Here is a 57,671-nt window from a genome sequence, read left to right as displayed (position 1 = left end):
AGGCGGTTGGCTTCGCTGGTGGAAGGCGCCAGGTTGGCTTGCTTGAGCAAGGCACCAATCCCCATGGGCGCACCGGAGAGGCTCAGCTCCGGGATATCGTCGGGAATGCCGCCCTTGGCACGGTTGTTGAAGTCTTGCTCGGCCGCATCGGCGGCTGCAGCGCTGTGGAAACGCGTGGTGATTTCCTTGGCCAGCGCCACCTTGGCGTGCTTGGGGTTGCCGCCCGCAGCAATCTCAGCCTTGAGTTGGGCAATGTGCGCCAGGCTCTGGAAGGACAGCAGCGTGTACCAGTCCCACATCAGGTCGTCCGAAATCGACAACACCTTGGCAAACATGGTGTTGGCGTCTTCGGTGATGCCGATGTAGTTGTTCTTGGACTTGGACATCTTGTGCACGCCGTCCAGTCCCACCAGCAGCGGCATGGTGAGTACGCACTGCTGCTCTTGCCCATACTCGGCCTGCAGATGGCGCCCCATCATCAGGTTGAACTTCTGGTCCGTGCCGCCCAGCTCCAGGTCGGCCTTCAAGGCCACCGAGTCATAGCCCTGCAGCAGCGGGTACAAAAACTCGTGCAGGCTGATGGAGCTGCCTTCGGTAAAGCGGGTGTGAAAATCGTTGCGCTCCATCATGCGGGCCACGGTGTACTTGGCCGACAGCTCAATCATGCCGCGCGCGCCCAGCTTGTCGCACCATTCGCTGTTGTAACGCACCTCGGTCTTGGCCGGATCCAGCACCTTGGCTGCCTGGGTGTAGTACGTCTCGGCGTTGGCCTGGATTTGCTCTGCGGTCAGCGGCGGACGGGTCGAGTTACGGCCCGAAGGGTCGCCAATCAGCGTGGTGAAGTCACCGATCAAAAAGATCACTTGGTGACCCAAATCCTGCAACTGGCGCATTTTGTTGAGCACCACGGTGTGCCCCAAATGGATGTCCGGCGCTGTAGGATCCAAGCCCAGCTTGATGCGCAGCGGCACCCCGGTTGCCGCCGAGCGCGCCAGCTTTTGTGTCCAGTCAGCTTCTGGTAACAATTCGTCAACGCCGCGCAAGGTGATTTCAAGCGCTTGTCTTACAGACTCAGTGACCGGGTATGTTGTAACAGCATTTTGATTCATAAGGGTTTTTTCCAGCGCGGGGTATAGGCCCCCCGGTATAATTTCGGATCTATTGCAGTGACCAATTCTAGTCGGCAAGGCATTTACATACTGGTAAATGGCCACTATGCTGACAGAACGCGTGCCCCATGCCTCACATGCCTTTCCGTCTTCAAGGTACGCACACTTCCCAGGAACCCAGGTTTTGAATCACAAACTAGTTTCTGCCGGCAGTGCTTTCCTTGCACAGCTGGCACAGTCCATCCAGCGCCACCCGAAACGCCTGACCGCCGCGATTGCAACCCTCATGCTCACCGCAGGAGGTGGCGCCTTCGCCGTTGCGTCCCTGGGTCCAGATCCTGCCGACATGCCGGTGCGCACGCTCACCCAAACCATCCCCTCGCTGGTCGAGGGCAGCACGCTGGCCGACCTGACAGATCTGAACGATTTTTCGCTGTTCCGCACGGACTACACCCGCTCCAGCGACACCCCAGAATCGCTGCTGCAGCGTCTGGGGATTGCAGACCCCAGCGCTTCGGCCTTTTTGCGCAGCAATGAGCTGGTTCGCCAGCACGTTTTCAGCCGCAATGGCCGCTTGGTGTCCGCCGAGGCCAGTAACGACCACCAGCTGCGCAAGCTGACCGTGCGCTGGATTGAGAGCGAAGACAGCCAAAACTTTCAGCGTTTGGTGCTGGAGCGCGATGCCCAAGGCCAATTTGTCAGCACCGTCTCGACCGCACCGCTGGTCGTCAACACCCGCCTGACAGGCGGCACCATCCACAGCACCTTGTTTGCCGCCACCGACGCTGCAGGCTTGCCCGACGCCGTGGCCGTGCAAGTGGTCGATATTTTTTCGGACATCAACTTCCACCGCCTGCACAAGGGCGACCGTTTCTCCGTCATCTACGAAACCCTGGAAGCCGACGGCGAGTTCTTGCGCTCTGGCCGGGTGCTGGCCGCAGAATTCCAAAACCGCGACAAGCTGCACCAGGCCATGTGGTTCCAAGAGCCCGGCCAACGTGGCTCTTACTACGCCATGGACGGCTCCAGCCTGCGCCGTGCCTATCTGAATTCCCCCGTGGAATTCTCGCGCGTCAGCAGCACCTTTGCCATGCGCAAGCACCCCATCCACAACACATGGCGCCGCCATTTGGGCACCGACTTTGCAGCCACCACCGGCACCAAAGTGCGTACCGTGGGTGATGGCGTGGTTGAGTTTGCGGGTTGGCAAAACGGCTATGGCAACGTCATCTACGTCAAGCATGCCAACACTGCCCACGTGACCGTCTACGCCCACCTGAGCCGTATTGACGTGAAAAAGGGGCAGTCCGTAGAACAAGGTCAATTCATTGGTGCTGTCGGCTCTACCGGCTGGTCCACAGGGCCGCACCTGCATTTTGAATTCCGTGTGAATGGCAACCACCAAGATCCCCAGGCCATCATCGCCAAGAGCGAAGCCAACGAAATTTCCGAGAAAGTTCGCAAGCAGTTTGCTAAGCATGCAGAACATATGCACACGCAGCTGGCATCGGCAGAGCTGATTCGCCAAGCCAGCGCCCAATAAGGGTGTGCTAACCTCCTGAGGGCCTCGAGCAATCGAGGCCCTTTTTCTTTGCCTGCCGCGTTTGTATGCCCACTGCCCACCTCTCTGCCCCTGATCGCACCGCCCTGTATATCGGCCTGATGTCCGGCACCTCGCTCGACGGCGTGGACGGCGTGCTGGTGCAGTGGGATGCCCAGCAGCACCTGCACGTGCTCGCATACGCCGCCCAGGGCTTTGCTCCGGATTTGCGGCAAGAACTGCTGGCGCTCAATACCCCCCAAGGCTGCAATGAGCTGCACCGTGCCGCGCTGGCGGGCAATGCCATCAGCCTCGCTTATGCTGACGTGGTGCAGCAGTTGCTGGACCAAAGCCGCACCCCGGCCAGCCACGTGAGCGCGATTGGCGCCCACGGCCAAACGGTGCGCCACCAGCCCCAGCAACACGATGGCACCGGCTACACCTTGCAACTGCAAAACCCAGCCCTGCTGGCAGAGCGCACGGGCATCACCGTCGTCGCCGACATGCGCAGCCGCGATGTGGCTGCAGGCGGCCAAGGCGCCCCTTTGGTGCCAGCATTCCACCAAGGCATCTTCAGCCGTACGGACCGCAGCACCGCCGTGCTCAACATCGGTGGCATTGCGAATATCAGTCTGCTGCCTGCCTCCGGCGCATCAATGCCTGTGATGGGTTTTGACTGTGGGCCCGGCAACGCGTTGATGGATTGGTGGTGCCTGCAGCACACCGGCGCAGCCTATGACAACCAAGGCCAATGGGCCGCGGCTGGCACGGTGCAGCCCGCGCTGCTGCAGTTGCTGCTGTCAGAGCCGTTTTTGCAGCTACCCCCTCCCAAAAGCACGGGGCGCGACCTCTTCAATCCCAGTTGGCTGCACACGCAGTTGCAAGCCTTGGCTCACACACCCAGCCCGCAGGATGTGCAAGCCACCCTCACCGCCTTCACCGCCCACAGCTGCGCACAGGCGGTGATGCGGCATGCACCCAACAGTGACAGCTTGCTGGTGTGCGGCGGTGGCGCTCTGAATACCGAGTTGATGCGCCAGCTCCAAGCCCTGCTGCCGCATGTCCATGTACAAAGCACGGCCGCATGCGGCTTGCCACCGCTGCAGGTGGAAGCTGCTGCCTTTGCCTGGCTGGCCCGCCAATGCATGCTGGGTTTGCCCGGCAATTTGCCCGCCGTCACGGGCGCGCACGGGCCACGCATTCTGGGTGCGATTTATCCCGCCTGATGCAGCAGCGGCGCTTAGTCGTGCCCGTCTGGCGCGCTGCGCACCTTTTCATCCGGCTCTAGCTGGCTAAACACCAAAGTGGCCGCCAAGGTCATCACCCCCACCGTCACAAACGTGGCTTGCAGCGCCAGCAGCTTGTAGCCTTCGCGCGCCTGCCACATGTCGGCATAGCCCGCGAGCACCGCTCCAGCTGTGGCCACGCCCATGCTCATCGCCAGCATCTGCACCATCGACAGCAGACTGTTGCCGCTGCTGGCCGACTCACCGGTCATGTCCTTGAGCGTGACCGAATTCATGGCCGAGAACTGCATCGAGTTGACGGCGCCAAACACAAACAATTGCGCCACGATCAGCCACACCGGCTGTGCGGGGCTGACCAGCCCCAGGCCCGCAATCATCACGCCCAGCAACACCGAATTCACCTGCAGCACACGCTTGTAACCAAAGCGCAGCACCGTCTGCACAGCCACGCGTTTGACCAGCATGCCGCCCAGCACCGTGGCCAGCATCATCGTGCCCGCATGAAAGGGCGACAAACCCAAGCCCACCTGCAGCATCAGCGGCACCAAAAAGGGTGCTGCCCCACTGCCCAAGCGGGCAAACAAATTACCCAGCAAGCCCACGCGCAATGAGCGCACGCTAAATAGCGATGGGGCAAACAAGGGCTGGCTGCTGCGTAGCGCGTGCATCCAGTACGCTGCCAGACTGGCCATGCCGAACACCAGCAGCACGGCCACCAGGGCATGCCCCATCCCCACACCGGACAAACCATCCAGCGCCAGCGACACCCCCACCATGCCAGCGGCCAGCAAGGCAAAGCCCACACCGTCAAATGAGCGCTTGGGCTGCTGATCGTTCAGCGGCATCCAGCGCCATGCCGCCCACACGCCCACGATGCCAATCGGCACATTGATCCAAAAAATCCAGTGCCACGATGCAAACTCCACCAGCCAGCCCCCCACCGCCGGCCCCATCAAGGGCCCCACCTGCCCCGGAATGGCAATGAAACTCATGGCGCGGATGAAGGCATCGCGCGGATAGGCGCGCAGCACTGCCAGCCGCCCCACGGGCAGCATCATGGCGCCGCCCACCCCCTGCACCACCCGCGCCATCACCAAAAACTGCAGCGTAGGGGCCAGCGCACACAAGACCGAGCCCAGCACAAACAACGCCATGGCCGCCGTGTAAATACGGCGTGTACCAAAGCGGTCTGCCACCCAGCCCGTGGCTGGAATCAACATGGCCGTCGTCAGCGCATAGGCCACCACCACCGACTGCATATGCAGCGGGCTTTGCCCCAGGGATGCCGCCATGCTGGGCAAGGCCGTGTTCAAAATCGTGGCATCCAGCGACTGCATGAAAAAGCCAATGGCCACCAGCCACAGCAGGGGCTCTTGCTTGCTTGCAGGTTGACTCATATTGTTTTTCATAGCTGCTAGCGCTTATCCAATCTACGTTTTAAGCCAATTTGGTCGCAAAAAAGCCGCTGGCAAGCAGCGGCTTTTGGGAAGGGGAAAACAGACGCAATCGGCGCTGTTACACCGAGAAGCTTGAGCCGCAACCGCAAGTGGTCTGGGCATTGGGGTTCTTGATCACAAACTGCGCGCCCTGCAGATCTTCCTTGTAGTCGATCTCTGCACCAATCAGGTACTGGTAGCTCATGGCGTCAATCAACAGCGACACACCGTTTTTGGTCATGGTGGTGTCGTCGTCATTGGTGATTTCATCAAAAGTGAAACCATACTGGAAACCCGAGCAACCGCCGCCTTGCACAAATACGCGCAGCTTCAGGTCTGGGTTGCCTTCTTCCGCAATCAGGTCGGCCACCTTGGCAGCTGCGCTGTCGGTGAAGACGATGGGATCAGGCATTTCAGTGGTGGTGGGTTCTGCAACGGCGCTCATGGGGATACTCCGAGTGTTCTTCTCAAAATCGGCTGTAATGGTACTGCGTTTTGCTCAGGAATTAGGCCAGCGCCCAGCTTTGACGCCAGTCGCAGTGGGGGCATTGCCCGCCACCTTTCCCGCACAGACCCAGCGGTAAAGCCCACAAAAAAGCCGCCACACCCGAAGGCAGAAGCGGCTTTTTTGTGAGGAGGCTGCACCGAAGCGCAGCCTGCCAAAGGTCTGAAACGAATTAACGCTTCGAGAACTGCTTGGCGCGACGAGCACCACGCAGACCGACCTTCTTACGCTCAACTTCACGAGCGTCGCGAGTCACGAAGCCGGCTTGGCTCAGTGCAGGCTTCAACGCTGCGTCATAGTCGATCAGCGCACGAGTCACGCCGTGGCGCACTGCACCGGCTTGACCGGATTCGCCGCCGCCGTGCACGTTCACCAGCACGTCGAAAGCTTCCAGATTGCCAGTCAGCGCCAGAGGCTGCTTAGCGATCATGATGGAGGTTTCGCGGCCGAAGTACTGCTGAATGTCTTTGCCATTCACAGTGATCTTGCCGGAGCCCTTTTTCAGGAATACACGAGCCACGCTGGACTTGCGACGGCCTGTACCGTTGTTCCAATCACCAATCATTGAGGTCTCCTTAGATTTCCAGAGCCTTAGGCTGCTGTGCGGTATGGGGGTGCTCAGCACCGCCGTACACCTTCAGCTTCTTGATCATGGCGTAGCCCAGGGGACCCTTGGGCAACATGCCCTTGACGGCCTTTTCCAGAGCGCGGCCAGGGAACTTAGCCTGGAGGTCGCGGAAGTTGGTGGCAGTGATGCCGCCAGGATAACCAGAGTGACGGTAGTACACCTTGTCCAGGTTCTTGGTGCCAGTGACCTTGAGCTTGGAGGCGTTGATGATGACGATGTAGTCGCCGGTGTCAACGTGAGGTGTGTAGATTGCCTTGTGCTTGCCGCGCAGACGGAGTGCCACTTCGCTGGCGACACGTCCGAGCACCTTATCGGTGGCGTCAATCACAAACCACTCGTGTTGCACCTCAGCGGGCTTTGCGCTGAATGTAGACATGAGATTTCTCTTTCAAGAAGGTTTGGAAGGCCCTTTTCCGCGGTCGGTGCTTCTTCTTAAATTCATTGCTGAACTAGGAAGCCTCTTAGGCGGTAACTACCAAAGCCTCGGCAAAACCTCTGCTTTAGTACTTCGCCGCGGGGCCATAAAATCGCTGCGAAGCCCGCCATTATACAAAATAGCGTCCAATAGCGCCATCAGCACCTGGTGTTGGTGTGGATTTACCCGCATCAGCGGCAATCCCCGCACACTGGCGCCATCCTGCGGCCTTGGGCCGCCGCCCCGCTGCAGCCTGGACTGCCGCACGAACCGAAAAGAATGCACACCTATGTTTAGCTACCGCCACGGCTTTCACGCCGGCAACCACGCCGATGTACTCAAGCACACGATCTTGATCGCCGCCCTGCAGCACATGGCGCAAAAAGACACCGCCATCAGCGTGATCGACACGCACGCGGGTGCGGGTCTGTACCGCCTGGACGGCGACTTTGCCAACACCAGCGGCGAAGCCAAGGGCGGCATTGAGCGCCTGCTCGATACACCCCTGGATGAATTAACCCCGGCCTTGCGTGCCTATGTAGAAACCGTGCGCAGCGTCAACCAGGGCAAGGGCGTTAAAACCTACCCCGGTTCGCCGTTCATCATCCAAAGCCTGCTGCGCCCGCAAGACAAGCTGCGCCTGTTTGAGCTGCACCCCAATGACTGGCGCTCGCTGGACGGCAACATGGCCCAGCTGGAAGCAGGCAAGCAGGTGGAAGTGCTGATGGAAGACGGCTTCAACGGCATCAAGCGCTTTTTGCCCCCGCCTTCGCGCCGCGGCTTTTTGCTGTGCGACCCCAGCTATGAAATGAAGACCGACTATGGCCGCGTGCTGACCATGATCGAAGACGCCCTGGTACGCTTTGCCACCGGCACCTATGCCGTGTGGTACCCCATCATTCCGCGCCAGGATGCACACGATTTGCCCAAGCGCCTCAAAACCCTGACCACCAAGGCTGGCAAGGGCTGGCTGCACGCCACGCTCACCGTCAAGGGCAGCAAGATCCGCAGCGAAGTGAACGACTGGGGCAACACCGCCGAAGGCAAGCGCCCCGGCCTGCCTGCCAGCGGCATGTTCATCATCAACCCGCCCTTCACACTGCGCGCTGCACTCAAGGAAACGCTGCCGCAAATGCAAAAGCTGCTGGCGCAAGACAAAAACGCCGCACACACGCTGGAGTTTGGGGAGTAAATCCACACCCCCATCGCCACGCAAAAAAAGGAGCTGCCCGCGCGCTTGCAAAAAGAGTTTCAGATGCTTATCACACTGAAATCCTTGATGTTTGAGCGCTGGCAGCTCCTTTTTTATTGAGCCGGCGTGCTACACCTGCTGCACGTACCAAGGGGCAAGTGGGCGCGCCTTAATTGCTGGCAGCCAACAGTGCCTCGGGGCAGCTATCTTCGCCCTCGTCGAGCTTGTAGATTTCTACCGACTTCACGCCTTTACCCAGCATGCCGATTTCTTCGGCCGCCGCCTTGCTCAAGTCAATCACGCGGTTTTTCACAAACGGACCACGGTCGTTCACGCGCACCACCACCGCTTGGCCGGTGCTTTTGCTGCGCACACACAACTGGGTGCCGAACTCGTACGTGGGGTGGGCGGCCGTCAACTCGTACTGGTTAAAGCGCTCGCCATTCGCCGTCTTGCGGCCATGAAATCCGGGGCCGTACCACGAGGCAACGCCTTGCTGATCGACTTCGGGCCATTCCAGTTCATACAAGCGCTCTTGCATCGCCTTGGCCGGATCCTTCATACGATCTGGCCGCAAAGGGGGGGGCGCCATCTTGGCCAACAATTCCGCACCGGTGCGGGAGCTGGCTTGGGGCGCACGCACGGCATCGCCCTGGGCGGGTGTAGTGCGCTCGGTGGGCAGGGGCGCGCAAGCGCTTAACAACGCAGCCAGCAGCACCGATGCTGCTGGCAAGACACGCGGACGTGCCAAAGATAAAAAAGACACACTAACGGAAACAGGCTGGCACCCATGTGCTTGCATGGTCTGACCCTTCTAACGGTGAGCGCACGATAAGCACCACCAGAAAGCCAGCGCGTTCCGCTCAAGCCATTACAAGCCCAATCGGTCGCACAGCTCCAAGGTAGCAGCGCTCTGGTTCATCGTATAAAAGTGCAAGCCCGGTGCGCCTTGATCGCGCAACTGCTCGCACAAGCGTGTGACCACATCCATGCCGAAGGCGCGAATCGAGGTCACATCGTCCCCGTAGGCCTGCAGGCGCAGGCGGATCCAGCGGGGAATCTCAGCGCCGGTCGCATCGGAAAAGCGCATGAGTTGAGAGGAATTAAGGATGGGCATGATACCGGGAACCACCGGCACCTGCACGCCAAGTGCTTGAATCCCTTCAACAAAACGGAAATACGCGTCGGCATTGTAGAAGTATTGGGTGATGCCGCTGTGTGCGCCCGCCTGGATTTTTGTAGCAAAAGCTTTCAGGTCTGCCTCGGGAGATTTGGCCTGCGGGTGGGTCTCGGGGTAGGCCGCCACCTCGATGTGGAACCAGTCGCCAAACTCGTTGCGGATGAATTCCACCAGGTCGCTGGCATGGTGAAATTCACCGCCCAAGCCATAGCCACTGGGCAAATCGCCGCGCAGCGCCACCAGGCGTTTCACGCCCATGTCCTTGAGCTCTTGCAGCTCTGCGCGCACCTTGGCGCTGGTGGCGCCGATGCACGAGAAGTGGCAGGCTGCCTGCATGCCTTCGGCCTGAATATCACGCACCATGCTGAAAGTGCCCGCTTGGGTGGAACCACCCGCGCCGTAGGTCACCGAGCAAAACTCGGGCTGGCGGGCATACAAATCCTTACGCACTTGCACATGCTTGGCCGCGCCTTCGGGCGTTTTGGTGGGAAAAAACTCAAAGCTGATGGGGAAGTTGCTGGTCTTTGCATTGGCCACGGTCATCACTCCTCGCCTGCCCTCCCGGCAGGCTGTCTGCAATCATGTTGTCTGAGACAAGCTGGCAGCCCCTGCCGGCCTGTCTCTCACGTCCGCCACATCCACCACGCCATGCGGCGTGCAAGCGGCACACCGCACAGGCGGTGCCGGACTTATTTGGCGTTCTTGCGCTTGGGGCGCGCAGGGCCCGGCACGTTGTAGCCGTCTTCTTCGTCGTCAATCACGTCAATGCGCTTGAGCTCGCGCAGCACGGTGCGCGAGACGCGCTTGGCCGCAGGCGCAGCAGGCTGGTCGGGCAGTGGCTCGTCCAGGTTCTTGATGCTGGCGCCTTGCACCGCATGCACAAAGAATTCGTGGTTGCCGTCGCCGCCTTCAATGGCGGAATCCATCCAGCCCTTCACTTGCAGGCCCAACTCGGCCAGGCAATCGCACACGCGCTGTTTCACCTCTTGGTACAGGGCCGGGTCGCGCACAATGCCGCCCTTGCCGACCTGGCCGGGCTGCAGCTCAAACTGGGGTTTGACCAGCATCAGCAACTGGCCATGGGGCTTGAGCAGGCGCACCACGGCGGGCAACACCAGCGTCAGCGAGATGAAGGACACATCGCCCGTGACAAAGTCAAACGCCGGGGTGGTATCTACATCCGCGTAGGCTTCTTTACGGCGGCGCTCGGTGGGCACACAGCCCTCTTCGCGCGCCTTGGCCTTGGCGGCACGCTCGGCCTTGAAGGCTTCGATGTCGGTGTCCTTGGCGTCGTTGCTGTCGTCGTAGTCTTCGGCGATTTCACCGCCGTTGCGCATCCACGCATACGGGGCCTGGGGCAGGGTGTCGTTGTCTTCTTCCTCTTCCCAGCGCTCGGAAATCACTTCTTCGCAGGCATCTTGCAAGATCTCTGCGGTCATGGAACGCGCATTCACGCCCTCCACACAAATCACGCGCACGTCTGCACGCAGGCTGTCGTGCAGCTGGCCCTGGCCCACGTCCACGCCAATCACCTGGGCTGCGCCGTGCTTGAGCAGGCAGTCGGTAAAACCACCGGTGCTTTGCCCCACATCCAGGCAACGCAGGCCTTGCACGTTCACGCCCGTGGCGGCCAGTGCGCCTTCCAGCTTCAAACCACCGCGGGAGATGAATTTGACTTCGGCGTCATCCAGCAGCTTGAGCTCAGCGCCCACAGGGATATCGTCACCGTTTTTGACGACTTTTTTCCAAGGGGCCAGCGGCGTCAAGCGCCACTCCACGCCCGAAGCAATCAGGCGCTGGGCCTGCGAACGGGTGCTGGCATGACCGTGGTCCACCAAAAATACATCTGCGCGCATGGCGTAGTTTCCTTTTATTCACTCAAATTGGCCTCTAGCGCTTATCTGATAAGCGTTAGCAGCTATCTATTTACAGCAAAGCACCAGAGGTCGCAAAGCCGCCGCACACGCGGTCGGCTTTGCCCGCCATGATTAGTAGCGGTAGGTTTCAGGCTTGTAAGGGCCTTCCTTCTTCACACCGATGTAAGCGGCTTGCGCATCGGTCAGCTCGGTCAGCATGGCGCCCACCTTCTTCAGGTGCAAGCGTGCCACCTTTTCATCCAAGATCTTGGGCAGCACGTAGACCTTGCCCACTTCGTAGGCTTCAGGGCGTGTGAACAGTTCGATCTGTGCGATGGTCTGGTTGGCAAACGATGCGCTCATCACGAACGAAGGGTGGCCCGTGGCGCAACCCAGGTTCACCAGACGGCCCTTGGCCAGCAAAGTGATCTTCTTGCCGTCAGGGAATTCGATCTGATCGACCTGGGGCTTTACTTCTTCCCACTTGTACTTCTCGATCGAAGCCACGTCGATTTCGTTGTCAAAGTGACCGATGTTGCAAACAATCGCTTGGTCCTTCATGGCGACCATGTGCTCGTGGCGGATGATGTCTTTGTTACCGGTGGTGGTCACGAAGATGTCGCACTTGTCGGCGGCATATTCCATGGTCACCACCTTGTAGCCTTCCATGGCAGCTTGCAGCGCGTTGATCGGGTCAATTTCGGTCACCCAGACTTGGGCGCGCAGGGCCGACAGGGCTTGGGCGCAGCCCTTGCCCACGTCACCGTAACCCGCCACCACAGCCACCTTGCCAGCGATCATCACGTCCGTGGCGCGCTTGATGCCGTCGACCAGCGATTCGCGGCAGCCGTACAGGTTGTCAAACTTGGACTTGGTGACCGAGTCGTTCACATTGATCGCGCGGAACAGCAAGCTGCCGTTGGCCGACATTTCGTTCAGGCGGTGCACGCCGGTGGTGGTCTCTTCGGTCACGCCGATGATTTGGGCGGACTTGCGGGTGTACCAGGTGGGGTCTTGCGCCAGCTTGGCCTTGATGGCAGCAAACACGATGCGCTCTTCTTCAGAAGAAGGGTTGGCCAGCACGGACAAGTCTTTCTCGGCCTTTTGACCCAGGTGCATCAGCATGGTGGCATCGCCGCCATCGTCCAGGATCATGTTGGGGCCTTCGTTCTCCGAACCGGCGGGGCCGAATTCAAAGATGCGGTGGGTGTAATCCCAGTAGTCTTCCAGTGATTCGCCCTTGATGGCGAACACAGGGGTGCCAGTCGCTGCAATGGCTGCAGCCGCGTGGTCTTGGGTCGAGAAGATGTTGCAAGAAGCCCAGCGCACGTCGGCGCCCAGGTCCTTCAGCGTCTCGATCAGCACCGCCGTTTGAATGGTCATATGCAGCGAGCCGGTGATGCGTGCGCCCTTGAGGGGCTGGGCCGCAGCGAACTCTTCGCGAATGGCCATCAGGCCGGGCATTTCGGTTTCAGCAATGCGAATTTCTTTGCGGCCCCAGTCGGCCAAAGAGATATCGGTGATTGCGCGATCTTGTGTATTGCTCATGGTTTCTCCGTGCGGAAGACAACTTGAAAAAACCACGTTCTGGGAGATTGGGGGCTGAACAGACCTCACCGCACAGAAAGCGTGGGTGAGCGTCGTTGCCTAGGAGCGAGGCGGCAGGGTGTGCCGTCTGCTGCCCTTCCGAGCCTCACGCCACCGCGGGTGCTAGGTGGACGCTGCAACGCTCCTCGGAAGGAAAAGAGGCTGCGATTGTAATCGAGCCCTTCAAGGTTTGCCGCAGTCAGGCATCCGCCGTGGCAGTAGCCGGGGGAATGCGCATCGGAATGGTCACCGGCCCATCGTTGACCAGGTGCACCTGCATGTCGGCGCCAAACACCCCAGTCTGCACCGGGCCCGCTGCGTAGCACTGCTGGGCCTGCGCCACCATGTAGTTGTACAGGCGCAACCCCTCCTCAGGCTTGGCGGCCGGCGTAAAGCTGGGGCGATTGCCGCCGCGGGTGTCTGCCGCCAGCGTGAACTGGCTGACGATCAACAGCCCGCCACCCACATCCTGCACGCTGCGGTTCATCTTGCCGGCGTCGTCGCTGAAGATGCGCAGCTTCAAAATTTTGGCCAGCAATTTATCGGCCTCTTGCTCGGTGTCGCCCTGCTCGGCACACACCAGCACCAGCAGGCCTTGGGCAATCTGCCCACTCACTTGCCCATCCACTTCTACACGCGCTTGGCGCACACGCTGCAATACCGTAATCATGGAACCTTAAAAATTATAGTTACTGGGGCAGTACTGATAGGCATTTACCCCCCGTTTAGCCTTCAAATGCTTATACAGCCTACGCTGACAGCTCCTGTTTTATGCGTCACGATTGATCCAGCCAGCTGTCTGCAAGCAGCAACCAGGATGATGTAACTTGCCGTAACGCAAAACGACTGTGTCTGGGCTCCGGTATACCGCCAACCTATGCACGCGACCACTCCTTTCATTGATTGTCCCGCACGGCGCAAGCTCAGGCGCCCAGGCCTTTGCGCCGCGGCTCGGCCATGCCATCACACCCTCTCTGCGCCGCAGCCATGAGCACCGCACCCACCTACGCCCCCAGCGAGCCACCCCACGACGTGCTGCACGCCGTGGCCCTGGTCACCGGCGCACCAATGGCCTGCTTGAGCTGGCCGGAAGGCCGCTGCCTGTGGGCCACCGCCGCCTATGCCCAACTCCTTGGCATGCCCACGCAGGAACTGCAGGGCAAACTGCTGCAAAACTACCTCAGCCCCTGTGACTGGAACAGCTGGCTGTGCGAGCTGGAGCGCCTGGCCAGTGCCCAGCAATCGGGCACCAGCCTGCAAACACCGCTGACATTTGCCCACCAGCAACGCATCCAAACCCAGCTAATCGCGCAGACGCACCAGCACAAAGTGTGCGCCATCGTGGTGGTGCCGCTGCACAACCTGTCGCTGGTCGATGCCATGCAAATGCTGCAAGACAGCGACACCCGCCTGCGCCGCTATGCGGCAGCGACCAGTGAATCCATCATTTTCTTTCGCCATGGCCGCATTTTTGATGCCAACCCTGCGGCCATTGCACTCACCGGCTACCCTTTGAGCCAGTTGGTGGATCGCCCGATTCTGCACCTACTGCCCCACGTTTTGCGCGCCAGTGCACAACCCATAGTGGAACAAGGCACCAGCAACGCCCAGGAAACCCGCCTGTTGCACCACAGCGGGCAAGAGTTGCATGTGGAAGTCACCGTCCACCTGCTGCCCGAGGATGGCGATGTGATTGGCCTGATGGTGCTGCGCGACATTACCGAGCGCAAACGGGCCGAAGCGGAAATGCATTTCCTGGCCTTTCACGACCCGCTCACGCGCCTGCCCAACCGCCAAGGGCTGATGCGCCAGTTGCGCCAGGTGCTGCAAAGTGCAGAGCAATGCCAGCGCCCCGCTGCCGTGCTGTATGTGGACTTGGATCGTTTCAAAGATGTCAACGATTCACTGGGCCACGATGCAGGCGACAAGCTGCTGGTGGAGGCTGCGCGCCGCCTGCGCAGCAAAGTGCACCCTGACGACCTCGTTGCACGCCTGGGGGCTGATGAGTTTGTGGTGGTTTTAGCCTCTCCCTTGACGGCATGCCAGCCCGAATGCATCTTGCGCGAGATGCGGTTTGTGCTCACCAAGCCCTATGCCCTGCACAACGGGCTGGTGAACCTGCCCGCCTCGATTGGCGTGAGCATCTACCCGGAAGATGGCGACACTGCCGAAGCGCTAATGCTCAACGCCAGCGCCGCCATGGAAACGGCCAAAAACATAGGGCATGGCAGCCACCAGTACTACAGCGCACTCATGCATATGCGCCCCAGCCGACTGCTGGTGCAAGACCGCCTGCTGCGCGAAGCCATCGAAACCAACCAAGGGCTGGTGTTGCACTACCAGCCCCAGTGGGATCTGAACAGCAACCGCATGGAAGGCTTTGAAGCCCTGGTGCGCTGGCAGCACCCCGAGCGCGGCCTGCTGCCACCGGGTGAATTCATCAGTTTTGCTGAATCTCGCGGCCTGATCTCTTTGGTGGACCGCTGGGTGATGCGTGCGGCATGCCAGCAACTGCGCGCATGGCGGGATGCGGGCCTGCCGCCCGTGGTGGTTTCCGTCAACATGTCCGCCATTGAGTTCAACCAGAGCAATTTGCTGACCGAGGTGCAGCAGGTGCTGACCGACACCGGGATTGACCCGCAGTGGCTGGAGATTGAGCTGACCGAAACCACGCTCATGAAACAGTCCGAACATGTACTGGGGACTCTGGAGGCCCTGCAGCAATTGGGCGTTCGCCTGGCCATTGACGACTTTGGCACAGGCTACTCTTCGCTGGCCTACCTCAAGCGCTACCCTCTGGACAAGCTCAAAATCGACCGCGCTTTCATCAAAGACACGCCGCAAGACCAAGACGATGTGAGCTTGGTCACCGCCATCATTCAAATGGCACGCAGCTTGAATCTGCGCACCGTGGCCGAAGGGGTGGAATCCAAAGCGCAATGGAGCTTGCTAAAGCATCTGGGCTGCGATCTGATTCAGGGCTACTACCTCTGTCGCCCCATGTCTGCCGAAGATGCCCTACGTTGGCAACAACACCGTTGTCAAATGGGTGCGCCACAATAAGTGCATGCACTACACACCTTCTGCTGCTTCTCCCCCTGTGGCTGCCGCCGTATTCACCCGTGCTGCCGATGCGGTTCAACATCTGAAAACGCTGTACCAGCAGCAGATAGCGCATCTACGCTCTGCCATGCAGACGTACGTGGAAGGCAAGGACTTTGCCCACCCCGTGCGCGCTTGTTACCCGTTGCTGCGTCTTCAGGCCCACACCGTACGCAGGCCTGACACCGGTCTGGCCTATGGTTTTCTGGACCATCCAGGCCTTTACGAAACCACCATCACCCGCCCCGACCTTTTCTCTGACTACCTGCTCACCCAGCTCAGCTTGCTGGAGCGCAACCACGATGTGCAATTTGAAGTGGGACTGAGCACACAGCCCATTCCTGTTCACTTTTCGTTCGCGGACAACGACCACGTCGAAGGCAGCTTGAGCGCGGAACGCCGCCAAATGATGCGCGAGGTCTTTGACCTGCCAGACCTGGCCGCCATGGATGACGGCATTGCCAATGGCACCTGGCACCCGCGCCCCGGTGGCGCGCTGCCCTTGTCGCTGTTTACCGCACCGCGTATTGACTACTCGCTGCACCGCCTGCGCCACTACACCGGCACGGCACCCGAGTGGTTCCAAAACTATGTGCTGTTCACCAACTACCAGTTTTATATCGACGAGTTCATTCGCTTGGGCCACGCCGAAATGGCCAACGCGGACAGCGAGTACATCGCTTTTATCGAACCCGGCAACGTGGTGACCCGCCGCACGGGTTTGGCACCAGAGGCCATCGACGCCTTGGGCGCCATGCCCCCGCGTCTGCCGCAAATGCCGGCCTACCACCTGGTGCGCGCCGACCGCAGCGGCATCACCATGGTGAACATTGGCGTCGGCCCTGCCAATGCCAAAACTATCACCGACCACATTGCCGTTCTGCGCCCGCATGCATGGATGATGCTGGGCCACTGCGCAGGGCTGCGCAACAGCCAGCGCCTGGGGGACTATGTGCTGGCCCACGCCTATGTGCGCGAAGACCATGTGCTGGACGAGGAACTGCCTCTGTGGGTGCCGATTCCGGCGCTGGCCGAGATCCAGCAAGCACTGCAGCAGGCGGTGGCTGATGTGGCCCAGGTGTCGGACGACGACCTCAAGCGCATCATGCGCACCGGCACCGTGGCCAGCACCGACAACCGCAATTGGGAACTATTGCCCGACAACCTACCCCAGCGCCGCTTTAGCCAAAGCCGCGCCGTCGCGCTGGACATGGAAAGCGCCACCATCGCCGCCAATGGCTTTCGCTTTCGCGTGCCGTACGGCACACTGCTGTGCGTGAGTGACAAGCCTTTGCACGGAGAGATCAAACTCCCCGGCATGGCCAATCACTTTTACCGCGAGCGTGTCGACCAGCATTTACGCATTGGCATGCGTGCCGTGGAACTGCTGCGCGAAGGCGGTGCTCAGCGCCTGCACAGCCGCAAGCTGCGCAGCTTTGCGGAAGTTGCTTTCCAATAAAGTTCCCCTATGCAACTTGACTTTGCATCCATGGCCGTCTTAATTGCCATCAATTTGGTGGTGATCGGCATGGCATTGCCTTTGGTGATGGGCAGCCCGGTAAGCACCGCAGCGCAGCATGCGCAGAAATATTTTGTGCTGCAAGCCGTGGGCTGGGGATTGATTTTGGCCGCAGCCCGGCTGCGGGACAGTGGTTGGGCACCAATGCTGAGCTTGGCGGCCGCCTGTGCTGCCTCCGCTGCGCAGTGGCAAATGGCCCAGGCGCTGCAAAACTGGCTGGGCCCTCGGCCCTTGCGCCGCTTGGTAATGGTTGTGTGTGTCTTGGGCCCCGTAGGTTTTGCCTTTTTGATAGACAGCATTCCCTTGCGCATGGCGTGGTACAGCGCCTGCCATGCCCTCGTCATTGCCAGCTTGGGCTGGATGTGCCTGCGCCCCCAGCGCGCTGCCACCTCGTCCTGGCGGTATCTGATGGCGGCTTGCGCCGCGGTGATGGGGTTGAGCCTGTTGACCCGGTCTTACCTGGCCTCCCAAGCACTTTTCCAAGAAGGTTTCACCCAAGATAGCCTGCCCAACCACCTGTTTGCCATGATTGCCCAGGTGTGTGGCAGTTTGTCTTTGGTGAGCATGCTGGTGGCCTGGCGTGACGAAACCAACCAAAAGCTGCGCGACATGGCCATGACGGACCAGCTCACAGGCCTGGCGAATCGACGGGCCCTGCTGCAAGCTGCGCCCCAGCGGCAAGCGCTGGCACAACGCCAAAACCTGCCTTGGGCTGTGGTGCTGCTGGATTTGGATCACTTCAAGGCCGTCAACGACCAGCATGGTCACGCCAGGGGCGATGAAGCCCTGGAACTTCTGGGGCAAGTGCTTCAGGCCAACATCCGCGCCGAAGAGCTTGCCGCTCGCTGGGGGGGCGAAGAGTTTTGTCTGTTGATGTATGCCAACCAGGCGGAAGTGGAGCGTTTTTATCAGCGCCTGAGCACTGCGCTGCACGATCAATCACTGCACAAGCTGGGCTTTGCCTTGCATCTGAGTGCGGGTTGCGCGCTGCAAAGCGCTGAAAACTCGCCCCCCTTCGCCTCTTTGCTCCAGCAAGCCGATAACGCGCTGTACACCGCCAAAAATCAAGGGCGCGGCAGACTGGCCTTTGCACCATCTACCACGCCCCCACTGTTGGCCCCAGCACGTGCCGTCGAACTCTCTTAAGCCAGCGCTGACGTTGCGGGCGCCTGCCCTTGTGCCGTAGCTTTGTCCTGGCGGGCCAGCAACGCTGCCGCTTCACGCGCAGCCACACGCCCCTCGTCGGTCGGAATCACCCAAATCTCGACCGAGCTGTCCGGCGCATGAATGGCATAGGCCTGCTTGCCAGAAGCTTCCTGGTTGCGCTGTGCATCCATGCGAATGCCCAGCCACGCGAGGCGCTCACACACCTGTGCACGCAATACGGCATCGTTCTCACCAATTCCGCCGCTGAATGCCAGCGCATCCAAACCGCCCAGGCACGCCACCAGGGCACCGGTTTCACGGATGACACGGTGCGTGAACTGGTCAATCGCACGCTGTGCGTTTTCGCTGCCATCCGCGCGCAGCTTGCGCATATCTGCAGAAATTCCTGAGACCCCCAGCAAACCGCTTTGTTTATAGAGCAGTTTTTCCATTTGCGCGTGGGTCCAGCCTTGCTCCAGCAAATACAGCAAGACACCGGCATCCAGCGCACCGCTGCGCGTACCCATCATCAAACCGTCCAAGGCTGAAAAACCCATGGTGGTTGCCACGCTGCTGCCGGCCAGTGCAGCACACAGACTGGCACCGTTGCCCAGGTGCGCCATCACCACGCGGCCACGCCCACGGATGGTGTACTCCTGCAACACGGACATGATGTATTGGTAAGACAAACCATGAAAACCATAGCGACGCACGCCCTGGTCTTGCAGCGACCTGGGCAGAGCGAACGCATAGTCCACCTCGGGCATCGAGGCATGGAATGCCGTATCAAAACAGGCAATCTGTGGCAGCTCTGGGAATGCAGCCTGAAACTGGCGGATGCCTTCCAAGTTGTGCGGCTGGTGCAAGGGCGCCAAAGAGTTGAAGGACGCGAGCTTGTTCAGAATCTCTGGCGTCACCAGCACTGACTCCGTAAACACCCCGCCGCCATGCACCACGCGGTGCGCTACCGCCTGAATGTCGGGCGCAGCCTCCAGCCGCTGAACCAAAGCCCGCACACCTTGCAAAGCAGTTGCAAAAGGAGAGCTATCAGCGCTTACTACAAGCGCCTCAGCGTGCTTTTTGCCTAAGTATGTCCAGCTCATCTCGGGAGTGCCGTGTGGCTCTAGCCCCTGAATGTTGCCGGACAGCACAAACGGCTGCACCTGACCATCTTGCAAAGGATGCAAAGAAAACTTCAGCGAGGAAGACCCCGCATTCACCGCCAAAATGGCCATCTTTCTCTCCTTGCTAAGTTAGCCTTTTTTCCAAGCATTGGCCGCTTGTTGCTGGCGATGATCGTGTGCGGACAGCACGGCCAGCACGCACGAGGCGACGCGTGCACGCGGGCCATCTGCGCGGCTGGTCAACGCAATCGGCACACGGGCACCCAGCACCAGGCCGGAGCCTGAAGCGCCAGCCAGATATTCCAGCTGCTTGGCCACCATGTTGCCGCTTTCCAAGTCTGGAACCGCCAAAATGTCTGCCTGCCCCGCCACCCCGGAATCAATGCCCTTGATGCGCACGGCATCCATGGAAATGGCATTGTCAAAAGCCAGTGGGCCGTCCAGCTCTCCACCTTGAATTTGTCCGCGATCGGCCATTTTGCACAGCGCAGCGGCGTCCAGTGTCGAAGGGATGCTGGGCGTCACCATCTCGACCGCTGACAAGATCGCCACCTTGGGTGTTGGCGTGCCCAGCACGCGCGCAAAGTCGATCGCGTTTTGCACAATATCCACCTTCTCTTGCAAGCTCGGACGGATATTGATGGCCGCATCGGTAATAAGCAGCGGCTTGGCGTAGCGCGGCACATCAAACCGGAAGACGTGTGACAAACGGCGTCCTGTGCGCAATGCGGGTTGTGCCAGCACCGCTTTGAGCAGCTCATCGGTATGCAGGCTGCCCTTCATCAAAATTTCCACCTCATTGCGGGCGGCCATGGCTGCAGCCAGCTCTGCCGCGGCATGGCTGTGCTCCACGGAGATAATTTCTGCGCCTTCCAGGCTGATTCCCGCCTCTTGCGCCACACGACGGATACGCCCTTCGGGGCCGATCAGCACCGGCACGATCAAGCCATGGCGCGCAGAGTCCATCGCACCACTGAGCGAGCCTTCATCACAAGGGTGCACAACGGCGCAGCGCACCGCTTCCAGTGTCTCTACCCGTGACAGCAACTCCTTGAACCGCGCCTCGGGGTCGAACAGCTGAATCTGCGGCGCATCAATCTTGGGCACTTTCACCTTCTGCGTCGGCGGCATCAGCTTGGCCTCGCCCTTGAGCACCACCTCCCCCTTTTGGTTGGTGACCAGGCAGTCCATCTTGACGCGCTTTTTCTCGTCGTCCTTCTCCGCCACCGTAGCCACCACGGTCAAGGTATCGCCAATGCGCACGGGCTTGGTGAACTTCAGCTCTTGCCCCAGATAAATGGTGCCTGGGCCAGGGAACTGCGTACCAAACAATGCAGAGATCAAAGCTGCGCCCAACATACCGTGTGCAATCACGCCATGGAACATGGTCGCATCGGCATATTCGGCATTCAGGTGAGCCGGATTGATATCCCCCGAGACCGCCGCAAAGGCTTGGATATCTTGCAGTGTCACAGTGCGCAGCAACCGCGCGCTGTCGCCCACCGCCAGCTCGTCATACGTCACGTTTTCCATCCAGTCGATGGCTGGTGCTTGGGTATTCATACGGCTCTCCCTTGATTTACATCTTCTACATCTGCAGTGGCAGGGCACTGCAGCAGTTTTTCCAACGTCGAGCGTTAATCGACCGCGTGCACTCCGCCATCCACGTAAATGGTCTGCCCGGTCATGCCCGATGCCGCGTCTGAACACAAAAATGCGCTCAGCTGGGCAATTTCTTCCAGCGTCACCAGGCGCTGCAGCGGTGCCTTGGCTTGGGCGGTAGCCATCAAGCCATCAAAGTCTGCAATCCCAGATGCTGCACGCGTCAAGATGGGGCCCGGAGAGACCGCATGCACGCGGATGTTCTGTGGTCCCAACTCCATCGCCATATAGCGCACCATGGACTCCAGGGCTGCTTTCACCGGCCCCATCAGCCCATAGTTAGGCACTGCTTCACCGGAGCCCAGATAGCTCATGGAAAGCATGCTGCCACCGTCTTTCATGTGCGGCGCGCACAACTTGGCCAGCTCCGCAAAGGAGTGGCACGACACGCTCACGGCACGGGCAAAACCCTCCCGCGAGCTGTCCACCACATCACCGTGCAGGTCTTCCAGAGGCGCCCATGCAATCGAGTGAATCACGAAGTCCAGCTTGCCAAACTTATCCACCGCATGCTTGACCAAGGCTTCCAGCTGCCCGTCTTCTTCGACGTTGCAATTCACCAAGTCCACACCAATCGGCGCCGTCAGGGGCTCTACCCATTGGCGCGCTTTTTCATTCAAGCAAGAAGCCACCACCTCAGCACCTTGCGCACGCGCCAATGCTGTGCAGCCCCACGCAATCGAGCGCTCGTTCGCCACCCCCAGAACCAGCCCTTTTTTGCCCACCAAAGTAAATGCTGCTGCATTCGTCATCTCATCACTCCCTCTTTTGTTATGTAGAAAGCAGGCAATGCCTCGCATTGCTGCCTTGCGCAACCTCTTACGTGGGCCCGAAGGCCCTCAATCTGCGTAACGCACCATGACGTATTCACCCGGCGCATCGCACACCACGTGCTCGGCTTTGATGGGTTGGGCTTTGACCGCTGCGCCTGAGCGCTGCTTGATCCACTGATTCATCGCCTCCCACCAGGAGCCCTGTACCACAGGGGTCTGCGCTGCCCAGTCATCGGGATCCATCCAGCCTGCACCGTCTTCCACGCTGGCGATTTGATAGCTGCGACGTGGGCGCCCCGGCTCGGACACGATCCCGGCGTTGTGCCCGCCTGCAGCCAGCACAAAAGTCACGTGCGTGTCGGTCTGCAAATGGATTTTGTAGACCGACTTCCACGGCGAGACGTGATCCCGGGTGGTACCCACCACCATCATGGGCGCATCAATATCCATCAGCGCCACCGTTGCACCCGCAAAACGGTACTGCCCGGCTGCCAAGGCGTTGTTCAAGAACATCGAAGTCAGGTATTCGTTGTGCATGCGTGCGGGCAAACGGGTCTGGTCCGCATTCCAGCTCATCAAATCAAAACTGGCGTCATCCTCACCCATCAGATAGCGCCGTGTGTTGCGCGACCACACCAAATCCTTGGAGGCCAAGAACTGGAAAGAACCGCCCATCTGCTTGCCTGACAGATACCCCTTTTCATTCATGCTCTGGCGCAAATTGGCCAGTTGCGCCTCGTCGATAAATACGCCCAACTCCCCGGGTTCGGAAAAGTCAGTTTGCGCTGCCAGCAAGATGACCGAACTGAGTTCCGGCATATCAGAGGGAATCAAGGCCTGCTCTTTTTCGGTGCGTGTTTTCTTGCGCTTCAGGCGCCCCAAGGCGGCCGCTGCAATCGCCAAGAAAGTACCTCCCAAGCAATACCCCATGGTGTGAATGCTGCGAGCACCGGTTACCGTTTTGACGGCTGCCATCGCCTGCAAGACACCTGTACTCAGATAGTCCTGCATCTTCAGGTCTCGGTCTGATGCGTCGGGATTGCGCCAAGACACAATCAGCACGGTGTGCCCTTGACCAACCAAGTACTTCACCATGGAGTTGTGCGGCGACAAATCCAAAATGTAGTATTTCATGATGCAAGACGGCACGATCAGCACAGGCTCTGGCAGCACTTTGTCAGTGCTGGGGCTGTATTGAATCAGCTCAATCAAGTGGTTGCGAAACACCACTTTGCCAGGCGTGCAGGCCACATCTTTGCCGACGGCGAACTCCAGTGGCTCCAGCGCTTGCGCCGGTGTATCGGCTTTGGCTTGGTGTGCCGCTTGCTGATCTTGCACAAACAGCTCAAAGCCCTTACGCAAGCTTGCGCCCCGCGTTTCCTTGGCCTTGGCCAGCACCTCGGGATTGGTAATCGCCCAGTTGGAAGGTGCCAAGGCATCCATCCATTGCCGGGCAAAGAAATCCATCAGCTGACGGTGATGGCGCGTCATACCTTCCACCTGCGCCGCCTCCCGCCACCAGCGGTCACTGGCCTTGAAGCCCTCCTTCATGGCGCTGTAAGGCCACTGCTGCCACGCCGCGTCTTTGAAGCGCGCATCACGCTCACCTGTAGGTTGCACACTGGCTTGCGCAGCCTCCTGCGCCAGATGCAGCGCACGTTGCGCCAGTGTCATTTGCTTGCCGGGGGAAGATGCCAAATTCATGCACCAGTCGGCTGTTGCCAACCCCAAGGCCACGGGCGACAGGCCCATGGTCGAAGCACTCAACGCAGCGCGTACGCGATCATCCAAAGTTTGAGCAGCTTCAGCTTGCAAATCTTTCTGGTTATTTTCAGCAGTCACTTCATCTCCATGCAGCGTTACAGCTTGTATCAAGCCCGAAACATCTGATTCTCAAGAAAAGAAGGACTTCCACCAAATCCAAAGGCTCCAGCCTTGACACTGATCAAGCTTTCGCCGCACTACTGTCTTCAAAGTATGCAATAGGCGCTTTGGCCGCCGGATTATCCTGACAGGCGTTCCAGCTAGGGCAAAGCGCACCCGTTACAGCTCGCGCAAGATTTACTTTTTGTAAACAGGCGACACACAGCACACGCCTCCTGCGCTGTAGGACTCCAGCGCACATTCAGCCCGCTGCCGCAAACGTTTTCTCTGCGTGTGACAGCACCATGTATGCCGCTTTTTCGGCCACCATGATGGTGGGCGCATTCGTGTTACCACTTGGAATGCTCGGAAAAATAGAAGCATCCACCACCCGCAGCCCTAGCACCCCGTGCACACGCAATTGGCTATCCACCACATCCATCGCCCCACGCCCCATGCGGCAGGTGCCCACTGGGTGGTAAATCGTGTCTGCAGTTTGCCGCACCCACTGTGCAATTTCCCCAGGCGTTTGCGCGCTCGCGGAACGAGGCAGCTCTTGCGCGCGATGCCGCGCCAAAGCGGTTTGCGCCAAGATGCGACGTGCCATTTGCACCCCCCGGACGGTGCGCTGCAAGTCGTCCTCCACTGCCAAGAAGTTGGGGTCGATCAATGGCAACGTCAAGGGGTCTGCACTGCGCAACCTGACCGTGCCACGGCTTTGTGGGCGCAGCACACACACATGGCAGGAAAAACCATGCCCCCAAACGGTCTGGCGCCCATGGTCGATGAGTTTGGCCACCACAAAATGCAGTTGCAAATCAGGCCGTGATACTTCGGGGCTGCTTTTCAGAAAAGCACCTGCTTCCGCAAAATTGGTAGTTAACCTGCCGGTTCGCTTGCTGTGCCACTCCCATGCACCTTGCACCATGTGCATCAGCCCTGTCGCGGACCAACCAAAGGACTGCGTCAGCTGGGGAGCATCTGCCACCAGCAGCGCATCCAGATGGTCGTGCAGGTTGTGGCCCACGCCTGGCAAATCATGCGCAGGCTGCACACCCACCTCTCTCAAATGCGCCGCAGGCCCGATGCCCGACAGCATGAGTATCTGCGGCGACAACAACGCACCGGCACTCAACAACACCTCGCGGCGCGCATGCACTGTGTGGCGCACACCGCCACGCTCATATTCCACCCCCGTTGCACGCAGCCCTGCCTCGGTAGTTGTGAGCACAATCCGCAGCACCTGCGCCCCGGTACGCACCTGCAGATTACGGCGCCCCCAATGCGGTGTGAGGTAAGCCTTGGCGGCACTCCACCGCTCCCCATTTTTCTGGGTCACTTGGTAAAGCCCTACACCTTCTTGGCTGCCGCCATTGAAGTCTGTATTGCGCGCAAACCCCGCTTGCACGCCCGCTTCGACAAAGTCCTGGCTCAAGCTGTTGGGCTGCTGCAAGTCCACCACATTCAGCGGCCCACCTTGGGCATGCCAGGCATCGGCCCCGCGTTCGTTGTGCTCCGCCTTCAAAAACCACGGCTTGACATCCGCCCAAGCCCACCCGGGATTACCTTGTGCCGCCCAGCCGTCATAGTCTTGCGGCTGCCCCCGCAGATAAATCATCGCGTTGACCGAACTGCTGCCCCCCAGCACCTTTCCGCGCGGCTGATAGCCACACCGCCCGTTCAAACCTGCCTGCGGTACGGTTTGCATCGCCCAATTGAGGTGCGGAGCTTTGGACATGGCCGCTAGACCTGCCGGGCATTGCACCAATGGCGTGGCATCTGTGCCTCCGGCCTCCAGGACACACACCTGGTGCTGACCATCTTCACTCAGCCGACCTGCCAGCACACAGCCCGCAGAGCCTGCGCCAATTACGACATAGTCAAATACTTCATTCATGCAGACCGCTCCCGCAGCTTGAAGGCACCTACGTTACGCGCTCTACTTCAGAATTTGGATACCATCTTCCCCGCATACCAATCATTAACTAGGGAGATACAACCGTGAGCATTCAAACCGTAGGCATCGTTGGCGCAGGCACCATGGGCAACGGCATTGCACAAGCATGTGCCGTTTCAGGCGTTGCTGTGGTGATGGTGGACATTTCGGAAGCCGCCGTGCAAAAGGGCTTGTCCACTATCTCGGGCAGCCTTGACCGCCTGATCAAAAAAGAAAAAATCACCGTCGCCGACAAAGAAAAAGCCCTGTCGCTGATCAAGACCTCCACCAGCTATGACGACCTCAAGCCCGCCCAGTTGGTGATTGAGGCCGCCACCGAGAACTACGATCTCAAGGTCAAAATCCTCAAGCAGTTGGATGACACGCTACCTGCTGAGACACTGGTTGCCACCAACACCTCGTCCATCTCCATCACCAAGCTGGGCGCCGTCACTCAGCGCGCCGACAAGTTCATCGGCATGCACTTCTTCAACCCCGTGCCCATGATGGCGCTGGTGGAGATCATTCGTGGCCTGCAGACCAGCGATGCCACCCACGACACCGTCAAGGCCTTGTCGGAAAAGCTGGGCAAGAGCCCCATCACCGTCAAAAATGCACCTGGCTTTGTGGTGAACCGCATTCTGGTGCCCATGATCAACGAAGCCTTCTACGTCCTCAGCGAAGGTACGGCCACGGCGGAAGACATTGATGCGGGCATGAAGCTGGGCTGCAACCAGCCGATTGGCCCCCTGGCGCTGGCTGACATGATTGGCCTGGACGTGTGCCTGGCCGTCATGGAGGTGTACCTGGAAGAATTCGGCGACAGCAAGTACCGCCCTTGCTATTTGCTGCGTGAAATGGTGGCCGCCGGCCGTTTGGGCCGCAAAACCGGCCAAGGCGTGTACACCTACTAAACCCGCGCACCATCCAGAAAACGCCCAGCCGCACCACGCCGCTGGGCGTTTGCGTTTTGCGCGATGACCTACGCCCTTGCCGGCGCCGCGCAGGTACATTGACTGCGGCATGCCTGCAAGGGCGCTTGCACGCTCACTTCCTCAATGTTGAACGATGGAGATTCGTCATGGCCCAGCAACTGGACAAAGTGCTTTACACCGCCCACGCACACACCACCGGCGGCCGCGAAGGTGCTTCGCGCACGCACGATGGCAAACTGGACATTCAGCTCACGCCACCAGGCGGCAGCGGCACTGGCACCAACCCTGAGCAACTGTTTGCGGCCGGCTACTCTGCCTGCTTTATTGGCGCCCTCAAAGCAGTGGCTGCACGCCAGAAGATCAGCTTACCGCCCGATGTGTCGGTGGATGCAGAGGTGGATTTAGGGCCTGTCGGCCCAGCCTTTGGGATTGCCGTGCGCATGCACATTCATCTGCCGGGCATGGACAAAGCCCAGGCCCAGTCGCTGGTGGATGCCGCACACCAAGTCTGTCCCTATTCCAACGCCACCCGCGGCAACATCCCCGTCACCCTCACGATTGATTGAGGGCCGCAGGGCTGATGTATGCATCGGCCAGCGCATGGTAAGCCTGGGTGCGCAAATCAAAATACCCTTCAAAGCTCAGCGCACCCGCAATATCGTGGGTGCGGTAGCGTGCCAGCCACAGCTGCGTGACCGGTGCCTGCCAATTCCAGGCCGCAGGCACACCGCACTGCAACTGCAGCAACACCGTCTGCAGAGGTAAACGGCTGCCGTAGTGCCCCAGGGTGACGTGGGGCACATAACGCCAGCCAGGGTGCGACCCATGCGCCAGCAGTGCCGCATGCGCGGCAAGCAAAGCCGTAGTCGGTGCAACCGCCAGATACGGCACGGTGGCAAAGCTCCCCACTCCCTGTATCTGCAGCGCAAATGGCTGTAACTGCGCCGCTTGCAGCGCCTGAATATCAGTGTGCAATTGCGCCACACCAAACTCTGCGGCAGCGTGGGTGCCTTCTGCCGCAGCCATCAAGCCCCGGTAGCCCAGCGTGACATGGGGCTGGCGGGCATAGCGCGGCAGCAGCGATTGCTGAACGCTGGAACGGGCTTGTGCCACCTGTGCAATCACCTGCGGATGCTCCAGCCGGATCAGCCAAACCGCACACCAAGGGCAGCCACGGTGCCACTCGACAAAATCGCGGTCTTCACAGACTTCGGTGTAACTGGGGGTGGGCAACGACATAAGCGCTGCAGTGTGCCAGCAAGACAAGCCACATCGGGCGAATAAAAACAATAGCGGCCAGCGATTTTCCAACAATGCTTTCAAAGCAAAAACTTATCGAAACGCTTTTAAATAAAGCACCAAGCGCTCATTTTTTATCCACCCATCTCGGGTAAGCCCCAGTGTGTCATGCAAGCCTGCCGCCAGCTTTTCGCGCAACCATGGACAGCATGAAACTGGCTTTGTTTTCTGACATTCACGCCAACTTGCAAGCGCTGCAGGCCTGCATGGCCCATGCGCGCGCACAAGGCACCACGCAAATGGCTTTTTTAGGCGACATGCTCGGCTACGGCGGCAGCCCCGCAGCGGTGCTCGACACCATCATGCATGCCGTGCAAGAAGGCGCATGGATCGTGCGCGGCAACCACGATGACCTGGCACTGCACCCGCCCAGCGACATCGTGCATATGGGCGAGCAAGGCGCGCAGTGGACCCACGCGCAGCTCGCCCCCGTGCACCTGCAGTTTCTGGAGCAGTTGCCCTTGCTCAGCCAGCACGGCAGTGTGCTGCTGGTACACGCCAGCGCCCACCAGCCCGAACGCTGGACCTACATTGAAAACAGCGTCATGGCCGAGCGCAGTATGACCGCTGCCAGCGACATCGACCCCGCCATCCGCTATGTGTTCAGCGGCCACGTACACCACCAGTCGCTGTACTACCTCACCCCCACCGCCAAGCTGATGCGCTTTGTGCCCCAACCCGGCGTGCCCATCCCGGTGCCCGCACACCGCCAGTGGCTGGCGATTGTGGGCTCCTGCGGCCAGCCCCGCGATGGCGATGTGCGCGCCATGTATGCGCTGTACGACGCCCACAACGCCACCATGACGTTCCACCGCGTCGCCTACGACCACCCCGCCGCCGTACAGGCACTGCAGCGCAGCGGCATGCCCAGCAGCTTTGCCGAGCGCTTGGAGCAAGGCCGATGAAAAAGCTCACCCCCGGCACCGAAATTGATGGTTTTATGGTGGAGGACTGCATCCACGCAGGCGGCATGGCCCACATCTACAGCGTGCGTTACGCACCAACCATGCGGCCAGCGGCAGCCCCCGGCTTTCCGATGGTGATGAAAATCCCGCGCATGACCGCGGGCGACGGTGCAGAAAACATCGTCAGTTTTGAGATGGAGCTGCAAATTCTGCCCGCGCTACACGGCCCCCATGTGCCACGCTTTGTGGCAGCGGGAGATCTGGTGCGGCTGCCCTACCTGGTGATGGAACACATGGCGGGCCACACCTTGCAGCACTGGCTGGATCAACCTGCCCCCTTGGCCATCGACACCATTGCCCAACTGGGAGCGGCCATGGCACAGGCCGCCCACAGCCTGCATCAGCAAAACTGCTGCCACCTGGACCTCAAGCCCGGCAACGTCATCATCCAAGACAGCGGCAACGCGGTGCTGCTGGACTTTGGCCTGTCTTGCCACGCGCACTACCCCGATTTGCTGGCCGAAGAATTGCGCAAAGCCGTGGGCTCACCGGCATGGATTGCACCCGAGCAAATTGTGGGCGTGCGCGGCGATGTGCGCAGCGATATTTTTGCCATCGGCGTCATGCTCTATGAACTGACCACGGGCGAATTGCCTTTCGGCGCACCCACCACCGAAGGCGGCATGCGCCAACGCATGTGGATGGCGCCCACACCGCCGCGTGCGCTGCGCGCTGACGTGCCCGATTGGCTGCAAGAAATCATCCTGCGCTGCCTGGAGCCAGCCGCCGCCCAACGCTATGCTAGCGCCGCCGAGCTGGCCTTTGACCTAGTCAACCCAGGACAAGTGCCCATCACACGCCGCGGCATGCGCCTGCACGGCATACCTTTGCTGGGTAAGCTACGCCGCTGGATCACCGCCGCCGGCATGGAATACCAGCCCAGCCCCTTGCCTGTGCAGCAAATCACCGAAGTGCCGATCCTGATGGTGGCCGTGCCACACAAAGACGTGAGCGATGCCACGCTGTACAGCCTGCGGCAAGCGGTAGCGCGCTCGCTGTCCACCCGGCCAGGAGCGCGCCTTGCGGTCGTGACCGTGATCTCGCCCTCGGACAGCAGCAGCACCGACAGCAGCCGCAGCGAAACGCAGTTGCACCGCACCCACCTAGCGAGGCTCAAACACTGGGCCCAAGGGCTGGAGACGGGGGGGCATGGTGTGAGTTACCACGTCCTTGAAGCCTCCGACGTCGCTCAAGCCATCGTGCGCTACGCGCAAGGCAATAACGTGGGCTTGCTCATCCTTGGTGCCGCCACCCATGGCCTGCAAATGCAACGCCTGATCGCCACCGTACCCATGCGGGTGGCACGCGATGCACCCTGCACGGTCATCCTGGTCAAGCAGCAATTACCTTTCGAGGCACTCAGTCAGTTGCAAACTTCGGACACTCCAAGTCAAACAGAAAGCACGCACTCACTTTCTAATTAAATATCAGCTGGATTGCCACCTCCCATTAAAAAGCAACGCCATACGCCCAAATGAACGCCGCAGCGACAGACATATCCCGCAGTTTTGCATTCATTTGCATTGCCGCACACCACAATGTGAAATTTTTTGTTACAACACTGCCATGCGCATTGCTGTTCTGGACGACGATCCAATTTTCCTGAAGCTGGTGGAAGCCACCATTCACCAAATGGGCCACGCCACCATCTTGTTTGAGACGGGGGAAGATTTGCTGCGCGCCATGCGGCGCGAAAGCTTTGACCTTTTGATCGTTGACTGGCTGCTGCCCGGCCTGAGCGGCATTGAGGTGGTGCGCGCCCTGCGCGATGCGGGCGGCAGCAAACTGCCTATCTTGTTTGCCAGCCAGCGCCACGAGGAGCAAGACATTGTTGCCGCTTTCAACGCCGGTGCCGATGATTTCATGGTCAAGCCTCTGCGTGTGCAAGAGCTCATGGCACGTGTCACCGCGCTGATGCGCCGCGCCTACCCGGACGTCTCCACCATGCGGCTGGATTTTTCGCCGTACCGCCTTGATCCTGTCGCGCGCACCGTTTATTTGAACAACCAGCCGATTGAACTCAAGCACCGCGAATATGAACTGGCAGAGTTCTTATTCCAAAACTGCGGCCGATTGCTGTCCCGCAACCACCTGACCGAAGCCGTGTGGGGCAATATCACCCCTACGCCTTCGCGCACGCTCGACACCCACGCCTCCAGACTGCGCACCAAGTTGCAATTGGGGCAATTCCACGGCGATGGCCAGATTTACCAGCTCAGCGCGATTTACGGCTTGGGCTACCGGCTGGAAATTTTGTCGGCCCCCGAAAAAGTGGTGGAACCTGCTTGATATGCCCGGTCGGCGCAGCGCTGTACTGCGCCCTCCTTGGCCTGCCACGCTGCAAGAGCGGCCGGCCTAGCGCTTCTTTGTAGGCTGCCATCACTGCCCATGCGGGCTGCGCATCGCCGCCCAGCGGTACAACAGCCGCAGACTGCCAACATCGCGATCTGTTTTAGCCTTGCAGGGCCGCAAGGCCGTATGCTTGCGTCTCCGATTCCTTCGACTGACAGTCCACGCGCCGACCGCTATCGCTCCCCATGAAGCACCTTTCTCTCAGTTTGACTGCCAAAATCGTGCTGCTGGTCGCCTTGATGGGGGTTGCCTCTGCCACGATCACGGTTTATGCCACCTGGCACATGCAGCGCATTGAGTCGCGCTACCACCAGTTGATGGCGCAACAAGACGCAACCACCAGCCGCGTGGCCTTGGTGCGGCAACACCTCGCGGAGGTGTCTGCCTTGGTGCATACGGTGCTCACCGCAAGCCATGAGGACCAAATACTCCTATCTCAAGAGCACCTCGCGCTGATGCAGCAACGCTTTGAGGCCAATTTGCATGAAATTTATGCCCTACTGCCAGAGCATGAACTGCAATTGGACCAAGTGCTCACCCAGTCACGCCATATGTTTGCGGCGGGGCGCAGCGTCGTCACCGCCAGCTTGCAGCGGCAGGCGCAGCACGCGCTGATCGTGCTGAGCCAAAGCTTTACGCCTGCGCTGACCCATCTGCTGACCGAAGTCCATATGCTGCGCACGGAAAGCCAAACGTTTTTCCAGGCCACGTCGCAGGATGTAGAGCACAGCACCCAAGCCGCCATCACCACCACCACGCTGGCCGGCTGGTTGAGCGTGCTGGCCATTTCAGCATGTGCGGCCTGGATTGCCCTGCGCCACGTATCGCAACCGATTGGCCGTCTTACTGCCAGCATGCAACGCATGAGCAGGCACGACTACCACCTCCAGATTGCCGACCAAGATCGCGCCGATGAAATCGGCACCATGGCGCGCACCTTGCAAAGCTTTGCCACGGCCTTGCAAGAAGCGGCACAGCTCGAGCGCGAGCTTGCCTTGCACCAGCACAACCACTTGCTGACTGAACAATTGCAGCAACTCACCAGCGCGTTGCCCGGTGCCGTCTTCCAGATGAAGCTCGCGCCGGGCGGGGCACTGCGCCTGCGTTTTGCCAGCCCGCAGTGGGCGCAACTCATGGGCATGCCCTCCGATGCAGACACGGGCATTGTTCATGCCGCCGAAGTGATTCGCCATCACGACCAGCAGGCCACACGCATGGCCGAACAACACTTTGCGGAAAGTGCACGGACCTTGACGCCTGTGGACTTTGATCAGTCCATCGTGATGCTCGATGGCGTCACCCGCTGGATCAAAACCCGCGCCAACCCGCACCAAGAAAGCGACGGCAGCATTACTTTCAATGGCGTGTGGCTGGACGTCACCAAAGAAATGCAGCAGTCGCGCGCACTCGAAAAAGCCAAACGCCATGCGGAGCAAAGCGCGGCAGAGCGCTCCACCCTGCAAGCCAGCATCAGCCACGAAATTCGCACGCCCCTCAATGCCATTTTGGGCCTGACGCAGCTGCTGCTGAAAGCCGATCTGCCGCAGCCTCAGCGTGAGCAGCTCTACAACATCTTGCGAGCGGGCCAGCATTTGCGCGGCATCGTCAATGAAGTCTTAGACTTCTCCAAGATTGATGCGGGGCAGCTCAAGCTGGAGAGCACTGACTTCAGCTTGGAGAACGTGGTGCTAGATGTGCTCAGCATGTGCCATGAAGATGCCAGCAAAAAAGGGCTGTCACTCAACTACAAAATGGCACGCGAGGTGCCCGATCACCTGCGCGGCGACCCCCATCGCATTGCGCAGATATTGCTGAACTACATCAACAACGCCATCAAGTTCACCACGTCCGGGCACATTCACATTGCCTTGCGCTTGGATGCCAGCAGCACCTTGCACCGCATCGTGCTGCACGTGAGCGTCAAAGACACCGGCCCCGGCATTCCGGCAGACCATTTGCCCTTGTTGTTTGAAGCTTTCCAGCAAGCCGATAACTCCATCACGCGGCGCTTTGGCGGCACAGGCCTTGGCTTAACCATTTCGCGCGCCCTGGCGCAATTGATGGGTGGCTCGGCCGGGGTGCACAGCACCTTGGGCCAAGGCAGCACCTTCTGGTTCACTGCCGTCTTGGAGCCTGCGCGCTCTTACGTCCACGCCCCCACGCAAACGCCGGCACTCCAGCAGCAGTCGCACACCCCTGCCAATACCTGGCAGGGATTGCGCATTTTGGTGGTGGATGACAACCCCCTCAACCGCGCCGTGGCTGAGGGCATGCTGCATGTACTGGGCCTGCAAACGGAAGTTGCCGAAGACGGATTGCAGGCGCTGGAGCGGCTAGAGCACGCAGGCCCCGGCTACTACGCCTGCGTGCTGATGGACATTCAAATGCCGCACATGGATGGCCTCAGCGCCACCCAGGCGCTGCGCCAACGCCCGGGCTTTGCACATTTGCCCGTCATTGCAATGACTGCACACACCGCGGTGCAAGACGTAGAACGCGCCCATGCGGCCGGCATGAATGCGCATTTGAGCAAACCTTTGCTGGAATCTGCACTGCACCATGCATTGCAAGAATGGCTGGGCAGTGCAGGGCCTACCTCCGAAGCGCCCTCCGCCACCCATCGGCAGGCCGCCGCATTACCCCCCGTTTTTGAGCCCAGCGCCATCGATGCACTGGCCCAATTGTTTGATAGCGCCAAACTGCAGCAATTGGTCAACCAGTTCTCCCATGACAGCCTACAGCGTGCCCGCCAACTTCCTGCACTGGCGCTGCAACATGACTGGCAAGCCATGCGTGCGCAAGCGCATAAGCTGACGGGCACAGCAGCGACCTTCGGGCTGATGCGCCTGGGCCATCTGTCGTCCGCATTGACTACCGCGTTAAAAGCATCGGACTCGGAGCGCGCCATGGAGTTGGCACACCATGTAGCCCAATCCGCCGAGGCTGGCGTGCTCGAACTCCAGGCCTACTGCACGACCACTTCACCCCACCATTAAGCGCCATGCCCTACGCAAGTTGGTTGCCCATTCACCCACAGCTGCTGTCCGCGACACAAGCACAAAAAGTGCTGGTGATTGACGATGTGGAAATTAATGCTGCACTGATCGCGAGTGTCGTAGGTACGCTGTGTGATGTGCAAACCGCGACATCCAGCCAAAAGGGGCTGGAGATGGCGCTGCAATACCATCCAGATTTGATTTTGCTGGATGTACTCATGCCCGAAATGGACGGTTTTGAGGTGTTTCGCCGCCTGCAAAATGAGCCGCGCACCGCGCACATCCCGGTAATCTTTTTGACGGGTATCTCTGATGCCAGTGCCGAAGAAGTAGGCCTGAACATGGGGGCCGCAGACTTTATTGCCAAGCCCTTTCGCACTGCCGTATTGCTGGCACGCGTGCGCAATCATTTGCAATTGGCGCAACAGCGCAACCTGCTAGAGCGGCTGTCGCATGCTGATGGTTTAACAGGCATCGCAAACCGCCGCTACTTCAACACCATGCTCACGCGTGAATTCAGCCGCATGCAGCGCCACAACCAGCCACTGGCGCTGCTGATGCTGGATGTGGATGACTTCAAAGCCTTTAACGATCACTACGGCCATGTGCATGGCGATGAGTGCCTGCAGCAAGTGGCCCACGCGATTGCGCAGTGCCTCCATCGCCCCGGCGACATGGTCGCCCGGTATGGCGGAGAAGAGTTTGTGTGCCTGCTCCCCGATACCACCTTGGATGGTGCCTTGAAACTGGCCCACGACATTCAGGCAGCAATTGCAGCGCTGCGCTTGCCGCATGTACAAGCGCAGGCCGCAGCGTTTGTGACGGTCAGTATCGGTGTCGCTTCAGAGCTGCCCCATCAGCTGGGACATAGCCAGCAAATTCTGTCGATTGCCGATGCGCGCCTGTACCGTGCCAAACGTGGTGGCCGCAACCGCATCGTGAGCGACGATTAGCAGCCACCACGCACCCGGCACTCCGGCACCAGATTGCCTTGCGCATCGCGCCACTGCACAGCACCGGCGCCCGATGCAGCGGGCGCCGAGGAGGGCCGCGCAGTGTCAGGCGCTGCAGCAGGCTCCGCCTTGGACGCAGAACCAGCCTTGGGGTCATGCAAGACCGTTGAAGTTCCAACGCCCGCCCCCACGCTCGCACCGCCCACAGGCACGGATGCCCCGACACCGGCACTCCCCGTCACTTGCCCGCGCTGGTTCACCCCGACGCCCACACCCACCGGCCCCACACCGGTGCCCACGCCTGCAGATACGCCCCCGGTTCCCATACCCACGCCGATGCGAAACGGCCCCACGGGCACACCCACCCCGACACCTGCCGAGGTAGAGCACCCCGCCAGCAAGGACAGCAGAGCGATGGAAATCCACAGTTTTTTCATCCCTGCATTGTGCGCAAATCTGCGGGGGCACGCACTGCAACCCAGCTTGCACGGCATGCGAACGCGGGAATAAAACCATAGCTGCCAGCGCTTTATTTATAAGCACAAGAAGCCTAAAACGCTTATAAAAAAAGCCTCGGCAGCTTGCACTGCCGAGGCTATGGGTGTGGGTGTAAAAAACTTTTACACCAGCAGCGCGTTCACACGCTTGACGTAGGCAGCGGGGTCTTCCGGAATGCCGCCTTCGGCCAGCAGGGCCTGGTCAAACAAGATGTGCGCCAGATCATGGAAGTGCACACTGCCGTCCAGCTTCTTCACCAAGGCGTGCTCGGGGTTGACCTCCAGCACCGGCTTGGAGGTCGGCACGGCCTGCCCCGCTTGCTTGAGCATGCGGGCCAATTGCTGGCTCATGCCGTCATCGGTCACCACCAAGCAGGCGGGTGAGTCCACCAGGCGTGTGGTCACGCGCACGTCTTCGGCCTTGTCTTTCAGCGCTTCTTTGAGCTTGGCCAACACCGGTTTGAAGGCTTCAGCGGCTTCTTCCGCAGCTTTCTTTTCCTCTTCGTCTTGCAGCTTGCCCAAGTCTACGGCGCCCTTGGCTACCGACTGCAGCGGTGTGCCGTCAAAGTGCGTCAGGTAGTTCAATGCCCACTCGTCCACGCGGTCGGTCATCAGCAGGACTTCAATGCCCTTCTTCTTGAACACTTCCAGCTGTGGGCTGTTCTTGGCAGCGGCCAGCGTTTCGGCGGTGATGTAGTAGATGGCTTCTTGGCCTTCCTTCATGCGCGCCTTGTAGTCGGCCAGCGAGACAGACACAGTGTCAGAAGTGGTCGACGCAAAGCGCAGCAGCTTGGCAATGCGCTCCTTGTTGGCGAAGTCCTCGCCCAAGCCTTCTTTCAGCACCGCACCAAACTCGGCGTAGAACTGGCTGTACTTGCCTTCCTTGGCTTTGTCCTCTTCGCTGACTACGTCGGTCACGCCGTCGGCGTCGGTGGATGCTTCATGCTTGTCGTGCTTGGCCAGGTCTTCCAGCATGCTCAATACACGCTTGACTGAGCCATCGCGGATCAGTTTCACGTCGCGGCTTTCCTGCAGCAGCTCGCGGCTCACGTTCAGCGGCAAATCGGCCGAGTCGATCACGCCCTTCACAAAGCGCAGGTAGCCGGGCAGCAGCGCTTCGGCGTCGTCCATGATGAAGACGCGCTTCACATACAGCTTCACGCCCGCCTTCTTCTCACGGTGGTACAGGTCAAACGGGGCCTTGCCGGGGATGTACAGCAGTTGCGTGTACTCGGTGTTGCCTTCCACGCGGTTGTGGCTCCAGCTCAGCGGATCGTCGTAGTCGTGGCTGATAGCCTTGTAAAACTCTTTGTACTGCTCTTCGGTCACATCCTTTTTGGCGCGGGTCCACAGGGCGCTGGCCTTGTTGACGGTTTCCCACTCGCCGGTCTTGACCATGGCACCGGGCTGATCGTTCTCGCCGTCCTTCCACTCTTCCTTTTCCATCAAGATGGGCAGGCTGATGTGGTCGGAGTACTTGGTGATCAGCTGCTTGAGCTTCCAGCCGTTCAAGAATTCCTCGGCGTCATCCCGCAGGTGCAGCGTGATGCTGGTGCCGCGCTGCGCACGCTCGATTTGCTCGACCTCAAACTCGCCGGTGCCACCGCTGACCCAGCGCACGCCGTCGCTGGCAGGCAGGCCTGCGCGGCGCGATTCCACGGTGATCTTGTCGGCCACGATGTAGCCCGAATAAAAGCCCACACCAAACTGGCCAATCAGCTGCGCATCGCTCTTTTGGTCACCGCTGAGCTTGTCCATAAAGGCTTTGGTGCCGCTTTTGGCGATGGTGCCCAAGTTCTCAATCGCTTCCTGCTGGCTCATGCCAATGCCGGTGTCAGCAATGGTGATGGTCTTGGCATCCTTGTCGAAGGACAGGCGCACTTCCAGATTGGGCTGGTCGCCATACAGGCTGCTGTCGTTCAGCGCTTCAAAACGCAGCTTGTCGCAGGCGTCCGATGCGTTGGAGATCAGCTCTCGCACAAAGATTTCAGGGTTGGAATACAGCGAATGCGTGACCAGATGCAGCAGTTGGGCTACTTCTGCTTGAAAAGAATGGGTTTGCTTACTCATCGTTTGATCTTTGACTGTCTGACGGAAACATCGATTATGCAGAGCCAGCACGCTGGCACAGCCAGCCAGATAGGGGCTGGCGCCCAGAATTCAAGGCCACTGTGCTGTTGCCATGTAGCAACATCTCTCACCACAACAACAGAAAGGCGAAAGAGAATTATTCTCAATCAACAATAGAATTGCGCCTGCCCCACATGTCGCTGGGGCGCTCATACTGAAATTTTCATGTCCAACGCCGCAAAAACATCCAACAAGGCGGGACTGCACTGCGAACTCACCCAGCTGGCTCTTGCCACTGGCCTGTGCTTCGTGGGTGCGTCCGCTTTCGCCCAGGAAACCGCCACCCTGTCGACCGTAACCGTCAAAGAGGCTGCGACCAGCCCGGTCAAAGTCGACGAAGCCGTCTCTTCCAAGTTCACGGCTCCGCTGAAAGAAACGCCCAAGAGCGTGCAAATCATCAGCGAAGAAGTCATCAAGCAAACCGGCGCAACCAGCTTGAAAGATGCGTTGAAAGGCAGCTCGGGCATCACATTTGGCTCCGGCGAAGGCGGCAGTGCCTCCGGCGACCGGCCTTTCATGCGCGGCAGCGATGCACAGTCGAGCATCTTCATCGACGGCCTGCGTGACATCGCCCCTTCCGCCCGTGAAGTGTTCAACCTCGAAGCGATTGAAATCGTCAAGGGTTCTGACTCGGCCTACGCAGGCCGTGGTGGGGCTGGTGGCTCCATCAACATGAGCACCAAAAAACCCAAAAACGAAAACTTCATCTCGGGTGATGTGGGCCTGGGCACCGACCATTACAAACGCGCCACCCTGGACGGCAACTGGAAACTGGGTGAAACCACGGCCTTGCGTTTGAATGCCATGGCCCATGACGCGGATGTACCCGGTCGTAATGGCCCCGAAAACCAGCGCTGGGGGATTGCCCCTTCGGTGACGTTTGGCCTGAACACGCCCGATCGCCTGACCTTGTCTTTGCAGCATCTGGAAACCGACGATGTGCCAGATGGCGGCATGCCCTTCAATCGCCCCGCCACCTACCCCACCAGTGGCACGCACATCATCAAGCCTACGACCGGCGGCAATCGCGAAAACTGGTACGGTCTGCGCGGCCTGGACATGCAAAAGGAGCGCAGCGATGTGTTCACGGTCAACTACGAGCACGACCTGAGCGACACCAACCGATTCCGCAACACCCTGCGCTATACGGACTCCACCCAGCAGTACATCTGGGCCCAGCCCGATGACAGCAAGGGCAATGTGGCATCCGGACAGGTATTTCGCCGCTACAACACCCGCCACTCTGCAACACAAACATGGCAAAACGTCAGCGAGTTGACGGGGCAAAGCAACTGGCTGGGCCTGAAAAACCGCTTTGCCTTCGGCGCAGAAATTGCACACGAAGCCTCGGAGTACGGCAGCTACACGGGCACAGGTTTTAGCAGCAACGCGGCAGCCTGCACCGGCGCCAATGCGCAATACTGCACCAGCTTAAGCAACCCCGGCGGTGTATTTAGCGGCACGATTGTCAAAGGCCCCATCACCAACCAGTTCCAGTCCAACACACTGTCGCTCTATGGCTTTGACACCATCGACTTGAACGACCGCTGGCTGTTGAACACCGGCCTGCGCCTGGACCACTACCGCACCCGCGCCAGCACGACCACCGAAAACTTTGAGCGTGTAGACACGTTGCTGAACTACCAATTGGGCGTGGTGTACAAGCTCACCCCGCAGGGCAATCTGTATGCCTCAATGGGCAGCTCGTCCACGCCCGGCAACAGCAATCTGGGCCTGGATGGGAACACCGCGATCAATAACAGCACGGGCACACGAGGCACCCTGAATGCGGAAGACCTCAAGCCCGAGAAAACACGCTCCATCGAATTTGGCACCAAATGGGAACTGCTGGAACAGCGCCTGAGCGTCAACGCAGCCATCTTCCGCAATGAAGTCACCGACGCACGGGTGACCGATGGCGTAGGCAGCAACAACTACGCGCGCATGTCGGGCCAAAAAGTTATCAATGGCTTGGAGCTGGGGGTAGCAGGACGCGTTGCGCCCGGCGTGGATGTGAGCTTTGGCTACACCTTCATGGATAGCGAGCAAAAAGACATCGGCTTGACCAGTGCAGGCAAACCCAAAGCTGGCACGGGCATGGCCTTCCCCGGTACACCCAAGCACAGCGCCAGTCTGTGGGCCACTTACAAGCCCACACAAAAGCTCACTTTGGGCCTGGGTGCATATGCGCAAAGCAGCATGAATGCCAGCTACGCGGATAACGGTGATGCGTTGCTGATTCGCCAAGTCAGCGGCTACGCCCGCTACGACGCCATGCTGAGCTACGTCATCAACCCCAATGTGACGTTCCAGTTGAATGTGATGAATCTGGGCGACAAGCAATACTACGCTTCGGCCAATTCCCCGCACTATGCCACCTTGGGTGCTGGCCGCTCTGCCGTCGCAGCGCTGAAATTCACCTACTGATGCACACAACCCTGGCCCCGGTTTTGACCAGGGCCAGTTGCACACCCCACCAAGCCCCGCCAGCCTGCACTGCTGCGGGGTTTTGACGTAGATACTGATTGCCGCACGCCCCTGCTGGGGTCGGTGTTTTGAAAGGTTCTTCACCATGATGCTCCGCATCCCTGCCCTGCTTTCTGCGCAAGAAGTTCGCGAATACCGCCAAGCCATGGAGGCCGCAGACTGGCAAGACGGCCGCCTGACTGCGGGCCACTTGGCTGCCCAGGTGAAAAGCAATTTGCAACTGCCAGTGGACAGCCCCTTGGCCGCCCAGATGGGGAATCTGATTTTGGACAAGCTGGGGCACAACCCGCTGTATTTATCGGCAGCGCTGCCCCTGCGGGTGCTGCCCCCCCGCTTTAACCGCTACGAAGGCGGCGGCACCTACGGCAACCACATTGACAACGCCCTGTTCGTCATTTCGGGCACGGCCACCAAGGTGCGTACCGATGTCTCCACCACCGTGTTCTTCAGCGAGCCTGACGAGTACGACGGGGGCGAGCTGATCGTCGAAGACACCTTCGGCCACCAAAGCGTGAAATTGGCGGCGGGCGACGCCATCGTCTACCCCGGCAGCAGCTTGCACCGCGTCAACCCCGTCACCCGTGGCACGCGCTATGCCTCGTTTTTCTGGACGCAAAGCCTGATCAAGTCTGACGAGCAGCGCCGGCTGCTGTTTGACTTGGACCAGTCCATCCAGCAACTCACTGCCGACCATCCCGCGCATCCCAAGCTCTCGGCACTGTCGGGCACTTACCACAACCTGCTGCGCATGTGGTCGGAGGCCTGATGCACCCCCCCCAACTCAACGCCTTGGGAGCGCCGGTGCGTGCAGCGCACAGCCAGATACCTGCAGACATCGCCTGCGCCGCAGACTATGAGCGCCATGCCATCCATTACATCGAGGCGCATGCGTGGCGACACATTCAAGGCGGAGCAGACCAAAACCTCACACTCACCCACAATCGCAAGGCTTGGGATGGACTGCGCCTGCTGCCCCAGCCGATTGCCGACCTGGGGAACGCCCACACCCGCACCACGCTGCTGGGCCACGACTTGGCCAGCCCCATCTTGCTCGCCCCCGTGGCCTACCAGTGCCTGGCACACCCCGAGGGTGAGCTGGCCACCGTGCGTGCAGCCACCGCCTTGCAAACCGGCATGCTGGTGAGCACCCTGTCCAGCTACACCCTGGAAGACATTGCCCAAGCTGGCCAGGCGGCAGCGGCTGAAATGGAGCAAGGCGCACCCCGCTGGTTTCAGCTGTATCTACAGCCTGACCGTGCGCACAGCCTGCAACTCATTCGCCGTGCAGAAGCTGCGGGCTACACCGCGATCGTCTGGACGGTGGACGCGTCCATCAAACGCTCGGGCTTTGCGCTGCCCTACGGCGTAGAGGCGGCCAACCTGCGCGACATGCCCAGCGCCACGCACACCAGTGCACTGCAAGGCCCGATGTTGTTTGGCACACCGCTGATGCAACAGGCCCCGAGCTGGGACGACCTGCGCTGGCTGCGCGCGCACACCCAGCTGCCACTGATCGTGAAAGGCATTTTGTCGCCCGCACAGGCGCGCCAGGCGGTGGCATACGGTGCGGATGCGCTGGTCATATCCAACCACGGCGGGCGGGTGCTGGATGGTGTTGTCAGTCCCGTGGAAGTGCTGCCCGCCATCGCGGCCGCGGTGGGCGCTGGCACCCCTTTGCTGGTAGACAGCGGGGTGCGTTATGGCACGGACGTGGTCAAGGCGCTGGCGCTGGGCGCCCATGCTGTGCTGATTGGCCGCCCGCAAATGCATGCGCTGGCCACGGCAGGCCTGCTGGGCGTGGCCCATCTGCTGCATTTGCTGCGGGCGGAGCTGGAGCTGGCAATGGCACATCTGGGCTGCGCACGGGTGGCCGACATTACGCCGGACACCCTGTGGCCGCGCTAACTCCACAGCCCGAGCCTCAACCCGACAGACGGCATTTCAAAATGTTACGTGCGTCACAAAGGCGCTGCACGCGCCTCGAAAGACGATTTTTGACCGTTACATCTCACCCACGCACGCCCCCGCCTGCCTAGGATGCACCACAGCGGGCAGATGTCCTGCCCGCATCCACCCCGCATCTTGTGCAGGAGGCGCTATGCACACCTCAGTTCAAAAATGGTCGGCTGAATTCATTGGCACGCTCTGGCTCACCCTGGGCGGTTGCGGCAGTGCCGTACTGGCGGCGGCGTTCCCAGAAATCGGGATCGGCCTGGTAGGTGTTTCACTGGCATTTGGTTTGACGGTGGTGACCGGCGCCTACGCCTTGGGGCCCATCTCTGGCGGGCATTTCAACCCCGCAGTCTCCGTGGGGCTGGCCATGGGCGGGCGCTTTGCATGGGCCGAGCTCCCCGGCTATGTGATCGCCCAGGTGCTGGGCGCCGTCGTGGGCGGCGGCATTTTGTACGTGATTGCCACGGGCAAAGCCGGTGCGGACCTGGGTGGCTTTGCCACCAACGGCTTTGGTGCACATTCGCCCGGTGGCTATGACCTGTCTGCGGCAGTGCTCACCGAAGTCGTCATGACCGCACTGTTCCTGGTGGTGATTTTGGGCGCCACAGCCCAACGAGCCGCTGCCGGCTTTGCCGGGCTAGCGATTGGCCTGTGCCTGACGCTGATTCACCTCATCAGTATTCCCGTCACCAATACCTCGGTCAACCCCGCGCGCTCTACCGGCGTGGCCGTATTTGGCCCCGACATTGCCATGAGCCAGTTGTGGCTGTTCTGGGTGGCCCCCATCGTCGGCGCCATCATCGGCGCCGTGATCTACAAAAGCCTGCTGGCCAACCGCGCCGACGATTGAACCCAGCCAGCGCCATGCGGCTTGGGCCTGGCTGCTGGCGGTCGCCCACAACCCGCCATGCCGGTTGGCGCCAGAGAGCACGCATGCACAGACATAAAAAAGGGAGCTGCTTGCGCGCTCCCTTTCTTGGTTTCAGATGGTTTTATATCTGAAATGCAGGTTTATCAAGCGCCAGGCGCTCTCTTTATTTGCTGTCGTCGCCCGGATTGTCTTCTGGACGAATCACCTTTACCGGCGCAGCCTTGCCCTTGAGTTCGGCAGGCGCACGGTAGGTGCGAATACCGCTGAAGGAGCGGCGTACCTCGCCTACGCTGTTGGCGTAGTCAGGGCGCTCTTCACGTACCGCGTTGGGACGATCGCCCCCCTTGTTAAAGCGGGGACGGTCGCCCTGCTTGCGTTCATCACGCGGGCCACGGTCTTTGTTAAAGCGTGGGCGATCGCTACCTTCTGGGCGAGGGCCACGGTCATTGCGATCGTTAAAACGGGGACGGTCACCACCACCAAAGCCACCATCTTCACGGCGTGGGCGATCACTAAAGCTGCGCTCTGGACGCGGGCCGCGGTCGCTGCGCTCATTGGAGCGAGGGCGATCGCCACCAAAACCACCTTCGCGGCGGGGGCCGCGCTCCGCATCATTGAAACGCGGGCGGTCGGCCTGGCCAAAGCCACCCTCTTCACGGCGTGGGCGGTCACCAAAGTTGCGCTCTGGACGCGGGCCGCGCTCATCGCGGTTAAAGCGGGGTCGATCACCACCACCGAAGCCGCCTTCTGGGCGAGGGCCACGGTCGTTACGGTCATTAAAACGGGGGCGGTCACCACCGCCAAAACTACCCTCTTCACGGCGTGGACGGTCACCAAAGCTGCGCTCTGGACGCGGGCCGCGCTCATCGCGGTTAAAACGCGGGCGGTCACCACCACCGAAGCCGCCTTCTGGGCGAGGGCCACGGTCGTTGCGGTCGTTAAAACGGGGGCGGTCACCACCAAAGCCACCTTCGCGGCGGGGGCCGCGCTCCGCATCATTGAAACGCGGGCGGTCGGCCTGGCCAAAGCCACCCTCTTCACGACGTGGGCGGTCACCAAAGCTGCGCTCTGGACGCGGGCCGCGCTCATCGCGGTTAAAACGGGGGCGGTCACCACCAAAGCCACCTTCGCGGCGGGGCGCGCGCTCCGCATCATTAAAACGCGGGCGGTCAGCCTGGCCAAAGCCACCCTCTTCACGGCGTGGACGGTCGCCAAAGCTGCGTTCTGGACGCGGGCCGCGCTCATCGCGGTTAAAGCGCGGACGATCACCGCCGCCAAAGCCGCCTTCAGGGCGGGGGCCACGGTCGTTGCGGTCATTGAAACGGGGGCGATCGCCCCCAAAGTTGCCTTCGCGGCGGGGGCCGCGCTCATCGCGTGCGCCAAAAGATGGACCACCACGAGGGCGATCACCGCCACGGCGCTCGGAGCGCTCACCGTCAGGTCGGTCGGAACGGGAGGCGCCATCTTTGGCAGGGCCTCGGGAATGGGGGTGGTCTTTGAAAGACATGCTCGGCTCTTGGAGTTAGGGGGCTATTGTCACTCCGCTTGCACAGCCTTGCTGGCCGCTCAGACTATGCCCTGTGAACGTAACTCTCTGTCACGGCTGGGCGCTTGGCGGCACAAAAACGTGCTTCGCGCAAAGCCTGCAAATCCATCACCCGCAATCCGCCGTATTCCACCTGAATGGCACCATGGCTTTCCAACGTCGCCAGCGCTTCATTCACCCGCTGGCGCGACAGGCCCACCAGATACGCCAGCTCCTGCTGGGTAATACGCAGCACACTGCTGCCGCCGGGGTAAAGCACTGGGTTGAACAGGGCCGCCAGGCTGCGTGCCACGCGCACATCCGGGTTGCTGATGCGGTCAATTTCACGTGCGGCAATGAACTGGCCCAGCCGCTCATTGAGCTGGTTCATGATGAACCGGTTAAAGCCCAATGAGTTATCGAGCAGCCACTGGAAGGTATCCAGCGGGATGCCTGCAATCAGGCTTTTGCGCAGGGCCTGAATGTTGTAGCGGTAAGGCTCGCGCTTGATGCATGTGCCCTCCCCAAACCAGCCGCCCGGCGGCACACCGGTGAACGTCATAGTCAGGCCATCGGCGTTATCGGCACTCATTTTGAGCAAGCCATCAATCAGCCCCAGCCAGTACGTCACGGTACGGCCTGCATGGCAGACATATTCCCCGGCACATGCAGGCGTCACCTGCAGTGCGGCAATGGCGCGCTCGCGCTCGCGGGGCAGCAATGAATGCATCCACGGAATCGCTTCGATTTCTTCAGGCGTTGCGACACGTCGACGTTGGTACAAGGAAGTGCTGGGGCTCATAAGTCGCAAGCATGTGCGCGGCAGCTTTGTCGTGGCAATGGGGTTTGCCACGACAAAGCAAGCCGCTCTTCGCACCAGGCCCTGATGCAAATCAAATGCACACAAAAAGAGGCCATATGACGACAAAGCACGCGTAAAAACCCGATTAGGTCTTTCCCGAGAAAGTCGTTGCAAAGACAAGAAAACGTCAAAGTGCTGCCTACGATGAATTTAGTTCGTGAACTTGACGCGCTCTTTTGGCCGCTCGTTCATTTAGCTCCTGGTTGAATGAAACTTTGAGGATCTGCAATGGCAACAACATTTCCGCACCTGCTACTTCAGCATGCTGCCGAAAGGCCGGGCGCTGCGGCTCTGCGCGAGAAGGAATACGGCATCTGGCAAACCTGGACTTGGGCGGAAGTAGCCCAAGACGTGCGCCATATGGCTTGTGGGCTGGCCGCGCTGGGCTTGGCCAAAGGCCAGAATCTGGCCTTTATCAGTGATAACCGCCCCCATCTGTACATGGGCTTCGTGGCCGTACAAAGCATAGGCGCCGTGCCTATTCCGCTGTACCAGGACGCGGTCGCACAAGAGATGTGTTTTGTGATGCAAGACGCAGACATTGCCTTTGCGTTTGCCGAAAACCAAGAGCAAGTCGACAAGCTGCTGGAAGTGCGCGAAACCGTGCCCAGCATTCAGCACATCATCTACGACGATCCTCGTGGCTTGCGCAAATACACCGAGCCGGGACTCATCAGCACCGAACAGCTCAAGCAATTGGGCCAAGCATGGGACCGTGACCACCCTGGCGCATGGGAAGCCATGGCCAACGCTGTTCAGGCAGATGATGTCTCCGTCATCCTCTACACCTCCGGCACCACCGGCAAGCCCAAGGGCGTGTGCCAAACGCATGCCAGCTTTATTGGCTCCGCCCGAGGTGGTGTTGAAGTCGATGGCTTGAACCCCAGCGACAACGTCATCTCTTACTTGCCCCCCGCCTGGGTGGGCGACCACCTGTTCTCCGTGGCGCAATGGATGGTGGCGGGCTTTACCATCAACTGCCCCGAATCAGCCAGCACCATCAATATCGACCTGCGCGAGATTGGTCCTACCTATTACTTTGCGCCACCCCGGGTGTTTGAAGGCATGCTGACCTCCGTCTCCATCCGCATGGAAGACGCCGCCAAGCCCAAGCAATGGCTGTTTGAAAAATGCATGACCCTTGCCAAACGCGTAGGGGCAGACATTCTGGACGGCAAACCCGTGGGAATGCTGGACCGCATCAAATACGGCCTGGGTGATTTGCTGATCTACGGCCCCTTGCGCAATGTGATGGGTCTGTCGCGCATTCGCGTGGCCTACACCGCAGGCGCGGCGATTGGGCCGGATCTGTTCAAGTTCTTCCGCTCCATCGGCATCAACCTCAAGCAGTTGTACGGCCAGACGGAAACCTGTGCGTATGTCTGCATTCAGAAAAATGGTCAGGTCAAGCTCAACACGGTGGGCCAGGCAGCCCCCGGCATTGAACTGAAGATTGCCGACAACGGCGAGGTGCTGGTCAAGGGCGTCTCGGTACTCAAGGAGTACTACAAGCGCCCTGACGCCACGGCCGAAGTGATTGATGAAAACGGCTACTTCCACACCGGCGATGCCGGCGTGCTGGATGAAGACGGGCACCTGCGCATCATCGACCGTGCCAAAGACGTGGGCAAAACCAACACCGGCGCCATGTTTGCGCCCAACTACATCGAGAACAAGCTCAAGTTCTTCCCGCACATCAAGGAGGCCGTGTGCTTTGGCAATGGCCGAGATCAGGTGTGTGCCTTCATCAATATCGACTACGAGGCCGTGGGCAACTGGGCCGAGCGCCAAGGCATTCCCTACGGCGGCTATGTCGATCTGGCGTCCAAATCCAAGGTGCTGGAGCTGATCACTGAGTGCATCCAGCAGGTGAATGCCGACCTGGCCACCGAGGCTGGCATGTCAGACACCCAAGTCGCACGCTTTTTGGTGCTGCACAAGGAGCTGGATCCCGATGACGATGAGCTGACGCGCACCCGCAAAGTGCGCCGCAACTTCATTGCCGAAAAGTACGGGGTGTTGATTGATGCGCTCTACAGCAGCAAGACCGAGCAGTTCATCGAAACCCAGGTGAAGTTCGAGGACGGCCGCACGGGCAGTGTCAGCGCCACGCTGCAAATTCAGGATGCACGGCGCTTCCCGGCATCACGCACCGCTGCCTGACCCCCAGAACGAAAGAACCGCAGCCATGACAGACAAAAAGATTGGCGATGTCATTTTGGACATCCAGAACATCAGCCTGCGCTTTGGTGGCGTGAAGGCATTGACGGACATCTCGTTCAACGTCAAAGAGCACGAGATCCGCTCCATCATCGGCCCCAACGGTGCAGGCAAAAGCTCCATGCTCAACTGCATCAACGGCGTGTACACCCCCTCGGAAGGCTCCATCACCTTCCGCGGCAAAAAGTTTGACCACATGAACAGCCGCCAGGTGGCAGAGATGGGCGTGGCCCGCACCTTCCAGAACCTGGCGCTGTTCAAAGGCATGAGCGTGATCGACAACATCATGACCGGCCGCAACCTCAAAATTAAGAGCAACCTGCTGATGCAGGCCCTGCGCTGGGGGCCTGCCGAGAAAGAAGAGATTGCGCACCGCGAGTTTGTCGAGCACATCATCGACTTCCTGGAAATTCAGGCATTCCGCAAGACGCCCGTGGGCCAGTTGCCCTACGGCCTGCAAAAGCGTGTGGACCTGGGCCGTGCCCTGGCGATGGAGCCGCAAGTGCTGCTGCTGGACGAGCCCATGGCCGGTATGAACGTGGAAGAAAAGCAGGACATGTGCCGCTTCATCCTCGACGTGAATGACGAGTTCGGCACCACCATCGTGCTGATCGAGCACGACATGGGCGTGGTGATGGACATCTCGGACCGCGTCGTGGTGCTGGACTACGGCAAGAAGATTGGCGATGGCGCCCCCGACGAAGTGCGCAACAACGAAGACGTGATCCGTGCCTATCTGGGCACCAGCCACTAATGCAACGGAACACGGGAGACACGCAATGGCATTCTTTTTAGAAACTCTGTCTGGCGGCCTGATGGCCGGCATGCTTTACGCGCTGGTAGCACTCGGCTTTGTGCTGATCTACAAAGCCTCCGGCGTTTTCAACTTTGCCCAAGGTGCGATGGTGCTGTTTGCAGCACTGGCCATGGCACGCTTTGCGGAATGGGTGCCGCAGTGGACGGGCATTGACAACAAGATCTTCGCCAATGGGGTGGCCTTTATCTTGGCCGCTTGCATCATGTTCATCAGCGCCTGGCTGATTGAGCGCCTGGTACTCCGCCACCTGGTCAACCAAGATGCCGCCACGCTGCTGATGGCCACGCTGGGCATCACCTACTTCATGGAAGGTGTAGGCCAGACGCTGTTTGGCAGCGAGATTTACAAAATCGACATTGGCATGCCCAAAGACCCTGTCTTCATTTTGGACAGCGTGTTTGACGGCGGCGTGATGATCAACCAAGAAGACGTCATCGCCGCCGTGATTGCGGCGTGCTTGGTGGCGGCACTGTCCGTCTTCTTCCAGAAAACCAGCACGGGCCGTGCTTTGCGCGCGGTGGCAGATGATCACCAGGCCGCGCAATCCATCGGCATCCCGCTCAACCGCATCTGGGTGATTGTGTGGTGCGTGGCCGGTGTAGTGGCCTTGGTGGCCGGCATGATCTGGGGCTCCAAATTGGGCGTGCAGTTCACGCTCACCACCGTCGCACTGCGCGCACTGCCTGTGGTGATTTTGGGCGGCTTGACCTCGGTGCCCGGCGCCATCATCGGCGGCCTGATCATCGGTGTGGGCGAGAAGTTGTCCGAGGTGTATCTGGGCCCCTATGTGGGCGGTGGTATCGAAATCTGGTTCGCCTATGTGCTGGCCTTGGTGTTCTTGCTGTTCCGTCCGCAAGGGCTGTTCGGCGAGAAGATTATTGACCGTGTCTGACCGGTCCAACCCATAGAGCCATCAGGAGACAACAACCATGTTCTATCGTGAAAACGGTCAGTTCAAAACCAGCTACCGCGCTGACCAGCAAATCTTCACCATCCGGCAAGACAAGATCGCCATCTGGGCGCTGATTGCGGTGGCGTTCTTGGTGGTACCCATGTTCGCCACCGACTATTTCTACCTCGCCATTTTGACCCCGCTGGTCATCATGTCGCTGGCAGCACTGGGGGTGAACATTCTGGTGGGCTACTGCGGCCAAATCTCGCTGGGCTCCGGCGCCTTCATGGCGGTGGGGGCTTACGGCGCCTACAACTTTGTGGCGCGCGTGCCCGATATGCCGCTGATTCCCGCGCTGATTTTGGGCGGCCTGTGCGCCACCTTCTTTGGCATCTTGTTTGGTCTGCCCAGCCTGCGCGTCAAAGGCCTGTATCTGGCAGTGGCCACGCTGGCGGCACAGTTCTTCAGCGACTGGATGTTCCTGCGCGTGAAGTGGTTCACCAATGACTCGCCCTCGGGCTCCGTGTCGGTGAACAACCTGGAAGTGTTTGGCATGGCCATTCAGTCGGCCCAGTCCAAGTACCTGTTCTGTTTGGCCGTCCTGGTGGTGCTGGCCCTGTTGGCCAAAAACCTGGTGCGCAGCGCCATTGGCCGTGAGTGGATGGCGATTCGCGACATGGACGTGGCCGCCAGCGTGATTGGCATTCGCCCCATGTACGCCAAGCTCTCCGCGTTTGCGGTCAGCTCGTTCATCGTCGGTGTGGCCGGTGCGCTATGGGGTTTTGTGCACCTGGGCGCGTGGGAGCCCGCCGCCTTCTCGGTGGACATCTCCTTCAAACTGCTGTTCATGGTGATCATCGGCGGCCTGGGCTCCATCATGGGCAGCTTCTTTGGCGCCGCCTTCATCGTGGTGCTGCCGATTGTGCTGAACCTGGTGCTGCCCGCACTGGCCAGCCTGTTTGGCATGTCGATTTCTACCGCCGGCATCTCGCACGCGGAATTCATCATCTTCGGCGCACTGATCGTCTGGTTCCTGATTGTGGAGCCGCACGGTATCGCCAAGCTGTGGTCTACCGGCAAGCAAAAGATGCGCGTATGGCCCTTCCCGCACTAAGCAGCAATTGCTAAAAAAGTAGCTGCCAGCGCTTATGAAACAAGGTTTTCAGCATCAAAACCATCTGAAACCATTGATTCACAAGCGCAAGCAGCTCTGATTTCAAGCGTCATTACTTTCACCACGAGGAGACATTCCCCCATGAATATGCAACGTCTGATTCTGAGTGCCACGCTGGCAGCAGCGGGTGCCGGCTTTGTGTCCAGCGCAGCAGCACAAGCCGCTGAGCAGTTCTTTCCCCAGCTGACCTACCGCACCGGCGCTTACGCGGCCTACGGTATTCCATGGTCCAACGGCAAGGTGGACTACATCAAGATGATCAACGCCCGCGACGGCGGCGTGAACGGCGTCAAGCTGACCTTCGAAGAGTGCGAAACCGCCTACGCCACCGACCGTGGGGTGGAATGCTACGAGCGCCTGAAAACCCGCCCCGGCGTGGCTGTGGTCGAGCCTCTGGCCACTGGCATCACCTTTGCGCTGACGGAAAAAGCACCCGTCGACAAAATCCCGCTGATGACCCAAGGCTACGGCCTGTCCATCTCCCAGGACGGCAACGCCTTTCAGTGGAACTTCCCCTTCCTGGGCAGCTACTGGACCGGCGCTGACATTTTGATTCAGCACATTGGCAAGCAAGCCGGCGGTCTGGACAAGCTCAAAGGCAAAAAAATTGCCTACGTCTACCACGACAGTCCTTTTGGCAAAGACGCCATTCCGCTGATGGAAAAGCGTGCGCAGATGCATGGTTTCACCCTGCAGCTGATGCCCGTGACCGCACCTGGTGTGGAGCAAAAATCCACCTGGCTGCAAGTGCGCCAAAACCGCCCCGACTACGTGGTGCTGTATGGCTGGGGGGTGATGAACACCACCGCACTGAAAGAGGCGCAGGCCACCGGCTTCCCGCGCGAGAAGATGTACAGCATCTGGTGGGGCGGCACCGAACCTGCAGTGCGTGACGTCGGCGAAGGCGCCAAGGGCTTCAACGCCTTGTCGCTGTACAGCCACGGCACCAGCTCCAAGGTCATGCAAGACATCCTCAAGCACGTGCACGACGCCAAGCAAGGCACGGGCGCACGCAACGAAGTGGGCGAAGTGCTGTATGTGCACGGCGTGATCACCCAGATGCTGGCCATTGAAGCCGTGCGCGTAGCGCAAGAGAAGTTTGGCAAGGGCAAGGTCATGACCGGCGAGCAAGTGCGCTGGGGCATGGAAAACCTGAAGCTGGATGCCAACCGCCTGAAAGAGCTGGGCTTTGAGGGCGTGATGCAGCCGCTGGCGACCTCCTGCGCCAACCACATGGGCTCCAGCAGCGCCCGCGTGTACGCCTGGGACGGCAAGGACTGGAAGTACACCTCCGACTGGTACCAGGCCGACAAGAGCGTGATCGACCCGCTGGTCAAGGAGCATGGCGATAAGTATTTGGCGGAAAAGAAAATTTCCCGCCGCACCGACTGCAAATAAGAGCCCAGCGTGCCATCCAGCCCTCCACAGAAGAGGGCGGTGGGCACGGCAACTCTGCGCAGAAACCATGGCGTGTGCACGGGGGTGTGCATGCCATGTTCCCTCCGGGCATTTCATCCACCACAGGAGACAAGCATGAAATTCAACCATCTGACAGCGGCCACCTTGCTCGCATTGACGGGTATGGGCTTTGCCGCCAGCGCGAGTGCGCAGGCGCAGGAGCAATTTGTGCCGCTGCTTTCGTACCGTACGGGCCAGTTTGCCCCCCTGGGTATTCCATGGGGCGACGGCAAGCTGGACTACCTCAAGCTGGTCAACGCCAAAGGTGGCATCAATGGCGTGAAGATCGCCTATGAAGAGTGCGAAACCGCCTACGACACCAGCCGTGGGGTGGAATGCTATGAGCGCCTTAAAGGCAAAGGCAGCGGTGCTGCAGGTTTTGACACCCAGTCCACCGGCATCACCTTTGCCGTGACCGAAAAAGCGCCCATCGACAAAGTCTCCGTGGTCACCCCCGGTTATGGCCTGTCGCAGTCGGTGGATGGTCGCGTGTTTGAGTGGAACTTCCCGCTGCTGGGCACCTACTGGACGGCTGCGGATTCCATCGTTCAAGACATCTTGAAGAAAGAAAAAGGCAGCCTCAAAGGCAAGAAAATTGCCTTGGTCTACCACGACTCCCCTTACGGCAAAGAGCCCATTCCACTGCTGCAAAAGCGTGCAGCCAAAGAAGGCTTTGAGCTGAGCTTGCTGCCTGTGACCGCGCCCGGCGTGGAGCAAAAAGCCACCTGGCTGCAAATCCGCCAAGGTCGCCCCGACTACGTGATTCTGTGGTCTGCCGGTGTGATGACGCCCACGGCCATCCGCGAGGCACAAGCCACCGGTTTCCCGCGCGAGAAGATGTACGCCATCTGGTGGGGCGGCTCTGACCACGACGTCAAAGGCATTGACGGCGCCAAGGGCTACAACACCGTCACCATCCACAACACGGCCGAGCGCGACAAGGTGCACGACGAAGTCAAGGCCATGCTCTATGACAAGGGCCAAGGCGCCGCCAGCGATGCCAAGGAACTGGGCGCACTGGCGCACACGCGCGGCATGATGATTGCCATGCTGCAAGTCGAAGGCATTCGCGCGGCGCAAGAAAAATATGGCAAAGGCAAGGTCATGACGCCCGAGCAAATCCGCTGGGGCATGGAGAACCTGAACCTGACCCAGGAGCGCCTGAACGAGCTGGGTTTTGGCAAGATGCTGCGCCCCTTCAAAACCAGCTGTGACAACCACCTGGGCACCGACTGGGCCCGCATTGCGCAGTGGAACGGCAGCAAGTGGGTTGTGACATCGGACTGGTACCAGGCCGACAAGACCTTGATCGACCCACTGGTCAAGGAATACGCCGACAAGTACGCCAAGGACAAAAACATCCAAGTGCGTAGCTGCAGCTAATCCCTGCAGCCCCACCCCTGTTTACAGCACCGGCAGCCGGGCTGCAAACAGGGGGCTAGCTTCACATAGAAAAATGACCCTAGCGCTTACACAGCAAGCGCTGACAGCTATCTCAATTGATGAATCAGGTGATTGGCATGACCGAAACCCACAACCCCTCTTCCACTCCTGCCGCCACGACACCTTTGGTGGAAGTCAATGGCATTGAGGTCATTTACAACCACGTGATTCTGGTGCTCAAGGGCGTTTCCCTGCAGGTGCCCCACCAAAGCATCGTCGCCCTGCTGGGCGGCAATGGCGCAGGCAAAACCACCACCTTGCGCGCCATCTCCAACCTGCTCAAGGGCGAGCGCGGTGAAGTCACCAAGGGCGGCATTACGCTAGAGGGCGAGCAAATTGCCAACCTCTCGACCGCCGAGCTAGTCAAGCGCGGCGTGGTGCAAGTCATGGAAGGGCGCCACTGCTTTGCCCACCTGACCATCGAAGAAAACCTGATGACGGGCAGCTACACCCGCACCGACAAGGGAGAGATTGCCGCCAATCTGGAGAAGGTCTACAACTACTTCCCGCGCCTGAAAACACGCCGCACCAGCCAGGCGGCCTACACCTCGGGCGGTGAGCAGCAAATGTGCGCGATTGGCCGTGCGCTGATGAGCAACCCGCGCATGGTGCTGCTCGATGAGCCCTCCATGGGGCTGGCGCCGCAAATCGTCGACGAGGTGTTTCACATCGTCAAGGACCTCAACAGCAAAGAAAAAGTCACCTTCTTGCTGGCAGAGCAAAACACCAATATGGCACTGAAGTACGCCGACTACGGCTACATCATGGAAAGCGGCCGCATTGTGATGGATGGCAAGGCCAGCGACTTGGCCAACAACGAAGACGTCAAAGAGTTCTATCTGGGCGTAGGTGGCAGCGAGCGCAAGAGCTTCAAGGACGTCAAGAGCTACAAGCGCCGCAAACGCTGGCTGGCCTGATTGCAAACCGTTTGATATTCACGCACTGCTGCGGGCACCCAGCACCGCAGCCAGAGGGAGCACACCACATGTCCGCGCATTACGACGCACTGGAAACACGTTCACCGCAGGCCCGCGAAGCCGCCCTGATGGCAGCCCTGCCCGTGCAAATTGCGCATGCACAAGCGCATTCGCCTGCGTTCGCCCATATCTTGGCCGGGGTAGACGCCACCCAAATTCAAAGCCGTGCGGCCCTGGCACAGTTGCCCGTCACGCGCAAATACGAACTGCTGGCGCAGCAGCAGGCGCAGCGCGCCAGCACGCCCTTTGGCGGCTTTAACACGCAAGCCTTTGGCCCTCACATGCCGCGCGTGTTTGCCAGCCCCGGCACCATTTATGAGCCCGAAGGTGCCCGCCCCGATTACTGGCGCATGGCCCGTGCCATTTATGCCGCAGGTTTTCGCGCGGGCGAGCTGGTGCACAACTGCTTTAGCTACCACTTTGTGCCCGCGGGCTCCATGATGGAAACGGGCGCGCACGCCATCGGCTGCACTGTCTTCCCCGGCGGCACCGGCCAGACCGAGCAGCAAGTGCAGGCCATGGCGGAGCTGCGCCCCGCAGGCTATATCGGCACCCCAAGCTTTCTCAAACTTATTGTGGAAAAAGCCCAAAACCTCGGCGTTGCCCTGCCCAGTGTGCGCAAGGCACTGGTGAGCGGCGAAGCCTTTCCGCCCTCTTTGCGCGACTGGCTGAACACGCGCGGCATTGAAGGCTACCAGTGCTACGCCACCGCGGATCTGGGCCTGATTGCCTACGAAACCGAAGCCCGCGAAGGCCTGGTGCTGGATGAAGGCGTGATCGTCGAGATCGTGCGCCCCGGCACGGGCGACCCCGTCCCTGAAGGCGAGGTGGGCGAGCTGGTAATCACCAGCCTCAACCCTGACTACCCGCTGATTCGTTTTGGCACGGGCGATCTGTCCGCCATCCTGCCCGGAACCTGTCCCACAGGCCGCACCAACCAGCGCATCAAAGGCTGGATGGGCCGTGCCGACCAGACCACCAAGGTGCGCGGCATGTTTGTGCACCCAGGCCAGGTCTCTGAAGTGGCCAAGCGCTTCCCCCAGGTAGGTAAAGCCCGTTTGGTGGTCAGTGGCGAGATGGCCAGCGACACGATGACGTTGCTGGTGGAAAGTGCAGAGACATCGGAAGGGCTGGCGCAACTCATCAGCGAGGCTGTGCGTGATGTCACCAAATTACGCGCCGACATTCAACTGGTCGCCCCCGGCAGCCTGCCCAACGATGGCAAGGTGATTGAGGACGCCAGAAGCTACTCTTAATTTCACATCGCAAAAAGTGGGTTGCGCCATACAAAAAATGGCCACCCCTTGCAAAAAATTTCCCTGCAAAAACTTGAAGCGAACAATTGCAGCGCCCCATCTGCAATCACTCAAAACTATAAAAATAAAAACTTTTAGCTGATCTTGCTGCTTTTTGTTACATAAATTGCAGGCAATCACGAGTCACCGCTTTTTGACCTACCGCAAGCAATTTCCTTTCTTAGAATTTTTCTCGTGCCAATCAGGGATTGCACGGGGGTGCATCTGCTCGCTGAGTTCCTAGGATCGCATCCCCAACAAACCTACAAGCTACGACAAGCATCAGGAGATTCACCATGACCCCATCCTTCCGTATTGCTGCCATTGCGTTGGCTGCTGCCACTGCCTCTTTGGGCGCAGTGGCACAAGATTTCCCCGGCAGTAAAAACGTCACGATCGTGGTGCCCTTCTCGGCAGGCGGCCCCACCGACCGCGTCGCCCGCGATTTGGCAGAAGCCATGCGCAAGCCTTTGGGCGGCGCTACCGTAGTGATTGAAAACGTTGCCGGCGCAGGCAGCACCATTGGCTCCGCCAAGGTGGCGCGTGCCCCAGCCGACGGCTATACCCTGCTACTCAATCACATCGGCATGTCCACCATGCCTTCGCTGTACCGCAAGCTGCCGTTCAACGTGCTCAACGACTTTGAGTTCCTGGGCATCGTCAACGATGTGCCCATGACCGTCATTGGCCGCCCCACCCTGGAAGCCAATAACTTCGGCGAACTGCGCACCTGGATCAACAAGGAAAAAGAGAAGGTCAACATTGGCCACTCGGGCCTTGGTTCTGCGGGCCACCTGTGCGGCTTGATGTTCCAAAGCGCGCTGAATGTGCAAATGACCACCGTGCCTTACAAGGGCGCAGCACCTGCCATCACCGACCTGATGGGCGGCACCATCGATCTGATGTGCGACCAGACCACCAATACTTCGTCGCAAATCGAAGCGAAAAAGGTCAAGGCTTACGGCGTGACCACGCTGGAAAAGCTGAAAGCGCCTGCTCTGAAGGATCTGGCAACGCTGGACTCCTCGGGCTTGAAGGGCTTTAACGTGACCGTATGGCACGGCCTGTATGCCCCTAAGGGCACGCCTGTTGACGTGCTGGCCAAGCTCAATACGGCGCTGAAGGCGGCGGTCAAAGACCCTGACTTCATCAAGAAGCAAGAAGGCCTGGGCGCCGTGGTGGTGGCTGACAACCGGGTTGAACCCGCTGAGCACAAGAAGTTTGTGGCCAAGGAAATCGAGAGCTGGGGCAAGGTCATCAAGGCTGCAGGCCAGTTCGCTGACTAAGCACCCCCGCTTGCTTGGCAAGGCTCCCGAGGGGCCTGACGCAAAAAACCGCCCGTGGATGCATCCACGGGCGGTTTTTTTATGCCGACATGCACGCAGCGCCCATACGGCACTGCTGCAACGGACCTATTTCGGTGCCGCCCACGTCACGGGCTTGCCTTCGGCGGCGCTGCGGCGCAGCATATCGGCCAAGGGGGCCACGCGCTGACGCAGGCTCACCGGGCCCAGTTTGGCTGAATCTGCTGCTGCGGCAGACTCTTGTTCCTTAGAGCTTTCACCCACACCATCCATCTCCTCTTTGATCGCTTGGCGGCGTGCATCGTCTTCCAGCACCGCCTTTTCCAGCGTCGCCAAGGCAGCGGGAATTTGCTCCACCGTCAAAATGCCAGCTTCATGCAAAGGCTTGTCCAACAGCTTCAATATCTGTTCTGCCGCTGCCTTCAGCATGATCAGGTCTGCAGTTG

47 protein-coding genes and 1 riboswitch (2 of these 48 only partly in view) are annotated in these 57,671 nt (G+C 59.9%); of the genes, 26 read left to right on the top strand and 21 right to left on the bottom strand.

From position 1 onward, the window contains the following. Window positions 1–1,109, bottom strand: the 5' portion of a protein-coding gene (gene tyrS, locus B3R00_RS04560; RefSeq protein WP_286997693.1) for a tyrosine--tRNA ligase. 124 nt of this gene lie to the left of the window's left edge; 1,109 of the gene's 1,233 nt are visible here — the first part of the coding sequence; the start codon lies at window positions 1,107–1,109; its stop codon lies beyond the left edge, outside the window. A 184-nt stretch (window positions 1,110–1,293) separates the two neighbouring features. Here tyrS and B3R00_RS04555 point away from each other — a divergent pair, with 184 nt between their 5' ends. Beyond that, a complete protein-coding gene (locus B3R00_RS04555; protein ID WP_286997691.1) occupies window positions 1,294–2,652 on the top strand; it encodes a M23 family metallopeptidase in 1,359 nt (452 codons plus the stop codon). Window positions 2,653–2,717: 65 nt separating this feature from the next. Then, window positions 2,718–3,875, top strand: coding sequence for an anhydro-N-acetylmuramic acid kinase (locus tag B3R00_RS04550; RefSeq protein ID WP_286997690.1), 1,158 nt, complete (start codon window positions 2,718–2,720; stop codon window positions 3,873–3,875). A gap of 14 nt (window positions 3,876–3,889) precedes the next feature. Here the strand turns inward: B3R00_RS04550 and mdtD are convergent, their stop codons facing one another. The 4 genes from mdtD to rplM form a co-directional block, all read right to left on the bottom strand. Further along, window positions 3,890–5,293 (bottom strand): multidrug transporter subunit MdtD, encoded by a 1,404-nt coding sequence (gene mdtD / locus B3R00_RS04545; protein WP_286997688.1) that lies wholly within the window; start codon window positions 5,291–5,293, stop codon window positions 3,890–3,892. Window positions 5,294–5,411: 118 nt separating this feature from the next. Continuing rightward, window positions 5,412–5,777: an iron-sulfur cluster insertion protein ErpA gene (gene erpA, locus B3R00_RS04540; protein WP_284213728.1), complete on the bottom strand. Its 366-nt coding sequence runs from the start codon at window positions 5,775–5,777 to the stop codon at window positions 5,412–5,414. A gap of 232 nt (window positions 5,778–6,009) precedes the next feature. Next, complete coding sequence (gene rpsI / locus B3R00_RS04535; RefSeq protein ID WP_219162962.1) at window positions 6,010–6,402, bottom strand: 30S ribosomal protein S9; 393 nt, start codon at window positions 6,400–6,402, stop codon at window positions 6,010–6,012. A 10-nt stretch (window positions 6,403–6,412) separates the two neighbouring features. Further along, window positions 6,413–6,841 carry a 50S ribosomal protein L13 gene (gene rplM / locus B3R00_RS04530; RefSeq protein ID WP_219162963.1) on the bottom strand — a complete coding sequence of 143 codons (429 nt, stop codon included), beginning with the start codon at window positions 6,839–6,841 and terminating at the stop codon, window positions 6,413–6,415. Window positions 6,842–7,169: 328 nt separating this feature from the next. Between rplM and B3R00_RS04525 the strand changes: the two genes are divergently transcribed. Continuing rightward, window positions 7,170–8,072 carry a 23S rRNA (adenine(2030)-N(6))-methyltransferase RlmJ gene (locus tag B3R00_RS04525; protein WP_286997685.1) on the top strand — a complete coding sequence of 301 codons (903 nt, stop codon included), beginning with the start codon at window positions 7,170–7,172 and terminating at the stop codon, window positions 8,070–8,072. A 169-nt stretch (window positions 8,073–8,241) separates the two neighbouring features. Here the strand turns inward: B3R00_RS04525 and B3R00_RS04520 are convergent, their stop codons facing one another. The 5 genes from B3R00_RS04520 to dtd form a co-directional block, all read right to left on the bottom strand. Continuing rightward, complete coding sequence (locus B3R00_RS04520; RefSeq protein WP_286997683.1) at window positions 8,242–8,823, bottom strand: septal ring lytic transglycosylase RlpA family protein; 582 nt, start codon at window positions 8,821–8,823, stop codon at window positions 8,242–8,244. 120 nt (window positions 8,824–8,943) lie between these two features. Next, the gene (gene metF / locus B3R00_RS04515) at window positions 8,944–9,795 is read right to left on the bottom strand and encodes a methylenetetrahydrofolate reductase [NAD(P)H] (protein WP_286997681.1); all 852 of its coding nucleotides are present in this window, start codon (window positions 9,793–9,795) and stop codon (window positions 8,944–8,946) included. Between the two features lie 146 nt (window positions 9,796–9,941). Continuing rightward, window positions 9,942–11,108 carry a TlyA family RNA methyltransferase gene (locus B3R00_RS04510; protein WP_219162966.1) on the bottom strand — a complete coding sequence of 389 codons (1,167 nt, stop codon included), beginning with the start codon at window positions 11,106–11,108 and terminating at the stop codon, window positions 9,942–9,944. A gap of 132 nt (window positions 11,109–11,240) precedes the next feature. After that, window positions 11,241–12,656 carry an adenosylhomocysteinase gene (gene ahcY, locus B3R00_RS04505; protein ID WP_219162967.1) on the bottom strand — a complete coding sequence of 472 codons (1,416 nt, stop codon included), beginning with the start codon at window positions 12,654–12,656 and terminating at the stop codon, window positions 11,241–11,243. Between the two features lie 80 nt (window positions 12,657–12,736). After that, a riboswitch (S-adenosyl-L-homocysteine riboswitch) is annotated at window positions 12,737–12,849 on the bottom strand. A gap of 45 nt (window positions 12,850–12,894) precedes the next feature. Further along, the gene (dtd, locus tag B3R00_RS04500; RefSeq protein ID WP_286997678.1) at window positions 12,895–13,365 is read right to left on the bottom strand and encodes a D-aminoacyl-tRNA deacylase; all 471 of its coding nucleotides are present in this window, start codon (window positions 13,363–13,365) and stop codon (window positions 12,895–12,897) included. A gap of 317 nt (window positions 13,366–13,682) precedes the next feature. Here dtd and B3R00_RS04495 point away from each other — a divergent pair, with 317 nt between their 5' ends. From B3R00_RS04495 to B3R00_RS04485, 3 genes are read left to right on the top strand one after another with little or no spacing between them, the layout of a single operon-like run. Then, entirely contained in the window at window positions 13,683–15,758 is a 2,076-nt protein-coding gene (locus B3R00_RS04495) for a putative bifunctional diguanylate cyclase/phosphodiesterase (protein ID WP_286997676.1), read from the top strand. Window positions 15,759–15,762: 4 nt separating this feature from the next. Then, window positions 15,763–17,256 (top strand): AMP nucleosidase, encoded by a 1,494-nt coding sequence (locus B3R00_RS04490; protein ID WP_286997675.1) that lies wholly within the window; start codon window positions 15,763–15,765, stop codon window positions 17,254–17,256. A gap of 9 nt (window positions 17,257–17,265) precedes the next feature. Further along, complete coding sequence (locus B3R00_RS04485) at window positions 17,266–18,462, top strand: GGDEF domain-containing protein (RefSeq protein ID WP_286997674.1); 1,197 nt, start codon at window positions 17,266–17,268, stop codon at window positions 18,460–18,462. On the opposite strand, the gene B3R00_RS04480 is transcribed toward B3R00_RS04485, so the two are convergent. The 5 genes from B3R00_RS04480 to B3R00_RS04460 all read right to left on the bottom strand — a co-directional run bounded on the left by B3R00_RS04480 (window position 18,459) and on the right by B3R00_RS04460 (window position 25,781). Then, window positions 18,459–19,697, bottom strand: a complete 1,239-nt coding sequence (locus tag B3R00_RS04480) for an acetate/propionate family kinase (protein ID WP_286997673.1) — start codon at window positions 19,695–19,697, stop codon at window positions 18,459–18,461. The two genes, B3R00_RS04485 and B3R00_RS04480, sit on opposite strands and share 4 nt — an antisense overlap. Window positions 19,698–19,715: 18 nt before the next feature. Further along, window positions 19,716–21,149, bottom strand: coding sequence for a bifunctional enoyl-CoA hydratase/phosphate acetyltransferase (locus B3R00_RS04475; protein ID WP_286997672.1), 1,434 nt, complete (start codon window positions 21,147–21,149; stop codon window positions 19,716–19,718). A gap of 74 nt (window positions 21,150–21,223) precedes the next feature. Next, window positions 21,224–22,000, bottom strand: a complete 777-nt coding sequence (gene fabI, locus B3R00_RS04470) for an enoyl-ACP reductase FabI (protein WP_286997670.1) — start codon at window positions 21,998–22,000, stop codon at window positions 21,224–21,226. Window positions 22,001–22,087: 87 nt separating this feature from the next. Continuing rightward, window positions 22,088–23,863 (bottom strand): PHA/PHB synthase family protein, encoded by a 1,776-nt coding sequence (locus B3R00_RS04465; protein WP_286997669.1) that lies wholly within the window; start codon window positions 23,861–23,863, stop codon window positions 22,088–22,090. A gap of 283 nt (window positions 23,864–24,146) precedes the next feature. Further along, window positions 24,147–25,781 (bottom strand): GMC family oxidoreductase, encoded by a 1,635-nt coding sequence (locus B3R00_RS04460; RefSeq protein ID WP_286997668.1) that lies wholly within the window; start codon window positions 25,779–25,781, stop codon window positions 24,147–24,149. Between the two features lie 104 nt (window positions 25,782–25,885). On the opposite strand from B3R00_RS04460, the gene B3R00_RS04455 reads away from it, so the two are divergent. Both B3R00_RS04455 and B3R00_RS04450 read left to right on the top strand, forming a co-directional pair. Next, a complete protein-coding gene (locus tag B3R00_RS04455) occupies window positions 25,886–26,734 on the top strand; it encodes a 3-hydroxybutyryl-CoA dehydrogenase (protein WP_286997666.1) in 849 nt (282 codons plus the stop codon). A gap of 167 nt (window positions 26,735–26,901) precedes the next feature. Next, window positions 26,902–27,321: an organic hydroperoxide resistance protein gene (locus B3R00_RS04450; protein ID WP_286997664.1), complete on the top strand. Its 420-nt coding sequence runs from the start codon at window positions 26,902–26,904 to the stop codon at window positions 27,319–27,321. On the opposite strand, the gene B3R00_RS04445 is transcribed toward B3R00_RS04450, so the two are convergent. Continuing rightward, entirely contained in the window at window positions 27,308–27,994 is a 687-nt protein-coding gene (locus B3R00_RS04445; protein WP_286997663.1) for a 2'-5' RNA ligase family protein, read from the bottom strand. The genes B3R00_RS04450 and B3R00_RS04445 overlap by 14 nt on opposite strands. 209 nt (window positions 27,995–28,203) lie before the next feature. Between B3R00_RS04445 and B3R00_RS04440 the strand changes: the two genes are divergently transcribed. The 5 genes from B3R00_RS04440 (at window position 28,204) to B3R00_RS04420 (ending at window position 35,320) form a co-directional block, all read left to right on the top strand. After that, a complete protein-coding gene (locus B3R00_RS04440) occupies window positions 28,204–28,959 on the top strand; it encodes a metallophosphoesterase family protein (protein ID WP_286997712.1) in 756 nt (251 codons plus the stop codon). After that, on the top strand, window positions 28,956–30,443 hold the full coding sequence (locus B3R00_RS04435) for a bifunctional serine/threonine-protein kinase/universal stress protein (protein WP_286997662.1): 1,488 nt from the start codon (window positions 28,956–28,958) through the stop codon (window positions 30,441–30,443). The genes B3R00_RS04440 and B3R00_RS04435 overlap by 4 nt, the downstream gene beginning before the upstream one ends. A gap of 142 nt (window positions 30,444–30,585) precedes the next feature. Continuing rightward, entirely contained in the window at window positions 30,586–31,308 is a 723-nt protein-coding gene (locus tag B3R00_RS04430; RefSeq protein WP_219162979.1) for a response regulator transcription factor, read from the top strand. 248 nt (window positions 31,309–31,556) lie between these two features. Next, window positions 31,557–34,367 (top strand): hybrid sensor histidine kinase/response regulator, encoded by a 2,811-nt coding sequence (locus tag B3R00_RS04425; protein WP_286997661.1) that lies wholly within the window; start codon window positions 31,557–31,559, stop codon window positions 34,365–34,367. Window positions 34,368–34,372: 5 nt separating this feature from the next. Next, window positions 34,373–35,320, top strand: a complete 948-nt coding sequence (locus tag B3R00_RS04420; protein WP_286997660.1) for a diguanylate cyclase — start codon at window positions 34,373–34,375, stop codon at window positions 35,318–35,320. On the opposite strand, the gene B3R00_RS04415 is transcribed toward B3R00_RS04420, so the two are convergent. Together B3R00_RS04415 and htpG are read right to left on the bottom strand one after the other, a co-directional pair. Next, window positions 35,317–35,757, bottom strand: coding sequence for a hypothetical protein (locus B3R00_RS04415; RefSeq protein ID WP_286997659.1), 441 nt, complete (start codon window positions 35,755–35,757; stop codon window positions 35,317–35,319). The two genes, B3R00_RS04420 and B3R00_RS04415, sit on opposite strands and share 4 nt — an antisense overlap. A gap of 183 nt (window positions 35,758–35,940) precedes the next feature. Beyond that, complete coding sequence (gene htpG / locus B3R00_RS04410; RefSeq protein ID WP_286997658.1) at window positions 35,941–37,887, bottom strand: molecular chaperone HtpG; 1,947 nt, start codon at window positions 37,885–37,887, stop codon at window positions 35,941–35,943. 225 nt (window positions 37,888–38,112) lie between these two features. On the opposite strand from htpG, the gene B3R00_RS04405 reads away from it, so the two are divergent. From B3R00_RS04405 to aqpZ, 4 genes are all read left to right on the top strand, one after another. Then, a complete protein-coding gene (locus tag B3R00_RS04405) occupies window positions 38,113–40,374 on the top strand; it encodes a TonB-dependent receptor (RefSeq protein ID WP_286997657.1) in 2,262 nt (753 codons plus the stop codon). A 145-nt stretch (window positions 40,375–40,519) separates the two neighbouring features. Further along, window positions 40,520–41,200 carry a Fe2+-dependent dioxygenase gene (locus B3R00_RS04400; protein ID WP_286997655.1) on the top strand — a complete coding sequence of 227 codons (681 nt, stop codon included), beginning with the start codon at window positions 40,520–40,522 and terminating at the stop codon, window positions 41,198–41,200. Further along, a complete protein-coding gene (locus tag B3R00_RS04395; RefSeq protein WP_286997654.1) occupies window positions 41,200–42,339 on the top strand; it encodes an alpha-hydroxy acid oxidase in 1,140 nt (379 codons plus the stop codon). Before B3R00_RS04400 ends, B3R00_RS04395 begins: the two co-directional genes overlap by 1 nt. Window positions 42,340–42,532: 193 nt before the next feature. Beyond that, the gene (gene aqpZ / locus B3R00_RS04390; protein ID WP_286997653.1) at window positions 42,533–43,237 is read left to right on the top strand and encodes an aquaporin Z; all 705 of its coding nucleotides are present in this window, start codon (window positions 42,533–42,535) and stop codon (window positions 43,235–43,237) included. A gap of 184 nt (window positions 43,238–43,421) precedes the next feature. Here aqpZ and B3R00_RS04385 read toward each other — a convergent pair whose 3' ends face one another. Next, window positions 43,422–44,765 carry a hypothetical protein gene (locus B3R00_RS04385; RefSeq protein WP_286997652.1) on the bottom strand — a complete coding sequence of 448 codons (1,344 nt, stop codon included), beginning with the start codon at window positions 44,763–44,765 and terminating at the stop codon, window positions 43,422–43,424. A gap of 64 nt (window positions 44,766–44,829) precedes the next feature. Continuing rightward, a complete protein-coding gene (locus B3R00_RS04380) occupies window positions 44,830–45,585 on the bottom strand; it encodes a Crp/Fnr family transcriptional regulator (RefSeq protein WP_286997651.1) in 756 nt (251 codons plus the stop codon). Between the two features lie 288 nt (window positions 45,586–45,873). Here B3R00_RS04380 and B3R00_RS04375 point away from each other — a divergent pair, with 288 nt between their 5' ends. The 9 genes from B3R00_RS04375 to B3R00_RS04335 all read left to right on the top strand — a co-directional run bounded on the left by B3R00_RS04375 (window position 45,874) and on the right by B3R00_RS04335 (window position 57,207). Continuing rightward, window positions 45,874–47,808: an AMP-dependent synthetase/ligase gene (locus tag B3R00_RS04375; protein WP_286997649.1), complete on the top strand. Its 1,935-nt coding sequence runs from the start codon at window positions 45,874–45,876 to the stop codon at window positions 47,806–47,808. A 25-nt stretch (window positions 47,809–47,833) separates the two neighbouring features. Beyond that, window positions 47,834–48,619: an ABC transporter ATP-binding protein gene (locus B3R00_RS04370; RefSeq protein WP_219162990.1), complete on the top strand. Its 786-nt coding sequence runs from the start codon at window positions 47,834–47,836 to the stop codon at window positions 48,617–48,619. Between the two features lie 25 nt (window positions 48,620–48,644). Beyond that, window positions 48,645–49,574, top strand: coding sequence for a branched-chain amino acid ABC transporter permease (locus B3R00_RS04365; protein ID WP_286997646.1), 930 nt, complete (start codon window positions 48,645–48,647; stop codon window positions 49,572–49,574). A gap of 37 nt (window positions 49,575–49,611) precedes the next feature. Then, window positions 49,612–50,688 carry a branched-chain amino acid ABC transporter permease gene (locus B3R00_RS04360; RefSeq protein WP_284213745.1) on the top strand — a complete coding sequence of 359 codons (1,077 nt, stop codon included), beginning with the start codon at window positions 49,612–49,614 and terminating at the stop codon, window positions 50,686–50,688. 141 nt (window positions 50,689–50,829) lie between these two features. Further along, window positions 50,830–52,146: an ABC transporter substrate-binding protein gene (locus tag B3R00_RS04355; RefSeq protein ID WP_286997644.1), complete on the top strand. Its 1,317-nt coding sequence runs from the start codon at window positions 50,830–50,832 to the stop codon at window positions 52,144–52,146. Window positions 52,147–52,281: 135 nt separating this feature from the next. Then, window positions 52,282–53,589, top strand: a complete 1,308-nt coding sequence (locus B3R00_RS04350) for an ABC transporter substrate-binding protein (protein WP_219162994.1) — start codon at window positions 52,282–52,284, stop codon at window positions 53,587–53,589. 137 nt (window positions 53,590–53,726) lie between these two features. Then, window positions 53,727–54,566: an ABC transporter ATP-binding protein gene (locus B3R00_RS04345; RefSeq protein WP_286997642.1), complete on the top strand. Its 840-nt coding sequence runs from the start codon at window positions 53,727–53,729 to the stop codon at window positions 54,564–54,566. A gap of 68 nt (window positions 54,567–54,634) precedes the next feature. Next, window positions 54,635–55,882, top strand: coding sequence for a phenylacetate--CoA ligase family protein (locus B3R00_RS04340; protein ID WP_286997640.1), 1,248 nt, complete (start codon window positions 54,635–54,637; stop codon window positions 55,880–55,882). 335 nt (window positions 55,883–56,217) lie between these two features. After that, a complete protein-coding gene (locus B3R00_RS04335; protein WP_286997638.1) occupies window positions 56,218–57,207 on the top strand; it encodes a tripartite tricarboxylate transporter substrate-binding protein in 990 nt (329 codons plus the stop codon). A 126-nt stretch (window positions 57,208–57,333) separates the two neighbouring features. Here the strand turns inward: B3R00_RS04335 and B3R00_RS04330 are convergent, their stop codons facing one another. Continuing rightward, a protein-coding gene (locus tag B3R00_RS04330) for a DUF1840 domain-containing protein (RefSeq protein WP_219162998.1) crosses the window boundary here: on the bottom strand, window positions 57,334–57,671 show its 3' portion. Its footprint extends 25 nt past the window's final position; 338 of the gene's 363 nt are visible here — the last part of the coding sequence; its start codon lies off the right edge, out of view; it ends in the stop codon at window positions 57,334–57,336.

The sequence above is a fragment of the Comamonas sp. UBA7840 genome, assembly GCF_002501455.1.
Classification (GTDB): Bacteria; Pseudomonadota; Gammaproteobacteria; order Burkholderiales; family Burkholderiaceae_C; genus Comamonas; species Comamonas jiangduensis.
Note: the sequence above shows the minus strand (reverse complement) of the source record. Positions and strands in the feature narration are given on the sequence as shown.

Bases quoted from the DNA above. Each gene is read 5' to 3' on its own strand.
- fabI (WP_286997670.1), bottom strand. From the start codon at position 22,000: ATGACGAATGCAGCAGCATTTACTTTGGTGGGCAAAAAAGGGCTGGTT.
- B3R00_RS04370 (WP_219162990.1), top strand. From the start codon at position 47,834: ATGACAGACAAAAAGATTGGCGATGTCATTTTGGACATCCAGAACATC.
- mdtD (WP_286997688.1), bottom strand. From the start codon at position 5,293: ATGAGTCAACCTGCAAGCAAGCAAGAGCCCCTGCTGTGGCTGGTGGCC.
- B3R00_RS04420 (WP_286997660.1), top strand. From the start codon at position 34,373: ATGCCCTACGCAAGTTGGTTGCCCATTCACCCACAGCTGCTGTCCGCG.
- B3R00_RS04335 (WP_286997638.1), top strand. From the start codon at position 56,218: ATGACCCCATCCTTCCGTATTGCTGCCATTGCGTTGGCTGCTGCCACT.
- B3R00_RS04550 (WP_286997690.1), top strand. From the start codon at position 2,718: ATGCCCACTGCCCACCTCTCTGCCCCTGATCGCACCGCCCTGTATATC.
- B3R00_RS04405 (WP_286997657.1), top strand. From the start codon at position 38,113: ATGTCCAACGCCGCAAAAACATCCAACAAGGCGGGACTGCACTGCGAA.
- rplM (WP_219162963.1), bottom strand. From the start codon at position 6,841: ATGTCTACATTCAGCGCAAAGCCCGCTGAGGTGCAACACGAGTGGTTT.
- B3R00_RS04360 (WP_284213745.1), top strand. From the start codon at position 49,612: ATGTTCTATCGTGAAAACGGTCAGTTCAAAACCAGCTACCGCGCTGAC.
- B3R00_RS04385 (WP_286997652.1), bottom strand. From the start codon at position 44,765: ATGTCTTTCAAAGACCACCCCCATTCCCGAGGCCCTGCCAAAGATGGC.
- B3R00_RS04380 (WP_286997651.1), bottom strand. From the start codon at position 45,585: ATGAGCCCCAGCACTTCCTTGTACCAACGTCGACGTGTCGCAACGCCT.
- dtd (WP_286997678.1), bottom strand. From the start codon at position 13,365: ATGATTACGGTATTGCAGCGTGTGCGCCAAGCGCGTGTAGAAGTGGAT.
- B3R00_RS04425 (WP_286997661.1), top strand. From the start codon at position 31,557: ATGAAGCACCTTTCTCTCAGTTTGACTGCCAAAATCGTGCTGCTGGTC.
- ahcY (WP_219162967.1), bottom strand. From the start codon at position 12,656: ATGAGCAATACACAAGATCGCGCAATCACCGATATCTCTTTGGCCGAC.
- htpG (WP_286997658.1), bottom strand. From the start codon at position 37,887: ATGAGTAAGCAAACCCATTCTTTTCAAGCAGAAGTAGCCCAACTGCTG.
- B3R00_RS04460 (WP_286997668.1), bottom strand. From the start codon at position 25,781: ATGAATGAAGTATTTGACTATGTCGTAATTGGCGCAGGCTCTGCGGGC.
- B3R00_RS04490 (WP_286997675.1), top strand. From the start codon at position 15,763: ATGCACTACACACCTTCTGCTGCTTCTCCCCCTGTGGCTGCCGCCGTA.
- B3R00_RS04430 (WP_219162979.1), top strand. From the start codon at position 30,586: ATGCGCATTGCTGTTCTGGACGACGATCCAATTTTCCTGAAGCTGGTG.
- B3R00_RS04510 (WP_219162966.1), bottom strand. From the start codon at position 11,108: ATGCGCGCAGATGTATTTTTGGTGGACCACGGTCATGCCAGCACCCGT.
- B3R00_RS04445 (WP_286997663.1), bottom strand. From the start codon at position 27,994: ATGTCGTTGCCCACCCCCAGTTACACCGAAGTCTGTGAAGACCGCGAT.
- B3R00_RS04340 (WP_286997640.1), top strand. From the start codon at position 54,635: ATGTCCGCGCATTACGACGCACTGGAAACACGTTCACCGCAGGCCCGC.
- B3R00_RS04525 (WP_286997685.1), top strand. From the start codon at position 7,170: ATGTTTAGCTACCGCCACGGCTTTCACGCCGGCAACCACGCCGATGTA.
- B3R00_RS04485 (WP_286997674.1), top strand. From the start codon at position 17,266: ATGCAACTTGACTTTGCATCCATGGCCGTCTTAATTGCCATCAATTTG.
- B3R00_RS04375 (WP_286997649.1), top strand. From the start codon at position 45,874: ATGGCAACAACATTTCCGCACCTGCTACTTCAGCATGCTGCCGAAAGG.
- B3R00_RS04395 (WP_286997654.1), top strand. From the start codon at position 41,200: ATGCACCCCCCCCAACTCAACGCCTTGGGAGCGCCGGTGCGTGCAGCG.
- B3R00_RS04355 (WP_286997644.1), top strand. From the start codon at position 50,830: ATGAATATGCAACGTCTGATTCTGAGTGCCACGCTGGCAGCAGCGGGT.
- B3R00_RS04345 (WP_286997642.1), top strand. From the start codon at position 53,727: ATGACCGAAACCCACAACCCCTCTTCCACTCCTGCCGCCACGACACCT.
- B3R00_RS04480 (WP_286997673.1), bottom strand. From the start codon at position 19,697: ATGGCCATTTTGGCGGTGAATGCGGGGTCTTCCTCGCTGAAGTTTTCT.
- B3R00_RS04435 (WP_286997662.1), top strand. From the start codon at position 28,956: ATGAAAAAGCTCACCCCCGGCACCGAAATTGATGGTTTTATGGTGGAG.
- B3R00_RS04440 (WP_286997712.1), top strand. From the start codon at position 28,204: ATGAAACTGGCTTTGTTTTCTGACATTCACGCCAACTTGCAAGCGCTG.
- metF (WP_286997681.1), bottom strand. From the start codon at position 9,795: ATGACCGTGGCCAATGCAAAGACCAGCAACTTCCCCATCAGCTTTGAG.
- B3R00_RS04495 (WP_286997676.1), top strand. From the start codon at position 13,683: ATGAGCACCGCACCCACCTACGCCCCCAGCGAGCCACCCCACGACGTG.
- B3R00_RS04400 (WP_286997655.1), top strand. From the start codon at position 40,520: ATGATGCTCCGCATCCCTGCCCTGCTTTCTGCGCAAGAAGTTCGCGAA.
- B3R00_RS04365 (WP_286997646.1), top strand. From the start codon at position 48,645: ATGGCATTCTTTTTAGAAACTCTGTCTGGCGGCCTGATGGCCGGCATG.
- erpA (WP_284213728.1), bottom strand. From the start codon at position 5,777: ATGAGCGCCGTTGCAGAACCCACCACCACTGAAATGCCTGATCCCATC.
- rpsI (WP_219162962.1), bottom strand. From the start codon at position 6,402: ATGATTGGTGATTGGAACAACGGTACAGGCCGTCGCAAGTCCAGCGTG.
- B3R00_RS04415 (WP_286997659.1), bottom strand. From the start codon at position 35,757: ATGAAAAAACTGTGGATTTCCATCGCTCTGCTGTCCTTGCTGGCGGGG.
- aqpZ (WP_286997653.1), top strand. From the start codon at position 42,533: ATGCACACCTCAGTTCAAAAATGGTCGGCTGAATTCATTGGCACGCTC.
- B3R00_RS04450 (WP_286997664.1), top strand. From the start codon at position 26,902: ATGGCCCAGCAACTGGACAAAGTGCTTTACACCGCCCACGCACACACC.
- B3R00_RS04475 (WP_286997672.1), bottom strand. From the start codon at position 21,149: ATGAATACCCAAGCACCAGCCATCGACTGGATGGAAAACGTGACGTAT.
- B3R00_RS04350 (WP_219162994.1), top strand. From the start codon at position 52,282: ATGAAATTCAACCATCTGACAGCGGCCACCTTGCTCGCATTGACGGGT.